The organism is Chelativorans salis (genome assembly GCF_025336525.1).
Classification (GTDB): domain Bacteria; phylum Pseudomonadota; class Alphaproteobacteria; order Rhizobiales; family Rhizobiaceae; genus Chelativorans; species Chelativorans salis.
Window position 1 is genome coordinate 1 of the sequence record NZ_JAOCZP010000004.1, and the last position, 55096, is coordinate 55096.

The following is a 55096-nucleotide window of genomic DNA, read 5'->3' on the forward strand; positions in this document are numbered from 1 at the left end:
AATGTGCTCGGCCCCGATGGCAAGACCACCGCCGATCCGGCCGAAGCGGTGTCGACCCTCGTGCGCGGGCTGGCGGAGGGCGTGCGCGAGGCGCGTCTTGCCGCCGCCGAATAATAAACGCATTTTTGCCGGACAAGGTGCTGTCCGGAACGGAAACGGAAAGGGCTAGCCCATGAACTGGATCACCAATTATGTGCGGCCGAAGATCAACTCCATGCTCGGCCGCCGCGATATGCCGGAAAACCTCTGGATCAAGGATCCTGAGACAGGCGAGATGGTCTTCCACAAGGACCTGGAAGAAAACCAGTGGGTGATCCCCTCCTCCGGCCACCACATGAAGATCACCGGGCGCGACCGGCTGAAGTTCTTCTTCGACGACGGCGTCTACGAGACGCTTGCGAACCCCAAGGCCCCGGTTGATCCACTGAAGTTCCGCGACGAACGTCGCTACGTCGACCGCCTGCGTGACGCCAAGGCCAAGACCAATCTTGAAGACGCGGTGCTGAACGCCGTGGGCCGCATCGAGGGCCAGGAGGTGTTGGCCACCGTGCAGGACTTCGCCTTCATCGGCGGTTCGCTGGGCATGGCGGCGGGCGAGGCCATCATCCACGGCTTCGAGACCGCTGTCGAGCGCCGGCTGCCGCTGGTACTGTTTGCCGCTTCCGGCGGTGCGCGCATGCAGGAGGGCATCTTCTCGCTGATGCAGCTGCCGCGGACGACGGTTGCCGTCGACCGGCTGAAGGAAGCAGGGCTTCCCTATATCGTGGTTCTCACCAACCCGACCACTGGCGGTGTGACCGCCTCCTATGCCATGCTGGGCGATATCCACATCGCTGAGCCGGGTGCCCTTATCGGCTTCGCGGGGCCGCGCGTGATCGCGCAGACGATCCGTGAAAAGCTGCCCGAGGGTTTCCAGCGCGCCGAATATCTGATGGACCACGGCATGGTGGACATGGTTGTCTCCAGGCTGGAGATGAAGGCCACGGTGGCGCGGCTCGTCAAGATCCTGCTCAAGACACACGAGGAAGCCGAAATCGTGCCCGCCGTGCTGCCGGCGCCGGCCGAAGCGGAGCTTGCCGAAGCGTCCGAGCAAGCCTGATCGTGCCATCCTGCCTCGCCTTTGAGGGCAACCCATGACCGTGGATACCGCCGAGCGCGCCATCGAGCGGCTGATGTCGCTCCATCCCAAGGGCTTCGACCTGGCGCTCGAGCGCATCGAGCGGCTGCTTCAACGGCTCGGCAACCCGCACCAGAAGCTGCCGCCGGTCATCCACATCGCCGGCACAAACGGCAAGGGGTCGGCGGCCGCCTTCTCACGCGCCCTTATCGAAGCCTCCGGCAAGACCGCCCACGTCCACACTTCCCCCCATTTGGTGAACTGGCACGAGCGCTACCGCCTCGCCGCTCCCGGCGGCGGGCGGCTGGTGGAGGATGCGGTTCTGACTGAGGCGGTGGAGCGGGTGGCGGATGCCAATTGCGGCGAGCAAATCACCGTCTTCGAAATCCTGACCGCGGTCATGTTCGTGCTCTTCTCCGAGCATCCGGCGAACGTGGCCATCGTCGAGGTGGGGCTCGGAGGCCGCTTCGATGCAACCAACGTCATCGCCCATCCCGCCGTCAGCCTCATCATGCCGGTCTCGCTCGACCACGAGGCCTATCTGGGCGACCGGGTGGAGCTGATTGCTGCGGAGAAGGCGGGCATCATCAAGGCAGGCTCGCCCGTCGTCGTCGGCCAGCAGGAGTGGGACGCGGGGCGTGAGGTGCTGGTGGAGACGGCGGAGCGGCTCGGCTGTCCGCTCAAGGTCTACGGTCAGGATTTCATCGCCGTGGAAGAGCATGGCCGTATGGTCTATCAGGACGAAGGTGGCCTTTTTGACCTGCCGCTGCCGCGTCTCGCCGGCCGCCACCAGCTTGCCAACGCGGCGGCTGCCATCGCGGCGGTCAAGGCCGCCGGCTTCCCCGTCAGCAACCGCACGGCCGAGCGCGCCATGACAACGGTCTCCTGGCCGGGGCGCCTGCAGAAGCTGCCCGAAGGCCGGCTTTCGGCGCTAGCACCGGAGGGCACGGAAATCTGGATCGACGGCGGGCACAACCCGGGCGCCGGAGCGGTTGTCGCAGAGGCCTTGGCGGAAGCGGAGGAGAAACGGCCGCGGCCGCTCTTCCTTATCGCCGGCATGCTCAACACGAAGGACCAGACCGGCTATTTCCGCGCCTTCGAGGGCATGGCGCGGCATGTCTACACGGTGCCTGTAAAAAGCAGCGACGCCGGCACACCCAACAATGAGCTCGCCGCCTATGCCAACACCGCCGGCCTCTCGGCGGAGCCGGTGAATTCGGTTTCCAATGCACTGAAGCTCTTGGCCGGGACGTGGGACGGCGAGGCGCCGCCACGTGTCCTTATCGGCGGCTCTATCTATCTCGTCGGCGAGGTACTGCGAGAGAACGGCACACCGCCGGATTGAGGAAGAGGTGGGGCCACTTCAAAGAAAAAGCCCGGCTTTTGCCGGGCTTTCGATTCTATTCGAACATCGCTTATGCGGCGTTACGCAACCGCGCCGCCAATCCATGCCGACAGCACGGTCTTCGGCGCAGCACCGACCTTCATGTCGGCCACTTCACCATTCTTGAACAGCATCAGCGTGGGAATGGATCGCACGCCATACTGCGCGGCCAGTTCGGGGTTCTCGTCGATGTTGAGCTTGGCGACCTTGATCTTGCCGCCCAGTTCGGTGGCAATCTCCTCGAGCGCGGGGGAGATCATCTTGCAGGGGCCGCACCATTCCGCCCAGAAATCCACCACGACAGGCTCGCTCGCCTGCAGCACGTCGGCCTGAAAATTGCTGTTGTCTACGGTGACGGTGGCCATCAGCCTCTCCTTGTCTCGGCAAGTCTCGCTCCGACATGTGGGGCCGGGCGGAGAAGGGTTCAAGCGTCCTTTTCTCACGCTCTCGTGAGTCGGGCAAGGGCGGCGGCCATGTCCTCATCGCTCAGGGGGAGAAGGCGCGGTACCTCGGTGAAAAGCAGGGCGGCGGAGATCCGACGGCCTGGATAAAGCGGTTTCAAGAGCTCCGCGTAAAGCGCGAGCTGCGCCACATAGGGCAGCGGTACTTCGGCAAGCGCGGCGGGTGCCGGACGGTTGGTCTTGTAGTCTATGATGAGCACCGCCTCCTCTGTCACCGCCAGGCGGTCGACCTTGCCGGCGACGGCGCGACGTGCTCCGCCGATGGTCAGTTCACCCATTACCGACACCTCGGCCCGCGATCCGGGGGCGAAAAGCGGTGCAAAGCCGGCGTCCTGCAGAATTGCCAGGACGGAGGCGAGGATGCCTTCCGCCTCCCCCTCGGGCCAGCCGGCACCGACACGCGCCAGATAGCGGCGGGCGGCGGGCTCGCGCTCGTCGGACGACAGGTCGGGCAAAACCTGCAGCAGGCGATGCACCGCGTTCCCCCGCTCCAGCGCAAGGCCCGGCCCTTCTGCGCCGTCGAGGACAGGCGAGCGCGCCGAGGGAGTCGCCTCGAAACCGCCGTCGATCAAGGCACCGGCACCCGATGGCGAAAGCGGGCGCGGCAACGTTGGCGGAGGCGGCAGCGGCTGCCGCAACTCCAGCGGCAGAGGCTCGACCGCCACCTCGCGCGTGGCGGCCGCCTCAACCGGCTCAGCCTCGGAGAGCGGTGTGACGCGGAAGCGCAGAACGGGCGAGCAATCCTTCGGGTCGTCCCGCTCCTCGGTCTCCGGCTGGCCGGCAAAGGCGTCGCCCACGAGCGTCTGCCAGGTAGTGGGCGCGGGGCGCGTTCCGTGATAGCCGCAGACGATCAATCGGTCCTCGGCCCGCGTCATGCCGACATAGAGCAGGCGGCGGTACTCTTCCTCCGCCTTTTCCCGCACTTCCGCCTCGAAACGGCGGGCAAGCGAATTGGAAAGGTCCTTGCCCTGGCGCCAGAGATAGCCCGTCAGCGGCCGGGGCCCCTGCATGGAGAAAGGCATGAGGGCCGGCAGGTGATTGTTGCTGACGGGCGCGCTGCCGGGGTCGACGAGAAAGACCACCGGCGCCTCCAACCCCTTGGCGGCGTGTACGGTCATGATACGAATTTCGTCGCGCGACTGGTCCATCTCGCGCTTGATCTCGGGCGCCGCGCCCTCCAGCGTCGCCAAGAGCGCCTCCAGGCCGACCAGGCCCGTCTTCTCGCCCGCCAGGCAGAAGGAAAGGAACTCGTCCAGGATATCGTGCGCCTCGTGCCCCAGCCGGGCGACGAAGCGGCTGCGGGCGCCTTCACGCTTCGGCGTGCCGGCGAGCACGCCGGCATAGAACTCGAAGACCGGCTTGAAGGCGGCTTGGGCCTGCCAGTCGACCAGCGTGTCGAGAATATCTTTCAGCGCCCCATCTGCCTCCGCCTGCTCCCGCAACACAGCGAACAGGGAGACGCGTTCCTTACGCGGCCAAGCGAGACGGAACAGGGCCTCCTCGTCGAGCCCGAAGAGCGGGCTCTTGAGCACCGCCGCCAGCGACAGGTCGTCGTGGGGTTGCAGGAGAAAACGACCGAGCGCCGTCAGGTCCTTGACGGCGATATGCGCCGTCAGGCGCAGGCGGTCGGCACCGGCCACGGAAATCCGGCGGTTCTTGAGGCTGCGCGACAGCGCGTGGACGAAACGGTCGCGCTTCCTGACCAGGACCATGATGTCGCCCGGCCTGAGGCGACGGCCCTGCCCCTCCAGGATCTCGCCGTCCTTCAGCCAGCGCTCGATCCTGCCGGCGATCACTTCCGCCAGCCGCGCGGCGGGGGCGGAGGCGTGGTCGACGGCCTGGGTCCAGTCGTCCGGCTCCTCCACGACCTCCGGACTCAGCGGCGACCAGACCTCCACATAACCCGGCGCGTTCTTGCGGACGGCCTCATGCTCGATCGGCTCGGGATCGCGGGTGAGGCCGCGGCGCGCCTCCTCGCGCGAAAACACCACGTCGACCGCGCGCAGCACGTCGTAGGTGGAGCGGAAGGAGCGCTTCAGCCGCACTTTCGCAAAGCGCCCGCCGCCCTGCGGAACGCGCTTGTCGAAGGCGGCGCCGCTCTCCGCGAAGGCGGCGGGCTCGGCGCCCTGGAAGGAGTAGATCGACTGCTTCTCGTCGCCGACGGCAAAGATGGTGCGTTCCACGCCCTTACGCGATCCTTCGCCGGCAAAGAACTCTTCGGCGAGTTGCCGCACGATCTGCCATTGCGGCGGGCTCGTGTCTTGCGCCTCATCGATCAGGATGTGGTCGATGCCGCGGTCGAGCTTGTACTGCACCCAGGGGCCGACGTCCGGACGGGCCAGGAGCCGCACTGTGCGCATGATGAGGTCGCTGAAATCGAGGAAACCGCGCGCCCGCTTCAGCCGCTCATAGCGGGAGATCAGCGCGTCGGCGATGGTGAGCGCGGCACTTGTCGCGTCCAACATGCGGTAGAGCCTCAGCCGGTCGGCGGCCTCCTGCAGAAACGTCGCCGCCTCCAGATAGCGCTGGTAGAGGCCGGGCAGGCGATCCTTCAGCGCCGCCTTGAAGGTGCTGTCTTCATAGGGGTCGCCGTCTGCCTTGAGGAAGCCCTCGGCCAACAGCTCCAGGCGGCGCACAGGAGCGACCTCTGCGAACCCCAACGAGGCGATGGGGACGATGTTTTTCAGTACCGTGCGCGCGTCCGTCTCCTCGGCGGCGGCGACGAAGCGGCCGAATTCCACCGGGTCGAAACCGGGCACGGGCCAGGCCGAGGCGGCAAGGCTCTCGGCGGCCTCGCCTTCAGCGAAACCGAACTCGGCAAGCAGCTCAGGCAGACAGGAGACGCCATCGGTTGTGGCATCGATGAAGAGGCGCAGCTCCTCGCGTTTCGCCACGATCTCAGCAAGCAGCCGCTGCAGGCCGCTCTCTCCACCGCGCTCCAGCACCTGCGCAAAGGCATTCGCCAGCGGGCCGTCGCCCTCGGCGGCGACAGCGGTCAGGAGGTCGCGCCGCGCCTCGGCGAACAACGCCTCTTCCATCTGCGCGTCGAGCAGCTCGAAATGGCCGGCGATGTTTGCCTCCAGCGGGAACTGGTGCAGGATCGCCTCGCAGAAGGCGTGGATGGTCTGGATCTTCAGCCCGCCGGGCGTTTCCAGCGCTCGGGCGAAGAGCTGCCGTGCGCGGCGCAGCTTTTCCTGCCCCGGCATGCCGCCCTCGAGGCGAGTGATCTCCTCGGCCAGTTTCTCGTCCGGCAGCAGGCTCCAGCCGGCGAGCTTTTCGAACACGCGGTTGGCCATGTTGGCGGCGGCGGCGCGTGTATAGGTGAGGCAGAGGACTTTCGCGGGGTCCGTGCCCTTCAGAAGCAGGCGGATGACGCGGCTTGCGAGCACATGCGTCTTGCCCGAACCGGCATGGGCCGACACCCAGGCCGAGAGCGCCGGGTCGGAGGCGAGCGCCTGGGTCCTCAGCGTGTCCTCGGGGATGCGGAGAGGCTTCTTCATTCGGCCTCTCCTTCGCCCGCATCACCCCCGGCCGACCACTCCAGGACACGCGCCAGATGATCGTAGTCGCCCTCCATATCGCCTTCCTTGAAGGGCAGGGCGCGGGAAAGATAGCCGGCTTCGGGAGAGTCGTAATAGGCGAGCAGCCGTTCGAGCCGCTGCCAGGCCTCTTCCGCCAGCGCCGTGCCGGTCTTCTCGCTACCCTGGACTTTCAGAATAGACTCCGGCTCCACCGTTCCGTTCGCCTTCAGCCGCACGTAGCACAGTTCGTCAGGGGCAGGGTTGCCCAGCCCCGTAAAGGCGCCGCGGCTCAATAGGGCGGCCTCCAGGGCGAGTTGCGGGGCGAGCAGGCGGTGTGCCTGCACCTTTGAGGGGTTGGCGCCGGTCTTATAATCGATGATATCGGCGCGGTTGCCGGAGCGGATATCGATGCGGTCGGCGCGGCCGGCAAGCAGCTTTCCGGTGGCGCCGACTTCGAGCGGCTCGGCGCGGATTTCGGCATGGCGGGCGACAATGCCCTCGGCGCGCCCGCGCTCCCAGACGATGACGTTGTGCGTTGTGCGTTCGAAGCGCGGCCACCACACGGCCTCGACATCGGCGGGAAGGCCGGCTTCGGCGAACAGCGCGCGGCCGGCCGCAAGCAGGTTGTCCAGCGCATCGGCTGCGCAGGGGTCGGCGCCCGACTGGATGAACGCCTGCAGGATGTCGTGGAACAGCGTGCCGCGCTCGGCGGCACCCGGATCGCGAATAAGTTGATCAAGGGGAAAAAGGCCGAGAATGCGCTTTGCGTAGACGGCATAAGGATCGCGGCGCAGCGTCTCGATTTCGGTGATGGAAAAGCGCTGCGGCCGTGCTTCGAGCGGCGGCTTTGGGCAGGGGCGTGGCGCGAAAGGCTCGTCCTCGCCGGTCTCCAGAGCGTGCGCCCAGTCGATAAAGCGGCGCCCGCGCGTTTTGATAGCCTCCGTCTCCGCAGGGCCGGCACAGGCCGCCAGCCGCTGTAGCCAGCGCGAGGCAACGGCAGGCGCATCGCCGGCGCGGGCGGAGCGGGACAGCACGACCTCGGGCGCACCCAGCGCCATCATGAAATCATGGGCGGCAAGGCCGATGCGCCGCTCCGGCGGCTCGAGCGAAAGCTCGGCCTTCATGAGGCGCGACATGAAGCGGTCGGAGGCGGGCACCTGCGGCCAGCCGCCCTCGTTGAGGCCGGCGAGCACCAGCCTGTCGACGCTCTGCAGGCGCGCCTCCAGCGTGCCCCAGATGGCGACGCGGTGGTCGGCGCCATGCGCCGGCTTCACCACCTGGCCGGCAATGAGCGCGGCGAAGACGTCCGGCCACTCTGCAAACTCCACCTCGAGCGCCGCCTGGCCGTCGACCAACTCGCGCAGGAACCGCGCCAACGCTTCGCCCGCCTCGCCACGATAGAGCGTGTGCAGGTTGCCGTCGGCATCGCGGGCCAGCGCCTCCAGTGCCTCGACAGAAGCGCGCGTCGCATCGGCAAGGCCGATGGAGCGGTCGACCCGCAACGCAATGAGTGGTGCCAGCGCCTTTTCGAGTGCCGCCAGAACCTCGCGCGTTTCATCCATGCTCCGCTTGGCCAGTCGGCCGAACCAGAACGGCTTGCGCGCCTCGGTGAGGGCCGCGTGACGCATGTCGAACAGGGTTGTGAGCGCAGCGACGTCCGGCCGCCCTGTGCCGCCGCGCAGCGCCACGAGCTCGATCAGTTCCGCTGCGCTGCGCACCTGTTGGCGCGGCAGGCCGAGTTGCAGGAGAGGATGTTTCAGGAGGCCGACGATCGCCACCGGCTCGCCGGGGCGGCAGACAGCCTCCAGCATGAGCCGCATCAGGGTGGCCGGCACACTGTCGGCAAGCGGACTGCCGCCCGAATCGTCGGCTTCGATGCCGAAGCGCCGCAGCTCTGCCGCCACCCGCCGCGCTAACGCCCGGTCGGGCGTGACCAGCGCAGCCGTCTTCCCTTCGCCGGCGGCGGCGTGGCGCAGCGCAACGGCAACGGCAAGCGCCTCCTCGCGCTCATTCGCCGCCTCGACCAAGCTGACGCCGGCCAGCGCGCCATCGGCAAGGGCCTGGTCGACGCTTTCTCGGTTACTCGCCCACGCCTCGGTCGTCTCTGCCGGCCGCAACGCCTCGCTCACCAGCCGGCGCCGCGCGGCGAGCGCGGGCGGCGGTGCGGCAAGCTCGGCTACGTCTGTGCGCGCAATGCCGATGCCCCCGACCAGCTTCTTCAGGCCGAATTGCGGGTGGCCACAGGCAGCCGGCTCCTCGCTGGCACCCACCGCCTCCCAAGACGCCTCGTCGAGATCACGATCGAGACCGGGCAGGATGACGGCGCCGTTGTCGAGGCGGGCGATGGTGGCGAGCAGCCGGGCCGTGGCGGGAATGGAGCCGGTGGAACCGGCGGCGATCACCGGGCCACGGCCGGACTCGCGCTTCAGCCGCGCCGCCTCAGCCGCCAGCATGGCGTTGCGGTGGGCGGCAGGATTCGAGCGGTCGCGCTCGGCCAGCAGATTCGGCCAGGCAGCGGTGACAATCTCCAAGAAATCGAGGGTGACCTGCCACCAGCCGGCTAGCTCGTCGGGCACCAGAGCGGCAAGCTTCGTCCAGTCCGCCTCCTCGGTCTCGATCTCGTCCATCAGGGCGGCAAGCTCGCGGGCGAGCCACAGGCTGTCGCTCAGCGAGGCCGGTACGACCACCCCTTCCTCGAAGAGTGCCGCGACATGCGCCGGCACGCGCGCCTTCCATGCCCGCACCAACGGGGAAAGCAGCAGGATGCGCTCGAGCGAGCCGATGGGCGGCGCATGGTCAAGGGCGTCCGCCCCGCCCTCGCCCTCCAGATCGGCAAGATCGGCCTCGAATTCACCCAGGGGGCGGATGACGGGCAGGATAGCGGAGCTGCCGCCAAGCCGCTCGACCAGAACGCTTCTCAGTTCCCGCGCCGCGCGGCGGGTGGGCAGATAGATGGTTGCCTCGGCGAGCGCCAGCGGATCGCCGTCGTAGCGAAAGCCCGGCACCAGCCGGCCCTCCAGCAGCGCCTCGGCAAGTGCCGGTAGGAAGCGCACGCCGGGCGGGATGGAGAAGACGCGCGGGCTGATATGCGCCGTTGTCACGGGGCAGCGCCGAGCCGCCGCAGCGCCGCCTCGGCGGGAGCGATCGCCCCGGGCGTGCCGACGGTGATCCAATGGCCATCAAGCGGCAGGCCGAAGAATCGCCCTGAAGCAGCGGCCTGGTCGAACTGCCTGTTGAGGGAATGCGGGCCGGCGGGGACGCCGGCGAACAGGCGCGGATGGACGATGAAGACGCCGGCATAGATGAAGCCGTCCTCCCGGTCGCCCGCGCGCTTTAGCCGCCCTTCCCCATCCATGATGAAGTCCACCTTGCCCGTGTGCCCCGTGGCGGACGCCGGGTCCGCCAGCAGCATGAGTATATCCATGCGGGCAGCGTCCCATGCAAGCGCAAGGCGCTCGAGGTTCGGCTCGTCCCGGTCGACCCAGAAGGTGTCCGCGTTGAGGACGAGGAAGGGGTCAGTGCCCAGAAGGGGAAGCGCCTTGACGACGCCGCCGCCCGAATCGAGGAGCAGGTTCCGCTCATCTGAAATCGTCACGCGCGGTGCCGCGCGCCGGCCCAGATGGGCGGCCATCAATTCGGGCAGGTAGTGAATGTTCACCACCACCTCGGGCACCCCGGCCCGCTGCAGCGCGTCGAGACCCCAGTCGATCAGCGGCTTTCCGGCGATGGGCACCAGCGGCTTCGGCATTGTCTCCGTCAACGGCCGCATGCGCGTGCCGAGGCCTGCAGCGAGCACCATGGCCTTGTGCGGCATCACCCCGCTCAATGGACGACTTCCCGCTTTTCCGCGAGGGCGCCGGTCCATTCCGCCATCACGTCCTCATCGGCCTCTTCCGCCTGCGCCCGCTGCGCCAGCGCCGCAAAAACCTGCGGGTCCATAAGCCGCGAAAGCGCCCAGACGGCCATCCCGCGCACCAGCGGTGACTCGTCACCGAGAAGCCGTGTGCATACCGGCACGAGAGCCGCATCGCCGGAATTGCCGGCGGCGATCAGCACATTGCGGATGAAGCGGTCGCGGCCGATACGCTTGATCGGCGATCTGGAGAAGAAGGCGCGGAAGGCGGCATCGTCCAGCTCCAACAGGTCGCCAAGCCGCGGCGCCCTCAAGTCGTCGCGCGCCTTCAGCTTGGCCTCGGAGGCAGCCTGCGCGAACTTGTTCCACGGGCAGACGGCCAGGCAGTCGTCGCAGCCATAAATGCGGTTGCCCATCTTCTCGCGGAATTCGCGTGGGATCTGTCCCTTGTGCTCGATGGTGAGGTAGGAGATGCAGCGCCGCGCGTCGAGCTGATAGGGCGCGGGGAAGGCATCCGTCGGGCAGATGTCGAGGCAGGCGCGGCAGGAGCCGCAATGGTCGGTCTCCGGCGCGTCAGGCGGAATCTCGGCCGTCGTGAAGATGGAGCCGAGGAAGAGCCAGGAGCCGAGCTCGCGGCTTACCAGGTTGGTGTGCTTGCCCTGCCAGCCGAGGCCTGCCGCCTCGGCGAGCGGCTTTTCCATCACCGGGGCGGTGTCAACGAACACCTTCACGTCCGCATGGCATCTGGCCGCGAGCTTGCCGGCGATCTGCTTCAGCCGTCCCTTGATCACGTCGTGATAGTCGCGGTTCTGCGCATAGACGGAGATCGCCGCCCTGTCCTTGCGTTTCAGAAGCGGCAGCGGGTCTTCCTCCGGGCCGTAGTTCATGCCCAGCATGATGACGGAGCGCACCTGCGGCCACAGTGTGCGCGGGCGCGCGCGGCGTATGGCCGTCTCCTCCATCCAGCGCATATCGCCGTGGCGGCCCTCGCGCAGGAAATGCGCCAGTCGTGCGGGGGCCATGGGTGTGGCGTCGGGTGCCGTCACCGCCACCACGTCGAACCCGACCGCACGCGCCTCCTTCTCGATGAACGCGCGCAGCCGTTCTGGCTGGGCTCGCGCCGCGCCCATCAGAAATCCAGATCCGCGTAGAGGGAGGCGGGTGAAAGCCCGCGCACGCGGTCGCTCAGAAGGGACCGGAAGGAGGGGCGCGACTTCATGCGGCTGTACCAGTCGCGCGCCGCCGGATACTCGGCCCATTCGATCTCGCCCAGATAGTCGAGAACCGACAGCGAAGCGGCCGCCGCCACGTCCGCATAGGAAAGGCGCGGGCCGGCCAGCCAGTCGCGCGTGGCGGCCAGATAGTTGGTGTATTTCAGGTGCTGGCGCACATTCGCCCGCGCCGCGCGGATGGCGGCGGAATCGGGTGCCCCGCCACCCTCGCCCCCCATCAGCGGCTTCAGCGCCCGCTCGCGCACCAGATGCCGTGTCACGTCACCATCGGTCTTGACCAGATACCAATCGACGAGGCGGCGGATTTCCGCTCGGGCGATCGAATCCTCGGCCATCAGCCGTTTCTCGCGCTTATAGGCGCCGCGCGTCTCGTCAAGATACTCGCCGATCACCGTCGCGCCGACGATGACGTGGTCGCCTTCCGCCAGGAGCACGGGGATCGTCCCGGCCGGATTGAGCGACAAAAATTCCTTGCGCCGCGCCCAGGGACGCTCCTCGATCAGGGCTATTTCCTCGCCGTATTCGCCGAAAGTCAGGCGGACAAAACGGCAGGAGGCATAGAGCGGATGGTGAAACAGGGTCAGCATGTGTGCACGTGGTACATGAATGCTCTGGTCATTTCGTGGCCGCGACGGTATTCCTCAGGCGGTCTGATTCCCGAGTTCTCCGCCGAGCTATACGGGCAGACGCCGGGCCTGACAAGCAAACCCACCAAGGAGAAAGCGTGCCGGACCAGACCATCGCGGAAGCCCTCCTGCTCGGCGTTCTGGAGGGGTTGACCGAGTTCATTCCCGTCTCTTCCACGGGGCACATTCTGTTGGCAGGCCATTTCCTCGGCTTCGAGTCGACCGGCAAGGCGTTCGAGATCCTCATCCAGCTCGGCGCTATCCTGGCGATCCTGAGCGTTTATGCCGCGCGCCTGTGGAAAATGGCCTTGGAGTTACCGCACGACAAGGCGACCCGGCGCTTCATGCTCGGCATTCTGCTTGCCTTCCTGCCCGCCGCCATCATCGGCGTGCTCGCCTACACTGTCATCAAGACTGTGCTCTTCGAAACGCCGCGGCTGATCTGCATCATGCTCATCTTGGGCGGCATCGTGCTTCTTTGGGTCGACCGCTGGGTCAAGGCGCCGCGCTACGACGATATCACCCGTTTCCCGCTGCCTATGTATTTCAAGATAGGCCTGTTCCAGTGCCTGTCCATGATTCCCGGCACCTCGCGCTCCGGCGCGACGATCGTCGGCGGGCTCATCCTGGGCGCCGACAAGCGCGCGGCGGCGGAATTTTCCTTCTTCCTTGCCATGCCCACCATGGCAGGTGCCTTTGCCTACGATCTTTATAGGAACTACAGCCTGCTTACCGCCGCCGACGTGGAAATCATCGCCGTCGGCTTCATCGCCGCCTTCATCGCCGGCGTGGTCGTGGTGCGGTCGCTGCTCGGCTTCGTTTCCAGGCGCGGCTATTCACTGTTCGGCTGGTGGCGGATCCTCGTCGGGGTGCTGGGGCTCGCTGCGCTTTTCCTGCTGGGATAAGGGGTCTCCCGCTCTCAAGCGGCTTGCAGGAACATGGCTTCTTGCAGGGCGGCGGTAAATGTGATTTTTTTACTCCACTATAAATGGTGGGGCAAGATCTGGCCGCCGCACCCAGAAACCTGCTCCGGAGGATTTTTCGATGAAGCTGACGATTGCCTTTGCCGCGGTCGGCGTTGCCGTCTCGGGCGCCCATGCCGCCGAGCCCTCAGCCGTTCTGACCACCTATGCCGACATTGCGCTCGCCGGTTACGAGGATAGCCTGGAGACGGCGCGCTCCCTGCAAGGTGAGGTGGATGCACTGATTGCCGATCCTTCCGAGGAGACGTTGGCTGCCGCCCGCGAGGCCTGGCTTGCTTCCCGCGTGCCCTATCAGCAGACGGAGGCCTACCGCTTCGGCAACGCCATCGTCGACGATTGGGAAGGCCGGGTGAATGCCTGGCCGCTGGACGAGGGGCTGATCGATTATGTCGACGCCAGCTACGGCACCGAGTCCGACGAAAACAGCTTCTACACGGTCAACGTCATCGCTAGCGACGAGGTAAGCGCCGGCGGCGAGACTGTGGTCGCTTCTAAGATCATGCCCGACCTCATCCAGTCCCTGCACGAACTGGGCGGCGTCGAGGCCAATGTCGCCACGGGCTATCACGCCATCGAGTTCCTCTTGTGGGGGCAGGACCTGAACGGCACCGGACCCGGCGCTGGCGACCGGCCCTATACGGATTTCGCCCCGGAGAACTGCACCGGCGGCAACTGCGAGCGCCGCGCGCGATATCTCAAGGCGGCGGCGGACCTGCTGGTTGCTGACCTGGAAGAGATGGTAGGCAACTGGCAGGATGGTGGCGAGGCGCGCGCAGCGCTTAGCGAAGGCGGCCCGGAGACCGGGCTGACGGCCATGCTGACCGGCCTCGGCTCGCTCTCCTACGGTGAGCTTGCCGGCGAGCGCATGAAGCTCGGGCTGCTCTTGAACGATCCGGAGGAGGAGCACGACTGCTTCTCCGACAACACCCACAACAGCCATTATTACGACGTCCTGGGCATCAACAACGTCTATTTCGGCCGTTACGAGCGAACTGGCGGCGAGAAGGTCGAAGGGCCGAGCATGGCGGAATTGGTGCGCGAGGCGGACCCGGCCCTTGCCGACGAGATGGAGGCCAAGCTCGCCGCCACGCTCGAAGCGGCCGAGGCGCTTAAAGATCGCGCCGAGACGGTCGAAGCCTACGATCAGATGATCGGCGAGGGCAATGCCGAGGGGAATGCCGCCGTGCAGGTGCTTATCGACGGCCTTGTCGACCAGACCCGCTCCATCGAGCGCGTCATCGCGGCGCTTGATCTTTCCGGCGTGACGATCGAAGGCTCCGACAGCCTGGACGATCCCAGCGCCGTCTTCCAGTAGGAATGGAGAGCCGTCGCGCGAGGCGTGTGACGGCCTTTTCTCCCGCGCCGGTGTGATGCGTTTGTCTTTTCGCTTATACTTTTCCCTGGCGGCGGCGGGCTTGCTCGCCGCCTTTGCCGTTCAGGCGCGCGCACCCGCGCCGCGGGACGATCTGAGCGAGGCCGACCGGGCGCGGGTCGAAAAGGTCGTCCGTCCGGCGACGACCTTCGAGAAGGCCGAGCCCTTCGAGCGTATGCAGGCCGGGGCGGCCACCTCCACAAAGCGCATCAACGCCGACGCCTTCTCCCACCCCTCGGCCAATCTGAAGTTCGAGGGGGAGCAGCGATTCCTGCTTGGCAACGGGCTGTTCCGCAAAGAATGGGTGTCAGCGCCGTCTTCCACCCAGGCCTCCGACGGCCTCGGCCCGTTGTTCAACGCGCGGGCCTGCCAGTCCTGCCACATTAAGGATGGACGCGGCCATGCGCCCGCGCATGCCGAGGATTCCGCCGTTTCGCTGCTGGTGCGCCTTTCCGTGCCGCCAAGCGAAGAGCAGGAAGAGGCCATCCGCGCCGGCCGTCTTTCCGGCGCCCCGGAGCCCGTCTACGGCGGCCAGCTCCAGGACTTTGCCGTGGCGGGCCTACCGGTCGAAGGCCGCGTGCGCATTTACTACGAGGAAATCCCCGTGGAGCTCAACGGCGGCGAGACGGTGAAGCTGCGCAAGCCCACGATTGCCGTCGATAACCCCGGCTACGGCCCGCTCCACCCAGACACCATGCTGTCGGCGCGCGTCGCCCCGCCGATGATCGGCCTCGGCCTCTTGGAGGCTATCGGCGAGGGCGACATCCTCTCTCGCGCGGACCCCGAGGATGCGGACGGCGACGGCATCTCCGGCCGCGCCCGCCAAGTGCGCGACGAGACGGCCGAATGGCGCCTTGGCCGCTTCGGCTGGAAAGGCAATGCGGCGAGTGTGAGGCAGCAGACGGCGGACGCCTTCTCCGGCGACATGGGCCTTTCCACGCCGCTGGTGCCGGACCATTGGGGCGAGTGCACGGCGGCGCAAAAGCCCTGCCGCAGATTGCCCCACGGTGCCCAGCCGCGCCTTGGCGACCAGGAGGTGCCGGCGGAGCTTCTGGATCTCGTGGCCTTTTATTCGCAAAACCTCGCTGTTCCCGCCCGCCGGGACGTGGAGGACGCCCGAGTGCTGGCCGGGAAAAAGGTCTTCTACGAGACCGGCTGCGTCGGCTGCCACACGCCGAAATACGTTACGCGGCGCGATGCGGCGGTGCCGGCGCTCGCCTTCCAGCTTATCTGGCCCTATACTGATCTTCTCCTGCACGACATGGGCGAAGGCCTCGCCGACAACCGGCCGGAAGGAACTGCCACCGGCTACGAGTGGCGCACGCCGGCGCTTTGGGGCATCGGCCTTGCCAAGACCGTCAGCGGCGAGGCAGGGTTCCTGCACGACGGTCGCGCCCGCACGCTTCTGGAAGCCGTGTTGTGGCACGGCGGCGAGGCCGAGGCGATGCGCCAGAAGGTGGTTGAGATGAAAAAATCGGACCGCGACAACCTCATCCGTTTCCTGGAGTCGCTGTGATGCTGAGGAACGCGCTTTTTTGCCTTGCCCTTGCCTGCGGATTGCCAGCGCACGCGCAGGATGCGGCGGAATCCATTCCGCCCGACATCGGCCAGCGCGTGGCGGAGCGCTACGTCGTGCCGAGCGTTGTTGCCTTTTCCGGTGTAACGGGGCGCCTCGTGGGCAAGACGGGGGAGCTTTGCGCAGCGCCCGGCGACGACGCCCTGGAAGAGGCGCGTGCCACCTTTGCCGATACAGTGCGGGCATGGGGGCCTGTCTCCATCCTGCGCTTCGGCCCGCTGGTCGAAGAAAGCCGCTTCGAGCACCTATTCTTCTGGCCCGATGTGCGCGGCGTCACCCTTCGTCAAGTGCAGGGCGTGCTGGCGAAGGAGGACGAGAGTGCGGCCACCCCTGCGAGCCTGAAGGAGAAGAGCGTGGCCCTGCAGGGACTGCCAGCGCTGGAGTTCGTGCTTTTCGGTTCCGGCTCCGAAGAGCTTGCGGGTGCCGAAGGCGCCTATCGCTGCCGCTACAGTGCGGCCATCGCCGCAAACTTGGCCGCCCGCGCAGCGGAGCTCGCGCAAGCCTGGGCGCCGGACGCCCCGTTCCATTCTCAGTTCACGCAGCCTTCCGCCGACAACGCGCTCTACCGCTCACCGGGCGAGGTGGCCGGCGAGACCATCAAGGCGCTGACAACGGGGCTGCAGTTTGCCCGCAACGCCGAGCTTCTGCCTGCGCTCGGCGCAAATCCGGACAAAGCCAACGGCAAACGCGCGCCGCTCTGGCGCTCAAACCTGACGTTCGACCTGGTTGGCACGCAGATCGAGGGCGTGATGGGACTGGTCGACGCGGCAGAGTTCAGGTCGCATCTCGATGAGGCGGACGGCGCCATCGTCAACTCCATGCTCTTCGATCTCAAGCACGCTCTGAAGGCGCTGGAGGAGGTGGAGGCGCCGGCCGAAACGGCCTTCACCGACGCCGAGGACCGCGCGCGCGTCTCCTACGTCGGTGTGGCGCTCGAAGGCGCCGAGCGCACGATAAGCGAGCAGCTTTCGGCTGCCATCGGACTGACGATGGGTTTCAATGCGCTCGACGGTGATTGACCGCAGAACGTTTCTCATCCTTGCCGGCGGGGCCGCGCTTGCGCCTGCGTGGGCGGAGGTCGCCGAGGAGGCGCTCTTCCTCGGAGCCAGGCTCAATAACGGCCGCTTCGAGGCGGCCATCATCGACGAAAAGGGCCGTGACCGGCTGGTGCTGCCGCTCGAGGCCCGTGGCCACTCCTTCGCCATCGACCAGCCGCGCCGCCGCGCCGTGGCCTTCGCCCGCTCGCCCGGGCGCTTCGCCGTCGCTTTCGATGTAGACGGCAGGAACGAGCCCATTGCGATCGCCGCCGCCCCCGATCGCCGTTTCCACGGCCACGGCGTCTTTACCCGCGACGGCAGGCTGATGCTCGCCACCGAGAACGATTTCGAAGCGGGGCGTGGTGTTGTCGGCATCTACGACGCGACGGACGGCTTCCGCCGCCTCGGTGAGTTTCCAAGCGACGGCATCGGCCCGCACGAGACCTTGCTTCTGCACGACGGCCGCACCGTCTGCGTTGCCAATGGCGGCATCCTCACCCATCCCGACTACGGCCGCGCCAAGCTCAACCTCGCCACTATGGCGCCCAGCCTCGCCTATATCGACGCTGCTTCCGGCGAGGTGGTGGAGAAGGCGGCTCTGGCGCCGGAGCTCAACCGGCTCTCCATCCGCCACATGGCGCTGGACGCAGCCGGTCATGTCTGGTTCGGCTGCCAGTACGAGGGCGCGGCCTCGGAGCGCCCGCCCCTGGTGGGCCGCCACAGGCGCGGCCGCGAAATTGAGCTTTTTCCCGGCCCCCAGGGGGTGTTGCACAGCATGCAAAACTATGTCGGCTCCGTCGCGGTGGACACCTCGGGCATGGTTCTCGCCACCTCCAGCCCACGCGGCGGCCTCATTGCCTTCTGGGATACCGAAACCGGCCAGTACCTGGGCCGGCAGTCGCTCGCCGACGGATGCGGCGTCGCCCCCATCGCGCGTGGGAGAGTGCTTGCCACCAGCGGGCGCGGGGCGGTGGTGAGTGCGAGTCCGAAGGGGGAAAGGGGCCTCGTTGAGGCGGGGGCCGAGGCCCCCGCGTGGGATAATCATCTGCGCCGGATATAAGCGGTTGGGCGCTGTGTGCCGACGCACGGTGAATCAATCCGGCCGCCGATACCCCGTCGGCATCCCGTAAAGCGGCTCGATCCGCCGTATCGCTTCGCTAAGCGGTTCGCGCGATACCGTCATCGTATGGCCGTTGGCGTGAATGACATGCTCGCCATCGGTCATGATTGCCACGTGCCCGCGCCAGAAGACGAGGTCGCCGCGCTTCAACCCATTCTCCGGATCGAGCGCTGTGCCGATGCCCTTCGCCTGCATGTCCGTGTCGCGTGGTACGTTCCGCCCGGCCATCAGCATGGGAAGCTGTACCAGCCCGGAGCAGTCAATGCCGAGGCCGCTCGTGCCGCCCCACAGATAGGGCGTATGCAGGAACTGTTCCACTACCGAAACGAAATCCTCGATATATTGATCGATGGGGCGCAGGTGCCGTGCGATCATCGCCTCGCCCGAAGTGAGGAGTGCATAGCGCGTGCCTCGCTTCTCCACCTCGCCGGTGATCGCCAGCCGCGCCCCCATGCTGTGGACGGTCGTCATCGGCGCCTTCAGCTCCGGCTCGGGATAGACGAAGCTGCGCGGCACGTGGACCACATGGGTCGGCGCAGCGAGCGGCCGGCCGACCGCCGCCTCGTCCGCATACCCTACATAGCCATCGCGTGCCGCCTGCACCCAGGCCCAGCCATCCTCCCGCTCGAACACCTGGATTGCCTCTCCATGAAGAAGCTGCGTGTCGATCCCGGCGCCCGCGTCCGGCGCCGAATGAAGATCTGCCACGGGCGCGGCAATCACGGCCGGCTGTCCGGCGACGAAGCGTTCCGCCGCCACGCGCCCCATCAGCCGCTCGTCGGCGAGGTCGGGCCGGTAGGCATTGAGGCGGTGGTCGAGGGTCGTCATATTGGAAGCTCCGCCGCGTTGGCGACCACCACGTCACCGAAGCGCTCGACGAACAATGCACCTTCCACCGTACGCCGGATAAGCACGTTGCGCCGGTCGCGCTGGTCGCGGTGGCGCGCGAGAAGCTTCATCGCGCCCATGGTATCGAGCGCCCGCGTAATCACCGGTTTCGTCACCTTCAGCTTCTCCGCCAGCCCGCGCACCGTGTGCGGGGGCGGATCGAGATAAACAGTGAGCAGGATCGCCATCTGCCGCTCCGTCAGGTCCGGCATGTCACCGCGCACCTCAGCAAGGCATACCTGTTGCCAGAGTCTCAGCGCCTGAAGGGGCCGCAGAGCGACCATGGAACCCTCTGCAATCGTTTCGGTACCGTATCATTACGCCGATTGCCGGTATTCGCAATGGGTCAGGCGCCGTAGCGCTCCGTCAGCACCCGTTCGATAGCACGGATTCCCTGTGCCTCACCACCCACCGGCGCGGCAGGCTTCTCGCTCGGGTTCCAGCCGTAGATGTCGAAATGCGCCCAAGCGGAAGCCTTTTCGACAAAGCGCTCGAGGAAAAGTGCCGCTGTGATCGAGCCAGCAAAGCCGTCGGAGGTGACGTTGTTCGTGTCGGCCACCTTGGAGCGCAGCTTATCCTTGTAGGGCTGCCACAGCGGCATGCGCCAAAGGGGGTCGACGACCATCTCCGCTGCCTCCGAAAGCCTGGCCGCCAGCGCTTCGTTATGAGTATAGAAGGGCGGTAGGTCTGGGCCGAGCGCGACGCGGGCCGCTCCGGTCAGCGTCGCCATGTCGATCACGAGTTCTGGCGCCTCTTCGTCCGCCAAGGCGAGCGCGTCGGCCAGCACCAACCGGCCCTCGGCGTCGGTGTTGCCTACCTCCACCGTTATGCCTTTACGGCTCGTCAGGATGTCGCCGGGGCGGAAGGCGTTGCCAGCAATAGCGTTTTCCACCGCCGGGATCAGAACGCGCAAGCGCACCGGCAGCTTGGCCGCCATGATCATGGAGGCGAGCCCCAGCACATTCGCCGCACCGCCCATATCCTTCTTCATGAGCAGCATGCCGTTGGCCGGCTTGATGTCGAGCCCGCCGGTGTCGAAACACACACCCTTACCTACCAGCGTTACCTTGGGTGCGCTTTCGGCCCCCCAGCGCATGTCGATAAGACGCGGTGCCTGCGCACCGGCGCGGCCGACGGCGTGGATCATCGGCAGGTTCTCCGAAAGAAGCGCCTCGCCCGCCGTCACTCGTATCTCCACCCCGTGCTTCTCAGCCAGCCTTCGCGCGGCCTCTTCCAGCGCTTCCGGTCCCATGTCGTTCGCCGGCGTGTTGATCAGATCGCGGGCAAGGAAGGTACCTTCCGCCTGCCGTTCAACGGCGGCGAGGTCGGCCCCCTCCGGCGCGGCGAAACTGATCTCCGGCGTCGGCTTCTTGCCGTAGCGGGTGAAGGCATAGCTGCCGAGCTTAAGCGCGAGGGAAGCCAAATTCGGGTCCTTCGGCGGTGCGGCGAAATGCCAGGCACCCTTCGGCAGGGCGCGCGCCAGCCTGCCGAGGCCAAAGGTGGCATTGCCGACACCGAAGAAGGCACCTCCAAGCGCCCCGTCGTCCCCCGGGATGGTGAGCATTGCCCCCTCCGCGCCCTGAAAGCCGTTCGCCCGCGCCCAGACGCAGGCCGCGGCGCTTGCCCCCGTCTCTTCCAGCGCATCCCCGGATGTCAGATAGACGGGAAGAGAGGCGGTGTCTTTGCGGGCGGTCAGGGTGAGCGGCATGGCGGTTCTTTCCTTGGCGATTAACGCTCCGTTAGGGTTAACAGAATACTTCTCGGCGAGGGAAGTAAATTGGCGTAGGGGGCGCGCATGTTCACCCACAGCTCGGTTCGCCGAAGATCGCGCGGCGGCAGACTTGCCGTCACCATGGCGACGCTGCTTTTGGCAGCCGCAGTCGCCGGTTGCGCCGGCCACAACCGCAAGGTCGGCGGCATGACCACCGGCTCCATCGCCGGCGGCGACCGGTCTGTCGTGGCATCGATGTCCGGCCCCGAACTCGAAAACGCCGCCGCCAGTCTCGGCAGGACCTACACCCAAAACCCCAAGGATAAGCCGGTCGCGCTGCAATACGCCAGCATCCTGCAGATGAGTGGGCGCACCGACCAGTCGCTCGCCGTCATGCGCAAGCTGGCGATCGCCTATCCGAAGGACCGCGAGGTGCTGGCCGCCTACGGCAAGGCGCTCGCCGCCGCCGGCGAGTTGGAGCCGGCGCTGGATGCCGTCCGCCGCGCACAAACGCCGGAATATCCCGATTGGCGCCTGCTGTCGGCCGAAGGGGCGATCCTTGACCAGCTCGGGGAACCCGACCAGGCCCGTGCGCTCTATCACCGCGCGCTGGATATCGAACCCGGCGAGCCGTCCGTTCTCTCCAACCTCGGCATGTCCTACTTGCTCGCAGGCGACCTGAAGACTGCCGAGACGCATATGCGCCAAGCCGCCGCCGCGCCCGGCGCCGACAGCCGCGTGCGCCAGAACCTGGCCCTCGTTATCGGCCTGCAAGGCCGCTTCACTGAGGCCGAAAAGATCGCCCGCCAGGAGCTTTCGCCCCAGCAGGCCGAAGCCAACGTCACCTATCTGCGCTCGATGCTCGCCCAGAGCGACAGCTGGACGCAGATCGCCAGGGAGGACGGTGCAGGCTGACGGAGGCATCCCTGCGATATGCGCACGGCTGTGGAAAGCCCGCAGATGCGGGCTTGAGCCTTTGAACCGCCCCACGGCGGCTGCTATTTCATAGGCTCCATGACCTTTCATGCTGACCTGCACGTCCATTCGAAATATTCCCGCGCCACCAGTCGGAATCTCGATCTCGAGCATCTTGCCTGGTGGGCGGCGCGCAAGGGAGTTGGTGTAGTCGGCACCGGCGACTGCGTGCATCCGGCCTGGCTTTCCGAGATCAAGGACATGCTCGTGCCCGATGGCGGGCTTTTCCGCCTGCGGCCCGAGATCGACGCGGAGATCGAAAAGACCCTGCCGCCCGCCTGCCGCAAGCCCGTCCGCTTCATGCTGTCGACGGAAATCTCGACCATCTATAAGAAGGGCGAGAAGACTCGGAAAATCCACCACCTGATCTACGCACCCGATCTGGAAGCCGTCACCGGCTGGCGGCGAACCTTGGGCGGATCGGCAATATTGCCTCCGACGGGCGGCCGATCCTCGGGCTCGATTCGCGCGACCTTCTGGAGATCGCGCTGGAATCGGGGCCGCATTCCTATCTCGTGCCGGCGCATATCTGGACGCCGTGGTTCGCCGCCCTCGGCTCGCAGTCGGGCTTCGATTCAATCGAGGAATGCTACGGCGACCTCGCCCATCACATTTTCGCAGTGGAGACCGGGCTTTCCTCCGACCCGGAGATGAACTGGCGCGTCTCGTTCCTCGACCGCTACAGGCTGACGTCCAACTCCGATGCGCATTCGCCGGGCAAGCTCGGCCGCGAGGCGACGCGCTTTTCCTGCGAGGCGGACTATTTCGCCATCCGCCGGGCGCTGGAGACGGGCGAGGGGTATGAAGGCACGGTGGCGTTTTTCCCGGAGGAAGGAAATACCACATGGACGGGCATCGCGCCTGCGGCGTGCGGCTCGACCCGAAAGAGACGCTGGCGCTCAACGGGCGCTGCCCGGTCTGTGGCAACCGGGTGACAGTGGGCGTGGCGCACCGCGTGGAGAAGCTGGCCGACCACGGCGAGGCCGTGCGACCGGCAACGGCCGGAGAGGTGGCGAGTCTCCCGGGCGACAGCGGCGCTGGGCCGGAGCTTTTCGCGCTTGCTGAGGTGCCGGTGGAGGATATCGGACGTGCCGATTCGCTGCTCGGGGAGGCGGTGGCGCGGCTGCGGGCGTGCGCGGTGATCCGTCAGGCCGGCTATGACGGGGAATACGGCGTGATCCGGCTGTTCGAGGAAAGCGAACTCGACCGTTTCACCAAGGGCGACCTTCTTTTCGACGCGCCGGTGCGTCGCCGCAAACGGGCACCTAAGCCGCAGGCAGAGCAATCAGCGCCGGTAGAGGCGCCTTCGCAGCCAGCGCCCTCGGTGCCGGCGCCTTCCGCACGCCAAGGGGTACTGGCCACCCTCGACGCCGATCAGGCTGCCGCGGCAGCGATGATCGAAGGACCGCTGACGGTCATCGGCGGACCCGGCTCGGGCAAGACACGCATGCTGACCCGCCGCATCGCCCATCTGGTGCTGGAATGCGGCGTGCCGGCCGCCTCCTGCCTTGCCATCACCTTCACGCGCAAGGCGACGGAAGAGTTGCGGGCGCGGCTTGCCGCTCTGCTGCCGGGCGTGGCGAAGGATGCGGCGGTGCACAGTTTCCATTCGCTGGGTCTTGCCATCCTGCGCACCCATGGGACGGAGCTCGGCCTTGGCACCGATTTCCGCATTGCCGATGAAAAGGAACGGACGGCAGCACTCGTCGCGGCGCTGCAAATCAGCGAAAGCCGCGCCACACGGCTCGTCAAGGCGGTCTCCGTGATGAAGCGGACGGGCGCCATCGACGAGGGCGAGGAAGGGGGAGCTCGCGCCGTGCTCGACCGGCTGGGGCGGGAGGGAAACTGGGTCGATTTCGACGATCTGGTGGCGCTTTCGGTGGCACTTCTGGAGGAGCGCGCGGAGATCGCCGCGCTCTGGCGGGAGCGCTTTACACATATCCTGGCCGACGAGTTCCAGGACGTGGACGAGCAGCAGTATCGCCTCTTACAGCTTCTTGCCGGGCCTGGCGGCAATCTCTGCGTGATCGGCGATCCCAACCAGGCGATCTACGGATTCCGCGGCGCAGACGCCACGTGCTTTGCACGCTTTGCCGGCGACTTCCCCGACGCCCGTACGGCACGGCTCAAGCACAATTACCGCTCCACCGGCACCATTGTCACCGCCGCCACCCAGCTTATGGACGAAGCGCCGGACGGTATGACACGGCCGATGGAGGCGCCAATCGTGGTGCGCACGGCTGCGGACGAGGAGGCCGAAGCGGCCTTTGTCGCCGCGACGATCGAGGCGTTTTTGGGCGGGCACGACATGCTTGCCGCGCACGGTGGCAAGCCGGATCGGCAGGGCGACACGCCGCTCAGCTTCGCCGATTTCGCCGTACTTTGCCGCACCGACGCACAGTCGGCGGCCTTCCGCGAGGCCTTCGACCGCGCCGGCATCCCGTTCAAGAAGAGTTCACCCGCGCCGATCGCCGGGCATGCGGGCCTCGGGGCGATGCTTCGTGCGCTGGAACGGCAGAGCGACGCGGAGGCTGGCCGGGATTTGCCGGGGCGTCTTGCCGCGGCCGCGGAAGCTGCGAGGCGAGAGGAGGATGCGGACGCTGCGGCGCTCGCCGAGGCGCGAGGGTGGCTCACAACGCTCGCCACCTCCGAGTCGGTAGGTGGCGATGTGGCGCTGCTCGCCGAACAGATAGCACTTTCCACCGAAGCCGACTTCCGCGATGCCCGTGCCGACCGTGTCTCGCTGCTCACCATGCACGCTGCCAAGGGGCTGGAGTTTCCGGTGGTCTTTGTCGTCGGGATGGAGGACGGGCTGGTGCCGTTCTCCTGGGCACCGAGCGCCGAACAGGACGTGCACTCGCGCGCCGAGGAGCGGCGCCTGTTCTACGTCGCCATGACGCGGGCCATGGACTGGCTGTTCCTTACGCGCACTGCCGAGCGGTTCTGGCGCGGCGCCGTGCGCTCGCTACCGCCTTCGCCTTTCCTGGGCGACATTGCGGATACGTTGACGGCGAGCCATACTGCGGCGAAGCGAAAGCCGCGGGCGCGGCAGCTCAGTCTGTTCTGAACCTCAACAAGCCTCAAAAAAGCCGCAAGGCGATAGCCAGAAGTGCCAGGGCGATCACCCACAGCGCCAGGCGGCCGGACCGAGTGTGCTTTGCTTCGGCGCGGCCGATGGCCTCGGCGGTCTCCGCATCGAAGCGCAGGCCGTTCTCGGCCATCGTTTCGATCTCGCGCGACAGGCGCTCGGTGCGGGCGGCCAGTTCCGGCGCCTGGCGGGCCAGCGCCGTAAGCGCTGTGAGGCCGTCGCGGGCGTCGGTGATGAGGCCGCGTGGGCCGAGATTGGCGGCGATCCAGCTCGACACCACGGGCTCCGAGGCCTTCCACATGTTGAAATGTGGATCGAGCGTGCGCGCCACGCCCTCGACCACCACCATGGTCTTCTGCAGAAGCAGGAGTTCCGGCCGCGTCTGCATGTCGAAGAGCTCGGTCACCTCGAACAAGAGGGTCAGCAGACGTGCCATCGAGATGGTCTCGGCCGGCTGGCCGTGGATCGGCTCGCCGATGGCACGCAGCGCTTGGGCGAAGGCGGAGATGTTGTGGTGAGAAGGAACATAACCGGCTTCGAAATGCACTTCCGCCACGCGGCGGAAGTCGCGCGTGATAAATCCGTAGAGGATCTCGGCCAGGAAGCGGCGCTCCTTGCGGCGAATGCGGCCCATGATGCCGAAGTCGACTGCGACGATGGTGCCGTCCGCCTCCACAAACAGGTTTCCGGGGTGCATGTCGGCGTGGAAGAAGCCATCGCGCAGCGTGTGCCGCAGGAACGACTGGATGAGGGTGACGGCGAGCCCTTCCAGGTCGTGTCCGGCAACGCGCAGCGCTTCGATGTTGGACATCTTGATGCCGTCGATCCACTCCAGCGTCAGCACGTCGCGGCCGGTGCGCCGCCAGTCCACCCATGGCACGCGGAAGCCGGGGTCTTCCTTTGCGAATTCGTGCATCTCGGAGATGGCGGCGGCCTCCAGCCTCAGGTCCATCTCGATCTTGGTGGTCTGGGCAAGCGTCTCCGTCACCTCCACCGGGCGCAGGCGGCGGGCGGCGGCGATGTAGCGCTCCTGCAGGCGCGCGGCCAGGAAGTAGCTTTCCAGGTCATTGTAGAAGCGGCGGCGCACGCCCGGCCGGATGATCTTGACGGCGACCGGCTGCATCTCGCCTTCGCGCATGATCTTTGCCTGATGCACCTGGGCGATGGAGGCGGCCGCCACCGGAGCGCCGAAATCCGTGTAGAGCGCCTCCACGGTGGCACCAAGCGAGGCCTCGATGGCCGCCCGCGCCTGCACCTCGGGAAAGGTCTCCATGCGGTCCTGGAGGCGCGCCAGGTCGAAGGCCATGTCGTGGCCGACCACGTCGGGCCGCGTGGCGAGGAACTGCCCGAGCTTCACATAGGAGGGGCCGAGGCGGTCGACAGCGATCGCCAGGCGCTCGGGACGGTCGCGCTGCCCAGCGCGGCGGCGCGAAACCAGCTTGGCCACCCGCCAGCCGAGGCGCGGCATGCCTTCAAGCTGATCGCCCGGAAGGGCAGCCACCACGCCCTCGCGCAGGAGAATCCAGCCCGCGCGGACAAGGCGGAGATATGCGCCCACTGTGCTCATGTGCGTGTCAGATCTTCCAGCCGGAGTGCAGCGCGGCGATGCCGCCGGAATAGTCGCGCCAGGCGACGCGGGAGAAACCGGCCTCGCGCATCATCGCCGCGAAATTCTCCTGGTTGGGGAACTTGCGGATGGATTCGACGAGATAGCGGTAGGGCTCGCCGTCGCCGGTGACGACTTGGCCGATGCGCGGAATCGCATGGAAGGACCAGGCGTCGTAGACCTTGTCGAGGAGCGGCATGCCGACATCGGAGAACTCCAGACACAGGAAGCGGCCGCCCGGCCTCAGCACGCGGAAGGCCTCGGCGAGCGCGGTGTCAATATGCGGCACGTTGCGGATGCCGAAGGCGATCGTATAGGCGTCGAAGGAGGAGGCGGGGAACGGCAGCTCCTCTGCATTGGCCTCGACGAAGGTGAGATTGGCGCCGAGGCCCCGCTTCTCTGCCCGCTCGCGTCCCACCGCCAGCATGGAGCCGTTGATGTCGAGCACCGTCACGTCCGCTTGGCTGCCGGACGCTTCGGCGATGCGGAGGGCGATGTCGCCCGTGCCGCCGGCCACGTCCAGTGCCTTGAAGCCCGGCCGCTTCGGCGGGGACAGCCAGGCCACCATCGCGTCCTTCCACACGCGGTGCAGACCGGCCGACATGACATCGTTCATCAGGTCGTAGCGGTCAGCGACGCGGTGAAAAACCGCATCGACAAGACCCTGCTTCTCCCCCTCGCCGACCTGTCGGAAACCGAAGGCGGTCTCCATCCCGCCCGAGGCCGTGGAACGCTCCTGCGACATTGCTTTCCCTCAAAAAACGGCGCGACCATAGCCGATCGCTCAGGCGGATGCCATTGGCAATAGCTGCGATTTAGGGCCGCGTTCGAGGCGGTGATCCAAACGAGAACCGGCAAACGGACAATGATCGTAAGCGACTTCATGAAAAAGGCTCCGTCCTTAAACAGGGCGGAGCCTTCCTTGATCGCGATGGCCGATCAGTAGGTCCGGCTCGAACTCAGGCGCTCGGCTGCTTCGTCTTCCTGAGGTAGGGCAGGATGGTGTCGAAGGCGCCGAAGCGCTTGATTGCGTCCTCGTTGGAAACGGCGGCGGTGATGATCACGTCCTCGCCCAGCTTCCAGTTGGCGGGTGTGGCCACCTGGTGCTTGGCCGTGAGCTGGATCGAATCGATGGCGCGCAGGATCTCGTCGAAATTGCGCCCCGTGGTCATCGGGTAGGTCAGCACCAGCTTGACCTTCTTGTCCGGGCCGATCACGTAGACCGAGCGCACAGTGGCGTTGTCGGCCGGGGTGCGGCCTTCGGACGAATCGCCGGCGTCCGCCGGCAGCATGTCGTAGAGCTTGGCGACCTTGAGGTCCTTATCGCCGATCAACGGATAATCGACGGCGAAGCCGGTGGCCTTCTGGATGTCCGCCTTCCAGCGGTCGTGATCCTCCACCGGATCGACGGAGATGCCGATGATCTTGGCATTGCGCTTTTTGAACTCACCCTCCAGGCCGGCCATCGTGCCGAGTTCCGTCGTGCAAACGGGCGTGAAGTTCTTCGGATGGCTGAAGAGCACAGCCCAGCCGTCACCGATCCACTCGTGGAAGTTGATCGTGCCGTGGGTGGTTTCCGCCGTGAAGTCAGGCGCGGTGTCGTTGATGCGAAGGCCCATGGATGTCTCTCCCTGCTTGAACTGTTCTTGTAAGATAGGCGCCGTCCGTTGCCGTATTGAGCATCAGAATGGTCGAGAGACGGCAGTGTCGAAAAAATTATACCACAAGGGCGGCAAAAGAAGGATGTGCTTTTGCGAGGGGAGATTCCCCTCCTCCGCCACAACGCGCGCTGAGGGAGGAGTGTATGGCGGTGCAGACGGGGAGGACGGGAAAAAGCGTCGGCCATGGGACGCGCGATGCAACTTATTTTTGTAATCGGCGGATTATGCTGCAAAGCGCGCCCGCATGGCTAATGTGAGGACGCTACTCATCTACGCACGATACGCGTACTGAGAGATGCAATTTACGGTAATTTTCGCGCGGGCATAAGTCCAGCAACAGGGATTTCCACAACTTTGACGCGCATCCTTCGCAGAACGATCGCCTCACGCTGCTTTCGCCTTGCCGCTCACCTGGTAATCCTTCACCGCATTGAACGTGATCGCCTTCCAGCGCTCGGCTTCGTAGTTGAGGCCGAATTCGTGTGGCGCGAGGAAGACGGGGTCGTCGTCGAGGTCGCGGGCGATATCGCCGCGATGGGCGGTGATGAAGCGGTCGAGCTCGGTGCGGTCGCCGGCGGAAATCCAGCGGCAGACGGAAAAGCGCGCCGTCTCGAAATCAACCGGCAAGGCATATTCGTTGTTCAGCCGCTCCTTAAGCACGTCGAGCTGCAACGCGCCGACGACGCCGACGATGGCCGGCGAGCCATCCTCCGGCGTGAAGAGCTGCACCACACCTTCCTCTGCCATCTGCCGCAGGGCTTCCTTCAGCTTCTTCGCCTTCATGGCGTCGGAGAGGCGAACGCGGCGCAGAATCTCCGGCGCGAAGTTGGGCACGCCGCGAAAGACGAGCTCCTCGCCCTCGGTCAGGGTATCGCCGATCCTGAGGGTGCCGTGGTTGGGGATACCGACGACGTCGCCGGCAAAGGCCTCGTCCGCGGTGATGCGGTTCTTGGCGAAGAAGAACTGCGGCGCCGAAAGGCTGATCGGCTTGCCGGTGCGTATCAGCTTCGCCTTCATGCCACGCTCCAGCCGTCCGGAGCACACGCGCACGAAGGCAATGCGGTCGCGGTGGTTGGGGTCCATATTGGCCTGGATCTTGAAGACGAAGGAGGTCATCTTCTCCTCCGTCGCCTCGACCTTGCGTGAATCCGCCGCCTGCGCGCGCGGCTGCGGGCCGATGGCGCCGAGCGCTTCGATCAGGTCGCGCACGCCGTTGTTCCTGAGCGCCGAGCCGAAATAGACCGGGGTGAGATGACCCTCGCGGAACGCCTTGAGATCGAAGGGACGGCAGGCTTCCCTAGCCAGGAGCATCTCCTCGATGAAAGCCTCGCGCTCATGCTCCGGCAGGAGGCCCGACACCGCCTCGGCCTCCGGCCCGTTGACAGGGATCGGCGTCGTGTCCTCATCGGAATGGCGAATAGTGTTGTCCGCCAGGTGATAGGTGCCGGAAAAGCTCTTTCCCCGGCCGATGGGCCAGGTGACGGGCGCGGTGTCGAGCGCCAGCTTCTGTTCGATCTCGTCCAGGATCTCGAACGGATCGCGGCTTTCCCGGTCGAGCTTGTTGACGAAGGTGACGATGGGGATGTCGCGGAGGCGGCATACCTCGAACAGCTTCAGCGTGCGCGGCTCGATGCCCTTGGCCGCGTCGATAACCATCACCGCCGAATCCACCGCCGTCAGCGTACGGTAGGTATCGTCGGCGAAGTCCTCGTGGCCGGGCGTATCGAGCAGGTTGAAGACGTGGTCGCCATATTCGAAGGTCATCACCGAGGTGACGACCGAGATGCCGCGCTCGCGTTCGATCTTCATCCAGTCCGAGCGCGTCTGCACCCGGTTCTTCTTCGCCTTCACCTCGCCGGCAAGCTGGATGGCGCCGCCGAAAAGCAGCAGCTTTTCGGTGAGCGTGGTCTTGCCCGCGTCGGGGTGTGAAATGATCGCGAATGTGCGGCGGCGCGCCACCGCATCGGCGAGTTTCTCGGCCATGTCCTGAGGTCCTTTCGACGGCGGGCTCTTAGCAGCCGCGGCCGCCGCTGTCGAATGGAAATCCGTCTGCATATAGGGAGCCCGAGTGCACATTTCAGCCCCGGCTTGACTCTATCATTAGTATAAGCTAATCATTAGTTATGGCTAATGATAACGCGCAGCTGACTGCACTTGCCGACACGACCCGCCGGGCTGTCTTTGAACTCGTGGCGGAGAGGCCTCGCTCGGTGGCGGAGATCACCCGCGCCCTGCCGGTGACCCAGTCGGCGGTTTCGCAGCACCTGAAAGTGCTCAAGGCAGCGCAGCTTGTCCGTGCCGAGCCGAAGGGCGCCAGCAACATCTATCACGTCGATCCCGATGGACTGGCGAGCCTTCGCGCGGAACTCGATCGTTTTTGGAGCAAGACGCTGGCGGCCTACAAGATAGCCGTCGAGCAACCACCGGAGGAGGAGCGATGAGCACGCATGCAGCAGACACGTCCGTAAAACAGTCCGTCGTGGTCGAGGCGCCGATCGAGCGCGCGTTCAAGGTCTTCACCGAGGACTTCGGCAGTTTCAAACCCGCCGAGCACAATTTGCTCGCCGTCCAGATCGCCGAGACGGTGTTCGAGCCTCGAGTCGGCGGCCATATCTATGATCGCGGTGTCGACGGCAGCGAGTGCCGCTGGGCACGGGTACTGGCCTACCAACCGCCCAACCGTGTGGTGCTCAGCTGGAACATCAGCCCGCAATGGCAGATCGAGACCGACCCCGAAAAGGCCAGTGAGTGGGAAGTCCGCTTCACCGCCGAGACGGCGAACCGGACCCGCGTGGAGATCGAGCACCGAAAGCTGGAACGCCACGGTGAGGGCTGGGAAAGCGTGCGCGATGGTGTTGCCGGCGATGGAGGTTGGCCGCTTTACCTGCAGCGGTACGCCGACCTGTTGGCCCACCAGGCCTGACGGCCGCATGTCGCCAAAGGACCGGGTTAAGTGGGGCGGCAGAAACCCTTGGCTTGCTGAAAAGCGTTGAAAAGCGTGGTGGCGGAAGGCGTCGGAATTGACGCCTCTGCCCGTCGGCGCCAGATAGGAGGCATGGTCAGTTCGCCCACCTCCACGTCTGTCATCGGCCCCACTCTTGGCGTCGTGCGCCTGCCGCATGCCGAGGGCCTGCCTTTGCCGGCCTACGAATCCACCGGCGCAGCGGGGATGGACCTGCGTGCCGCCATGCCCGAGGATCGGCAGGTCATCCTCCTGCCGGGCAAGCGTGCGCTGGTGCCGACTGGCTTCATCCTCGAGATTCCGGAAGGTTTCGAGGGGCAGGTGCGGCCGCGCTCGGGGCTGGCGCTGCGCCACGGCATCACGTGCCTCAACACGCCGGGCACCATCGACAGTGACTATCGCGGCGAGCTGCAGATCCTGCTTATCAATCTGGGCGAAGAGGACTTCGCCCTAACGCGTGGCATGCGCATCGCCCAGCTCATCATCGCGCCGGTCACCCACGTGGCGGTCGAGGAGCGCGGCAGTGCCGGCGAGACAGTGCGCGGGATGGGCGGGTTCGGCTCCACCGGCACAGCCTGAGACGCCCTCCCCGTATTGTCAGTAGCACGCCATCTGCCCCTTGACATCGGCACGGGCGCGGGCACCTCATCGCTGAAACTGAAGTCACCGGCAGAGGCAAGAATCATGGCTGACATCGGCTCCACCTTCCGCGCGCTCCACGAGGCCGAAGGTGCCTTCATCATCCCCAACCCGTGGGACATCGGCACGGCGAAACTGCTCGCCGCACTGGGCTTCAAGGCGCTGGCGACGACCAGTGCCGGCTATGCCTTCTCGCGCGGCCTGCCCGATGGCGGCGTACCCTTCGACGAACGCATGGACCATTGCCGCGAAATCGTCGACGCCATGCCGCTTCCGGTCTCCGCCGACCTGGAGCACGGCAAGGGCGACAGCCCGGACAGTGCCGCCGAAACCATCTTTGCGGCCGAGGCGGCGGGGCTTGCCGGCTGTTCGATCGAGGACGCCACCGGCGACCCGCAAAACCCGATCTACGATTTCCAGCTCGCCGTTGAGCGTGTCACCGCAGCGGCCGAGGCGGCACGTGCCCTGCCGCGCGATTTCGTCTTCACCGCGCGGGCGGAGAATTTTCTTCACGGTCGCCCGGACCTAGACGACACCATTCGCCGACTGCAGGCCTTTGAGAAGGCCGGCGCGGATGTGCTTTACGCGCCGGGCCTCTCCGACATCAAGCAGGTGCGTACCGTCTGCCAGGCGGTCGGCAAGCCAGTGAACGTGCTGGCCACGGCCGGCTTTTCCGTTGCAGCACTCGCCGAGGCCGGCGCCAAGCGCATCTCGCTCGGCTCCAAGCTCACCAACCTCGCCTTCGGCGCGGTGGAGCGCGCGGCGCAGGAGATGCTGCACAAGGGCACCTTCACCTATGCCCGGGAGATCATGCCCTTCGCGCAGCTGCAGGACATGTTCTCGAAAGCCGACTGAGGCGCCGCCTCCGCCTTTTCCCGAACGTAGCGTCCGGCACCCGTTTCCCAGCCGCGCGCTTGTCGCTATTGTGCCGGGCGGCCGGCGCCGATTTTTGTTGGCACCGCGCTGCAATGGGCTACATTCCGCCTCCTTCCGTGCCGGAAGGCGCGCGGACAACAAAAGCATCCAAAGCGGAGGAACAAACATGTTTCGCACGAAAGGGAAGTCTCTGGCCGCCGGCGCCGTGGCGCTCGGCCTCGGTCTCAACGCGGCCGCGGCGAACGCACAGGAATTCATCAATGTGCTGACCGGCGGCACGTCCGGCGTCTATTATCCGCTAGGTGTCGCACTGTCGAAGATCTACGGCGACAACATCGAGGGCGTGCGCACGCAGGTGCAGTCCACCAAGGCATCCGTGGAGAACCTCAACCTCCTGCAGCAGGGGCGCGGCGAGATCGCTTTTGCGCTTGGCGATTCCGTCAAATCCGCCTGGGAAGGCGATGAGGAGGCCGGTTTCCCGCAGCAGCTCGACAAGCTGCGCGGCATCGCCGCCATCTACCCGAACTACATCCAGATCGTCGCCTCGCAGGAGTCCGGGATCCAGAACTTCGAAGACCTGAAGGGCAAGAGCCTTTCCGTCGGCGCGCCGAAATCCGGCACCGAGCTCAACGCAAGGCGCATCTTCGATGCCATGGGCATGAGCTATGACGACCTGTCGCAGACCGAGTATCTGCCCTTCGGCGAATCTGTCGAGCTCATCAAGAACCGCCAGCTCGATGCCACGCTGCAGTCAGCAGGCCTGGGCGTCGCCTCCATCAAGGACCTGGCGCTCTCCATGCCGGTGACCATGGTCGCCGTTCCGGAAGAGGTGGCCGAGACCCTCGGCGCACCGTTCCTATCGGCGACAATCCCTGCCGGCACCTATGAGGGCCAGGACGAGGACGTGCCGACGCTGGCGATCACCAATATCCTGGTCACCCATTCGGATGTCTCGGACGACATGGCCTACGAGATGACCAAGCAGCTCTTCGAGAACCTGGACGAGATGACGGCCGCGCACGCCGCCGCCAAGGCGATCTCCGCGGAAAAGGGTCCTCAAGGTGTTCCCGTTCCCCTGCATCCGGGAGCCGAGCGCTACTACAAGGAACAGGGTCTGCTGTAAGGGCGAACGCGAGTAAACTCCCCTCCCCCTCGTGGGGAGGGGAACCGGATAGGTCGGCGCTTGCCCCTGGCCACTGGGAAATGGGGACTGTGACAGGCATGCAGATTGGGAGACGTGATGAGCAGGGCCGAGAGTGACGCGACTGCCAGCCTGCCGGAGGCGGAGCTTCAGGACCCGACGCATGCCGATTTCCGCCCGACGCTGGAAGGGCGGCTGCTCATGTGGATCGCCGTCGTCTTCTCGCTCTACCAGATCGCCACCGCCGCGCATCTCCTCACCCTGCCGAGTCAGATCGTGCGCGCCTTCCACGTCGGCTTTCTGATGCTGCTGGTCTTCCCGCTGATCGCCTCCTCGCGCGGCGCGGGCCGTTTGGTGAAGGCCGGCGCATGGGCGCTGGCGCTCGCCGGCGTCTCGGTCGCCGTCTATCAGTTCGTCGAATACAGGCCGCTGCTCCTGCGCGCCGGCGATCCGTTGCCGCTCGACATCTTCTTCGGCGTCATCGCGCTTTTCACAGTTTTTGCAGCGGCCTACGTGTTGATGGGCCCGGCGCTGCCCATCATCTCCGGCATCTTCCTCGCCTATTGCCTCTTCGGGGAATACCTGCCAGCGCCGCTCAACCACCGTGGCTACGACTTCTCCCAGGTCATCGACCACATGGCCTACGGCACCGAAGGCATCTACGGCATTCCGATCTACGTCTCGGCCACCTACATCTTCCTCTTCATCCTCTTCGGCTCGTTCCTCGAGCGGGCGGGCATGATCAAGCTCTTCACCGACGTCTCGCTCGGCCTCGTCGGCCATGCGCGCGGAGGTGCCGCGAAGGTGTCGGTGATCTCCTCCGGCCTCATGGGCACGATCTCCGGCTCGGGCGTGGCCAACGTTGTCACCACCGGCCAGTTCACCATCCCGCTGATGAAGCGCTTCGGCTACCGCGCCGCCTTCGCCGGCGGCGTGGAATCCACCTCCTCCATGGGCGGGCAGCTCATGCCGCCGGTCATGGGCGCCGTCGCCTTCATCATGGCCGAGACGCTGGGTATCGAATATTACGAAGTGGTCACGGCCGCCATCATCCCGGCGCTGCTGTATTTCGGCTCCGCCTTCTGGATGGTGCACCTGGAGGCGGGGAAGTTCGGCTTGCACGGCCTGCCGAAGGCGGAACTGCCGTCGGCGCCGCGTGCCCTGCGCGAGCGCTGGTATCTGATCCTGCCGCTCGCCGTGCTCGTCTATCTGCTGTTCACCGGCTACACGCCGCTCTTCGCCGGCACGATCGGTCTTTCGCTGACCGTGCTATTGATCCTCGGTGGCACGGCCGCACTTGGCCTGCCAAACCAGGTCCTGCGGGTGATCTTCTGGATCGGGCTTGGCCTCGTAGCGGCCAGCTTCTTTCGTTACGGCATCAACGCCATCCTGATCGCCGCCCTCGCGCTCATTGCCGCCAACATCTTCGTCGAAGGCGGGCGCAAGACGCTCGACGTGTGCCGCGCCTCACTCGCCGAGGGCGCCAAGACGGCGCTGCCGGTGGGCGTCGCCTGCGCCGTCGTCGGCATCATCATCGGCACGATGACGCTGACGGGCGCGGCCAATACCTTCGGCCAGTTCATCGTCGCCGTGGGTGAGACGAGCCTTTTCCTGTCGCTGGTGCTCACGATGATCACCTGCATCATCCTCGGCATGGGCATCCCGACGATTCCCAACTATATCATCACTTCGTCCATCGCCGGTCCGGCGCTCCTGGCGCTTGGCGTGCCGCTGCTCGTCAGCCACATGTTCGTCTTCTATTTCGGGATCCTGGCCGACCTTACGCCACCGGTGGCGCTCGCCTGCTTCGCCGCCGGGCCGATCGCCCGTGAGAGCGGGCTGAAGATCTCCATGGAGGCGATCAAGATCGCCGCCGCGGGCTTCGTCATCCCCTTCATGGCGGTCTACACGCCCGCCCTCATGCTGCAGGACGGCGGGCCGCTGGCCGAAACCATCGGCTATGCCCCGGCCGTCGCCTACATCGTCCTCAAGGCCAGCCTGGCCATCGCTCTGTGGGGCGCAGCCGTCATTGGCTATCTGCGCCGGCCGCTCGCCGCGTGGGAGCGTCTCCTGGGCGCGGCGGCGGCTTTCACGCTGATTGCCGCGCTGCCGATCACCGACGAGATCGGCTTCGCGCTTTGCGCCCTCTTCTTCGGCGTCAATTTCTTCCTGAAACGCCCGGGGCCGGCGGAGACGATCCAGCGCAAGACGGGCGACGCGGCCGAATGAGCCTGTGCGTGATCGCCGGCAGCGAGACTGCGGTCGTCGCCGCCACCCTCTTCACGCTCTCCTGGACACATTCGGTGGAGAAGGTGGAGTGGCGCGAGACGTGGCAGGTGCTGCCGTCGGGCCTGCAGATCGTCGAAGCGCGCGTGAAAGGCTCAGGCGCCGGCATGGAGCCCCCGTCGGATGCGCGTTTTGAGGATGGATGGTGGGTCTATGCGCCGGCGCTCGGGCCCCTGCCGGAACTGCGCCTTGCCGCCTCGGGCGCCACGACGAGCGCCTGGCGCCTGTGCGCCGGCGGCGAGTGCCGCGATCTAGGCGCCGAGCCGGGCGCCCCGGTCGTTCTCGAGCCCTGCTCCTGACCCCTCAGGCGTGCGCCGACGGGCCGTCGTCGCGCCGGGCGCACGCCGGTCCCGGCCCGCGCATATAATGGCGCTCTGGATGATAGCGCTTTGTAAAGGCGTTACGGATCGCCTCTACGCATCCGATCAATAGCTTAACCAACCCCATGATCCCGTACCCAGATTTCTCGGGCGTCCCTTCGTTCACACCGTAGCGTCCGTGGGTGAACACTCGGTGAATTCACGCCTGCACAAGGCCACCTGTCCATGGCGGAAAGTGGGATTCATCTTGGCGCTCCCGTGGCAGGGATCTTTCCTCCGCATCCGTTGCAGAAAAACCACAGTTCCCTCCCCCGGCGAAAAAGCGAAGCAAGCTTTCTTTTCCTGGAACAGAGCAGCCACTGACGGTGTTAGGCGGCAGGGCCGGGACGGGCTTATCCGGCTGCAACAAAAGAGCAAGAGGACAGGACCATGGGTTTGTTTTCCAGGGACATCAAGTCGATGGACGATCTTTTCGTCCACACACTGCGTGACATCTACTATGCCGAAAACCAGATCGTGAAGGCGCTGCCGAAGATGATGGACAAGGCGAGCGACCCGGAGCTGAAGCAAGGCTTCGAGAAGCACCTGAAGGAGTCCGAGGGGCACGTGCGTAATCTGGAGGAGGTATTCCAGAAGATGGATATGGAGCCGAGCGGCGTCGACTGTCCGGCGATCGACGGCATCATCGAGGAAGCGAACGAGGTGGCCGGCGAGGTCGACGACAAGAACGTGCTCGACGCCGCTCTCATCGCCGCCGCGCAGGCCGTCGAGCACTACGAGATCACGCGCTACGGCACGCTGATCACCTGGGCGAAGGAGCTCGGCCGCGACGACTGCGGCGAAATCATGAAGCGCAACCTCGCCGACGAGAAGGCGACCGACGAGAAACTCACGCAGATGGCCGAAAGCCGCATCAACCTCGCCGCCGAATAGGCTCACAGCTCTCCGCGTGCGCCTCCTCTCCGTCCTGCCCGCGGGGCGGAGAGGGATCAGCCGCGCAGCATCATCTCGAATTCGCGCCGCCCCATGGGAGTGAAGCGGACGACGCGGCTGTCCTTCTCCCGCCGTGCCCAGCCCTTGGCTTGGATACGCTCCAGCATCGCCGCGCCCAGGCCGCCGGCCAAATGCGAGCGGCGCACGCTCCAATCGAGGCAGGTGCGGCACATCGGCCGCCGCTTGCGGCCCATGGCGTCGAGATCGATGCCGAGGCCGGCGAAGTATGAAGCGCCGGCTTCACTCATCTCCGCCTGCTCGCCATCGACCCGGATCAGCCCGCGCCCGACGAAGCTGTCGAGCATGGCCACCCCCATCTCTCCCGCCAGATGATCGTAGCAGACCCGCGCCTCGCGCATCGCCTTGTCGCGCGGGCCGGGCAAGACGCGCTTCGGCCCGAGCGTCGCCGCAACACCCATGATATTTTCCAGCATCGCCGCCACACTGTGGTCGGCCAGCGCGTAATAGCGGTGCCGGCCCTGCCGTGCCACGCTGACGAGCCCTCCTTCGCCAAGCTTTGCCAGATGGGCGCTCGCCGTGGGAAGCGTCACCCCCGCCTCCAGTGCCAGCTCGCTCGCCGTCAGCGCCGTGCCGCCCATCAGCGCTGCCAGCATGTTGGCGCGTGCCGGATCGCCCACCAGGCTGCCGATTTGCGCGAGGTCCGTTCCTGCTTTCATACTTCGATCGTAACAAAACTATCTACGTACAACAACTGCTATCACTCCTCCTGAAAGGAGCGAGCCATGCAGAACATCGCCGCCCGCAGGCGGAAGCGCCGGAGCAATCCCCTGCGCCGCCTGGCTGCCGCCGCCCTCGCCGCTGTGCTTCGTATCGAGGAGCGCCGGCGCCAGCGCCTGCATCTCTCCGAGCTTGACGATCATCTCCTGGCCGACATCGGCCTGACACGGCAGGCCGTGCGCCGCGAATGCGCGAGCCCCTTCTGGCGTTAGCCGGCCCCACCCATTCTGCCACAGGCGGACTGCAGACATTTCGATCACCACCGAACCATAGAAGGACCTCGAAAACCCATGCCGATCACCTGCTTCATCCGCTATGAGATCGATCCGTTCAGGCGCGAGGCCTTCGAGCAATACGCCCGCAATTGGGGCGAGGCGATTCCGCGCGCGGGCGCCGACCTCATCGGCTACTTTGCGCCGCACGAGGGTTCCGCCACCACCGCCTACGGCGTCTACACCATCGACAGCCTCGCCGCCTACGAGGCCTACCGCGCCAGGCTCGCCGCCGATCCGCTGGGGCGTGAGAACTATGAATTCGCGCGATGCGAGCGTTTCATCCTGAAGGAGGATCGCATGTTCCTGAAGCTCGTCTCCGCCCCCCATAGCAAGCCTGCACACGGCTAGCCCGGCGCTTGACGAACGTTTTGCGCCGGAAGATCATCGGCAGCTGCGGAGGCATCGCCCTCCGGAAGGCAGGAACAATGCGCTGGCAGTGGTCGGAAAAGAAGGTTCTGGGGATCGCCCTCGCCCTGGTGGCGGTGCTGTTCGCCATCGGATGGGTCACGCGCGAGAGCCCTTCCGACGATCCCTATCTGGAAGTCGTGGGCGGCGGCTTCATGTTCAATTACCGCGAAGCCGAGGTTTTCTACGGCTTCACTGCCCAGGTGGTGCGCCCGCTCGCCAGCGGATCGATCATCGAAGCTTCCTTCGAGGATCCCGCGGGCGGCCCGCCGCACGTGGTTTCGGAACGGGTGAGCACCATGACTGACCGCTACGCCCTGCGCTCGCCACCCGTCCGTAGCATCGAGGCGGGAAAGCCCTATCAGGTGGCCATCAAGGTCTATGACCGTGAGCGGAAGGCGCTGCTTTGGGAGGCGGAGCGCAGCTACAAGAGCCAGATCAGCGACCGCATGATGCGGGAGAAGCCGCTCACCATCGGCCCCGGCTACCACCGCAACCCCGAACTGAGAAGTGAAGCCGGGGAAGGGCGGGAGCGATGACAACCCTTCGGGAGGCCGACGACCTCGTGTCGAGCACCCGCCACGCCCACCATCCGCCCGGTTCCAGCCGTGCACAGGCGTGGCGAGCTAACGGCAACATTCACGCTTGCAGCATGATAGGCGAGCCCCCTCGCGGACCTCGAGCGAATCGGCTTTGGCGGAGGAAGCGGAGGCGACCTCCGATAACGCTAAAGCAGCAGCATCTGCCGCTTCTTCAAAATCACTACACTCGCTGAAAAATGGTAGATGGTGGAGCCAAGGGGAGTCGAACCCCTGACCTCTTGAATGCCATTCAAGCGCTCTCCCAACTGAGCTATGGCCCCACACCGCGGCCTTCGGGCCGCCGCCGTTTCCGGCGAAGAGGTTCTTCGGCGATCGCTCGCCATCGTCGTGCTCGCGGCTTCTAAACCTGCCCGGCCGCAGAATCAAGCCCCGCGAGCATGCGACCGGACAAGACGCCGCACGGGCGTCCTAAACCTATCTTTCCTCGTCGTCCTCGCCGACGCCGATGATGCCCTTGACGTCATCATCTTCCTCTTCCTCCTCCTCGAGGAAGGTGTCGTCTCCATCGGTGTCGATGTCGACATCCTCATCGTCATCGATGTCGGGCAGGTCGGTGTCGCCGCCCTTCGTCTCTTCGTCGGCATCCTCCAGCGAGACGATCTCGGGGCCGTCTTCGCTGAGCTCCTTGTCCTCCACGTCCTCTTCTTCTTCGACGATGATGTCGCCGTCCGATTCGAAAAAGCTGCGCGGATAGGATTGGCCCGTATAGGGCGACACGATCGGATCCCTGTTCAGATCGTAGAATTTGCGGCCCGTCTCCGGGCAGATGCGTTTGGTGCCGAGTTGGGGTTTAGCCACCGTATTGCCTCATCGTCTCTTAAAGGGCCGGATCCGGCCACCGGCTTCCTCGGGCGTGCCGAAACCGGGAGCGATCCTCTGCCAAGAATTTTCGGACCCCATAACCACAGATCGCACGCCTGTCAAAGCCTATTGAAACGGCGAGCGCAACTGGATTCGACGGCGGGGCGAAACACCCGGCGCGGCGGGGGATGACCACACTTCCCCGGCATGCTAGAGGCTCTGCCATCAGCCGGACCGAGAGACACGCCATGACCGACAATCCGCGCCCCCGCGCCGCGACCAGCCGCAAATCCTCCGCCCTTTCCGGCCGCGGGCGCGTGCCGGGCGATAAATCGATCTCGCACCGCGCTTTCATGTTCGGCGGACTCGCCGCGGGAGAGACGCGCGTCACTGGCCTTCTGCAAGGCGAGGACGTGCTGCGCACTGGCGAGGCCATGAAGGCGATGGGCGCCAGGGTCGAGCGCCAGGGCGCGGCCTGGATCATCCAGGGCACGGGCAACGGCTGCCTGCTGGAGCCGGAAGGCCCGCTCGACTTCGGCAATGCCGGCACCGGCGTGCGGCTGACCATCGGCCTTGTCGGCACCTACGACATGACGACGCGATTTGTCGGCGACACCTCGCTTTCCCGGCGTCCCATGGGCCGGGTGCTCGACCCGCTCAGGCAGATGGGCACGCAGGTGGTGGAGGCGCAGGCCGGCGACCGGCTGCCGATCACGCTGCGCGGACCGAAACACGCCGCGCCGATCACCTACCGCGTGCCGATGCCCTCCGCCCAGGTGAAGTCGGCGGTGCTTCTGGCAGGGCTCAACACACCGGGCGTCACCACTGTCGTCGAGCCGGTGATGACGCGCGATCACACGGAAAAGATGCTTCTCGGCTTCGGCGCCGCGCTCGAGGTGAAGACGGATCCCGAAGGCGTCCGCCACATCCGGCTCGAGGGGCAGGGCACGCTCAAGGGGCAGGAGATTGCCGTGCCGGGCGACCCGTCCTCCGCCGCCTTCCCGCTGGTGGCGACGCTGATCGTGCCGGGCTCGGACGTCGTCATCGAAAACGTGCTGATGAACCCCACGCGCACCGGGCTTATCCTCACCTTGCAGGAAATGGGCGCCGACATCGAGCCCATGAACCGCCGTGCCTCGGGCGGCGAAGAGGTGGCGGACCTGCGCGTGCGCTCCTCGCACCTCAAAGGGGTTGCGGTGCCCGCAGAGCGCGCGCCCTTCATGATCGACGAATACCCGGTGCTGGCGGTAGCCGCCAGCTTTGCCGAGGGCGAGACGTTGATGCAAGGGCTGGAGGAACTGCGGGTAAAGGAGTCAGACCGCCTTGCCGCCGTCGCCGCCGGACTGAAGGCAAACGGTGTCGACTGCACGGAGGGCGAGGCCACACTGGCCGTGCGCGGCCGGCCCGAAGGCAAGGGGCTGGGCGGCGCCACGGTCGAGACCCACCTCGACCACCGCATCGCCATGAGCTTCCTCGTCATGGGTCTTGCCACGGAAAAGCCGGTGACCATCGACGACGAGACGATGATCGCCACCAGTTTCCCCGAATTCATGGCGCTGATGCGGGGGCTGGGGGCGGAGATCGAGACCGTGGAGGAAGCGGTGTGAGGCAGGAGGGTCTCATCATCGCCATCGACGGACCCGCCGCCTCGGGCAAGGGCACGCTGGCGCGCAGGCTCGCCGCCCATTACGGCCTCAACCACTTCGACACCGGCCTTTCCTACCGGGCAGTGGCGAAGGCGCTTCTCGATACCGGGCAGCCGCTCGATGACGCAGCGGCGGCGGAGGAAGCAGCCCGCGCACTCGATTTCCGCACACTCGACCGCGAAGCGCTCTCGGCCCATAGCGTCGGCGAAGCGGCGTCGAGCGTAGCCGTCATACCGGGGGTGCGTAGGGCGCTGGTGGAGAAGCAGCGTACCTTTGCCGAGACGCCGCCGGGGGCGGTGCTCGACGGCCGCGACATCGGCACCGTTGTCTGCCCGGACGCCGATTTGAAACTCTACGTGACAGCGAAGGCGGAAGTGCGCGCGGAGCGCCGCTGGCAGGAGATCGTGGCCGCCGGCGGCAAGGCCGACTACGCAACCGTGCTGGCCGATGTGGAGCGGCGCGACGCCCGCGACATGAGCCGTGCCGACAGCCCGCTCAAGCCCGCCGACGATGCGCACTTGCTTGACACGAGCGAAATGGATATAGAGACCGCGTTTCTCGCCGCCACCCGGCTGATAGACGAGGTGCTGGCGAAGAAGAAGACGATCTGAAGCAAAGCGGCGCTTCGTGGCTTTCCAGAGGGAGGCGGCAAGCGTATTTTTGCGTTGGATGGAAAACCGGCCTGCGCGCGTTCCCATGCGCCGGATTTGCCGCCCGAGAGGCGGCTTTGAGCTTGGACAAAGCTCGGATGTGCGGCAGGCCTGACGCAACACGAACCCACCGGCGCCCTGCCTTCGACCATCGGGAGGCATTTTCAGGAGCATCAATGTCACAACTCAATCCGTCTCGCGACGATTTCGCGAGTCTTCTCGAAGAATCCTTTTCCGAGCGCGACACCAGCGAAGGCTCGGTCGTCAAGGGCATCGTCACGGCCATCGAAAAGGACATGGCCATCATCGACGTCGGCCTGAAGGTCGAGGGCCGCGTGCCGCTCAAGGAGTTTGGCGCCAAGGCGAAAGATGGTCAGCTCAACCCCGGTGACGAGGTCGAGGTTTATGTAGAGCGCATCGAGAATGCGCTGGGCGAGGCCATGCTGTCGCGCGAGAAGGCGCGCCGCGAGGAAAGCTGGGTCAAGCTGGAAGAGAAGTTCAACAACGGCGAGCGCGTCGAAGGTGTGATCTTCAACCAGGTCAAGGGCGGCTTCACGGTCGACCTCGACGGCGCCGTGGCCTTCCTGCCGCGTTCGCAGGTGGATATCCGCCCGATCCGCGACGTCTCCCCGCTCATGCACACGCCGCAGCCCTTCGAAATCCTCAAGATGGACAAGCGGCGCGGCAACATCGTCGTCTCGCGCCGCACCGTTCTTGAGGAGAGCCGTGCCGAGCAGCGCTCGGAGATCGTGCAGAACCTCGAGGAAGGCCAGGTGGTCGAGGGCATGGTCAAGAACATCACCGACTACGGTGCGTTCGTGGACCTCGGCGGCATCGACGGCCTGCTGCACGTCACCGACATGGCATGGCGCCGCGTCAACCATCCGACCGAGATCCTGAACATCGGCCAGACGGTGAAGGTGCAGATCATCCGCATTAACCAGGAGACGCACCGCATCTCGCTCGGCATGAAGCAGCTCGAGGCCGACCCGTGGGAAGGCATCGGCGGCAAGTATCCGCTGGGCAAGAAGGTGCAGGGCCGCGTCACCAACATCACCGACTACGGCGCCTTCGTGGAGCTGGAGCCGGGGATCGAGGGCCTCATCCACGTCTCCGAGATGTCCTGGACCAAGAAGAACGTGCACCCCGGCAAGATCCTGTCGACCACGCAGGAAGTCGAAGTGGTTGTGCTCGAGGTCGATCCGGTCAAGCGCCGCATCTCGCTGGGCCTCAAGCAGACGCTGGAGAACCCCTGGGAGGCCTTCGCCCGCACCCATCCGGCCGGCACGGTCGTCGAGGGCGAGGTCAAGAACAAGACCGAGTTCGGTCTGTTCATCGGGCTCGAAGGCGACGTGGACGGCATGGTCCACCTCTCCGACCTCGACTGGACGCGTCCGGGCGAGCAGGTGATCGAGGAGTTCAACCGTGGCGACATGGTGCAAGCGCAGGTTCTTGACGTCGACGTTGAGAAGGAGCGCATCTCGCTCGGCATCAAGCAGCTCGGCCGTGACGTCATCGGCGAAGCGGCTGCCTCCGGCGAACTGCGCAAGGGCGCCGTCGTCACCTGCGAAGTCACCGGCGTCAAGGAGGGCGGTCTGGAAGTGCGCCTGGTCGACCACGACCTGGAGTCGTTCATCAAGCGCTCCGACCTTTCCCGCGACCGCGGCGAGCAGCGCCCCGAGCGCTTCGCAACGGGCCAGAAGGTCGATGCCCGCGTGACGATGTTCGACAAGAAGACGCGCAGGATCAATGTCTCGATCAAGGCGCTGGAAATCGCCGAGGAGAAGGAAGCGGTGGCCCAGTTCGGCTCGACCGACTCCGGCGCCTCGCTCGGCGACATCCTGGGCGCCGCGCTCAAGAAGCAGGGCGGTAAGGAGGAGGAGCAAGAGTAGTCCTCTGCTCCTTTCGCACTACCGGTAAGAGCCCCGCGCGCCTCAGGCCGCGGGGCTTTTCTTTTCAGGGCCAGCGCTTGTCATGGGGTCCTCCAGCAACGAAACTCACCCTGGCGGTGGGTCCGATAAGTGAGGAACGCATGAAGCAGAAGGTTTCCGGTATCGGCGGCGTCTTCTTACGCGCCCGCGATCCCAAGGCGCTCGCCGCCTGGTACGAGGAACATCTCGGCATCGACGACCTGAACAAGGCCGTCTGGCACCAGGAGGCGGGCACCACCATCTTTGGGCCGTTCTCAATGGAGACCGACTATTTCGGCAGGCCGGAGCAGCAATGGATGATCAACTTCCGCGTCGATGATCTCAATGCGATGATGGATCAGCTAAAGGCGGCGGGCATAGCGGTGGCAACGCGCGCCGAATGGGATTCGGAGGTCGGCCGCTTGGCGCGCATCCACGATCCCCAGGGCAATCCGATCGAACTGTGGGGGCCGTCAGCGAAATAGCTTGGGCAGCTCACCAGTGCGGCGGCTTGGTCACCGGCACGTCAGGTGCGGTCTGCTCTTCCAGCGCCAGGAAGCGCTCCGTCAGCCGTTCGAGCGTGGTCTGCAGCCGTTCGATCTCGGTCCACTGGTCGCTGATCTGTCCCGACAGCTCCTCGATCGTCTTTTCCTGCTCGGCGACCAGGATCTCGAGCTTCTCCAGCCGCGTTTCATTCATGATTTCCATCTCCGCTTGCCGCTTGAGAATTGACAATTCCCTTGGCCTTTGTCGAGTGTAAGCTGGCGTCGGTTGGCACGTGCAAAACGGCGTGATACCTGTTTGACCAAACGATAAAAAATAGGGGGCAGCGGGGCCCGTATGGCGGAAGCTGCAATCGAACTCAAGGGCATCAGCAAAAGCTTCGGCTCCGTGCGCGCCAACCGCGACATCGACCTGAAGATAGCGCCCGGCACCATCCACGGCATCATCGGCGAGAACGGTGCCGGCAAGTCGACCCTGATGTCGATCCTCTACGGCTTCTATCAGGCCGACAGCGGGGAGATCTTCGTCAATGGCGAACGCGCCGTCATCCACGCTTCGAGCGATGCCATCGCCCGCGGCATCGGCATGGTGCACCAGCACTTCATGCTGGTGCACAACTTCACCGTTCTGGAGAACGTCATCCTCGGCGCGGAGGGCGAGCCGCTTCTGAAGACCTCCATCGCCAAGGCGCGGTCGGAGCTGGAACGGCTGGAACGCGACTACGGGCTGGAGGTCGATCCCGACGCGGTGATCGAGGACCTGCCGGTCGGCCTGCAGCAGCGGGTGGAAATCCTCAAGGCGCTCTTCCGCGGCGCCGACATCCTGATCCTCGACGAGCCCACGGGCGTGCTGACGCCAGCCGAGGCCGAGCACCTCTTCCGCATCCTGCGCCAGCTCAAGGACGAGGGGAAAACCATCGTCCTTATCACGCACAAGCTGCGCGAGATCATGGCGGTTACCGACAATGTCTCGGTCATGCGCCAGGGCGCGCTGGTCGCCACGCGGAAGACGGCGGAGACCACGGTGGAGGAACTGGCCGAGCTGATGGTCGGCCGCCGCGTGCTCCTGCGCGTCGAGAAGGGCGACGCCCACCCGGGCGACTTCATCCTCTCGGTCAAGAACCTGACGGTGGAGGACATGCGCGGCGTGAAGATGGTCGACGACGTTTCCCTGGACGTGCGCACCGGTGAGATCGTCGGCATCGCCGGCGTGGCCGGCAATGGCCAGACGGAGCTTCTGGAGACCATCACCGGTATGCGCAAGGCCGTCTCCGGCACCGTCACGCTGGACGGTGCGCCGGTGGAGCTGACGGGGGAGGCCGATCCGACGGACCTGCGCCGGCGCGGCATGGCGCACGTGCCGGAGGACCGGCACAATATGGGCCTGGTGCTGCCCTTCGAGGAGAACGAGAACGCCATCCTCGGCTACCACTGGCAGGACAAATACGTGAACGGCCCCTTCCTCGACATCGAGGCGATCCGCCGCGATGCGCAGGGGAAGATCGAGAAATACGACATCCGCCCCACCGACGCCCGGCTCAAGACCGCCAATTTCTCCGGCGGCAACCAGCAGAAGATCGTGCTCGCCCGCGAGATGGAGCAGGACCCGAAAGTGCTGATCGTCGGTCAGCCGACGCGCGGCGTCGATGTGGGGGCCATCGAGTTCATCCACAAACGCCTCATCGACATGCGCGACCAGGGCAAGGCGGTCCTCCTCGTCTCCGTCGAGCTCGACGAGATCCGCTCGCTTTCCGACCGCATCCTGGTGATGTTCGCCGGCCGCATCGTCGGCGAGCGCGGGCCGGACGCGACGGAGGGCGAACTTGGGCTCCTGATGGCCGGCGTGGAAGAGAAGGAGGCCGCCGAGTGAGCACACCTTACGCAAAGCTGCCCGCTTGGGCCGATTACGGGCTGATCCCGCTCATCAACCTGCTCGTGGCCTTCGTGGTTGCCGGCCTCGTCGTTCTGCTTATTGGTGAGAACCCGCTGCGGGCGGCGGTCATCCTCGTCGACGGGGCGATCGGTCGGGGGCAAGCGATCGCTTATACGCTCTATTATGCGACGAGCTTCATTTTCACCGGGCTCGCCGTCGCCGTCGCCTTTCACTGCAGCCTCTTCAATATTGGCGGCGAGGGGCAGGCCTATATCGGTGGGCTGGGGGTAGCGCTCGTCTGCCTCACCTTCGACAGCGTGCTCCCGTGGTGGCTCACCTTCCCGCTCGCCATTGCAGGCGCGGCGCTGTTCGGTGCCGCGTGGGCCTTTATTCCCGCCTATTTCCAGGCCAAGCGCGGTTCGCACATCGTCATCACCACCATCATGTTCAACTTCATCGCCGCCAGCCTGATGGTCTATCTGCTGGTGGAGGTGCTCAAGCCTGCGGGAAGTCAGGCACCGCAGACGCGGACCTTCCTGGAGGGCGGGCAGCTGCCGAAGCTCAACTGGATGCTGGAGGCGGTCGGTCTTACGGTGCGCTCGGCGCCCCTGAACGTGTCCTTCCTCCTGGCCCTCGTCGCTGCCTTCTTGGTCTGGGTGCTGATCTGGCGCACGCGGCTCGGCTATGAAATCCGCATGCGCGGCCACAGCCCGAAGGCGGCGCGTTATGCCGGCGTGAGCGAGGTGCGCGTCATCATCGTCACCATGCTGATCTCGGGGGCGCTGGCCGGCATGATGGCGCTCAACCCGGTGATGGGCGACCAGAACCGCCTGCAGATCGACTTCGTCACCGGTGCGGGATTCGTCGGCATTGCCGTCGCGCTGATGGGGCGTTCGCATCCTGCCGGCATCGTGCCGGCGGCCATCCTGTTCGGCATGCTCTACCAGGGCGGCGCCGAACTTGCCTTCGAGATGCCAGGCATCTCGCGCGATATGATCGTCATCATCCAGGGCCTGGTTATCCTCTTCGCCGGAGCGCTCGAACACATGTTCCGGCCCAGCTTGCAGGCGCTGTTCGCCAGTTTCAGCCCGCGCGCGGTAGGGGCTGAAGCGAAGCAGGGGGAGAGCGCCTGATGGACCTGTTCAGCACGCTCGTCCTCCTTCTGGATTCCACCGTACGGCTTTCCGTGCCGCTGCTTTTCGCCGCTCTCGCCGGCCTTTATTCAGAGCGCTCGGGCGTCTTCGACATCGGGCTTGAGGGCAAGATGCTGGCGGGTGCTTTTGCCGCCGGCGCGGCAGCCGCCGTTTCGGGCTCCGCATGGGTCGGGCTCATGGCGGCGGTGCTGGTCTCCAGCTTCATGGCCCTGGTGCACGGTTTCGCCTCCATCACCCACCGCGGCAACCAGATCGTCTCGGGCGTGGCGATCAACTTCATCGCCGCCGGCTCCACCATCATCCTCGGCCAGGCCTGGTTCAGCCAGGGCGGCCGCACGCCGCTCGTCGGCTCGGACGGCCGCTTTGGCGCCATCCACCTGCCTTTTGCCGATGCGCTGCGCGGCGTGCCGGTGGTGGGGCCGCTCTATTCGCAGCTTCTGTCCGGCCACTCGCTGCTCGTCTATCTGGCCTTCCTGCTGGTGCCGTTCACCTGGTGGGTGCTGTTCCGCACCCGTTTCGGACTGCGGCTGCGTGCGGTGGGCGAGAACCCGGCGGCGGTGGACACGGCGGGTATCTCCGTCCAGTGGCTGCGCTACCGCGCCGTCATCTGCACCGGCGTGCTGACCGGCCTTGCCGGCACCTATCTGGCGCTGGCGCAGAATGCCGGCTTCGTGAAGGATATGACGGCCGGCCGCGGTTTCATCGCGCTCGCTGCCCTCATCTTCGCCAAGTGGCGGCCGGTGCCGGTGATGTTCGCCTGCCTGCTGTTCGGCTTCCTGGATGCCCTTTCCATCCGCATCCAGGGCACGCCGCTGCCTCTCATCGGCCGGGTGCCGGTGCAGTTCATGCAGGCGCTGCCCTACATTCTCACCGTTGTCCTCTTGGCCGGTTTCATCGGCAGGGCCATCCCGCCCCGCGCCGGAGGCGTGCCCTATGTGAAGGAGCGTTGATGAGCGCGAGTGAGCTTTTCAAGGCCGCAAAGGCGGCGATGAGCCGTGCCTATGCGCCCTATTCCCGCTTTCCCGTCGGCGCGGCGATCCGCACCGATGCCGGCGCCGTGCATGCCGGCTGCAACATCGAAAATGCCTCCTATCCCGAAGGCTGGTGTGCGGAGACAACGGCGCTCGGCCATATGATCATGGCCGGCGGCGGCAAGGTGGCGGAGATTGCCGTCGTGGCGGAGAAGATGCCGAAGATCATGCCCTGCGGCGGCTGCCGGCAACGCCTGTCGGAATTCGTGACTGCGGACGCGAAGCTGCATCTGTGCGACCTTGACGGCGTGGTGGAGACCGTGCCGTTTTCGACCGTCTTTCCACGCGCATTCGATCTGGAGGCGAACGGGTGAAGGAAGCGGTAGACCTTCTGACGAAGCGGCTGAACGGACGCGCTCCGCGGCTGGCACTGGTGCTCGGCTCCGGTCTCGGCGGCCTCGTGGACGAGGTGACGGATGCTGTCCGCATCCCCTATAGCGAGCTGCCCGGCTTCCCGCAGAGCGGCGTGACGGGCCACGCCGGCACGCTTGTCGCCGGTGATCTGGCGGGAAGGCCGGTGATCGTGCTAGCCGGCCGCGCCCACTACTACGAACACGGCGACCCGGCCGCCATGCGCCCGGCGCTGGAGGTGTTGGCCGGCATCGGCATCACCTCCCTCATCCTCACCAACGCCGCTGGCTCGCTGAAGGCGGAGATGCCGCCGGGCTCGGTGATGCTGATCGAGGACCACATCAACTTCTCCGGCGCCAGTCCGCTGATCGGCGAAGGCACCGACCGCCGCTTCGTCGGCATGAGCGAGGCCTACGACGTCGACCTGCGGACGGCGCTCGAAAAGGCCGCCGAAAAGGCCGGCATGACGCTTCACAAGGGCGTCTACATGTGGTTCGCCGGCCCCAACTTCGAAACCCCGGCTGAAATACGCATGGCGCGCACGATGGGGGCGGACGCCGTCGGCATGTCGACTGTGCCGGAGGTGATCCTGGCGCGCTTCCTGGGCCTCAGGGTAGCGGCCTGCTCCGTCATCACCAACCTCGCCGCCGGCATGGCCGCGGGCGAGCTGTCACACGAAGAGACCAAGGACATGGCCCCGGTGGGAGGGGAGAAGCTGGCGCGGATGTTGCGGCGTTTTTTCACTGAGGGGTTGGCGGATGTCTGAGGACACCGTCCAAAGCGAAGAAACGACGCCCCTTCGTGCCCCCCTTTGTCCTGCCGGACATCTCCCCCACGAGGGGGGAGATCGGCTGACTGCTCGGACGGCGATTTTCCGGCGGCAACACAGGCGCGGCAACCATGAAGCCGCGATCTCCCCCCTCGTGGGGGAGATGTCCGGCAGGACAGAGGGGGGCGAGATCGCGCGCTCACATATCAGGGTGTCCTAAGCCATGTTGCCGCAGGAGATCATCCGCAAGAAGCGCGACGGCGCGGTGCTCTCGGCGGCGGAGATCGGAAATTTCGCGACGGGTCTTGCCAAGGGCGGCTGGAGCGAGGGGCAGATTGCCGCACTCGGCATGGCGATCTTCCTCAAGGGCATGAGCCGCGAAGAAACCGTCGCGCTGACGCTTTCCATGCGCGATTCGGGCGAGGTGCTCGACTGGTCATCGCTCTCCGGGGCCATCACGGATAAGCACTCCACCGGCGGCGTGGGCGATAACGTCTCCCTCATGCTGGCGCCCATCGTGGCGGCTTGTGGCGCCTATGTGCCGATGATCTCCGGCCGCGGCCTCGGCCACACGGGCGGAACGCTCGACAAGATGGACTCCATTCCCGGCTACCGAAGCCAGCCGGGCGGGGCGCTGTTCGCCAAGGCCGTGCGAGAGGCCGGCTGCGCCATCATCGGCCAGACGGGAGACCTGGCGCCGGCTGACCGCCGCTTCTATGCCGTGCGCGACGTCACCGGCACGGTGGAGTCCGTCCCGCTGATCACCGCGTCAATCCTGTCGAAGAAGCTGGCGGCGGGGCTGCAGTCGCTCGTGCTCGACGTGAAATCCGGCAACGGCGCCTTCATGGCGAGCAGCCGCGAGGCGCGAAAGCTCGCCGAAAGCCTGGTGCAAGTCGCCGAGGGCGCTGGGCTTTCCGCCAGCGCCCTGATCACCGATATGAACGAGCCGCTGGCCTCCTGCGCCGGCAATGCTATCGAGGTCCTGGAGGCGGTTGATTTCCTCACCGGGAAGAAACGCAACCAGCGTCTGGAGGAGGTGACGCTGGCGCTGGCTGCCGAGATGCTGCTTTCGGCCGGCATCGCCGGGTCTACGCGCGAGGCCTACGACCGCACGCGCCAGGCGCTCGATAGCGGGAAGGCGGCAGAGCGATTCGGCCGCATGGTGCGGGTGCTGGGCGGGCCCGCCGATTTTGTCGAGAACGTCCGCAAACACCTGCCGGAAGCGCCGGAGCAGGTGGCGGTGACGGCAGAACGCGATGGTTTCATCGGCCACATCGATACGCGCGGCCTCGGTATTGCCGTGGTCGAGCTCGGCGGCGGCCGGCGTACGCCGGAAGACGCGATCGATCATGCGGTGGGCCTCGACAGCATCGCGCCGGCGGGCAGCGCTGTGCAGAGCGGAGAAGCGTTGGCAACCGTGCATGCCCGCACGAAGGCCGATGCGCAGCGGGCGGCCGAGGTCGTATCGAAGGCCTTTGAGATTATCGATGAACGGCCGCGCCGCCGCCCGGCGATCCTGCGGAAAGTAACCGCGGACGGGTGACCCCTACTGCTCCAAGAGCAGCGCGCCGTTCTCCATCTCGAAGCGGGACAGCCGGCTGAGAAAGCTCATGCCCACCAGCGTGCCGCTCAAGGCTTCGTCCTTGAGAACCACCGCCTGCACCTCCTCAACGAAGATGCGGCCTATCTGCAGGTTTCCAATGGTTCCTGCCGCCGCGGCGGTGGTGCCGTTTGCGGTGTCGACCCGATGGCGGAAATCGGACTGCGAGAGCTTCAGGCCGATGCGCCGGGCGGTCGACTCGTTGATGGCGACGAAGGTCGCCCCTGTGTCCACCATCGCATGGATCGTGCGTCCGTTGAGCTTGAACTCAGCCGAATAGTGGCCGCGGCCATCGGAAGGGATGCGCACCTTCCTGCCCAGAAGCGTCTCGGCGCGGCCCGGCGCATGTTTGACGGAAGCGGCGGCATGCTGTGTCTGCGGCGCCTCTTCCGTCAGCACCCGGCGCAGCATCCCGTCGAAAGCCTGCGGGTTCCGCTGATAGATAGCCGGGATCGAGGCGAAAATCCCCGCGACGGCACCCAGAAGGATGAGATTACGCAGCATCGGCATTGTCCGTTTCGGAAATGCACGGTGGCAGCGCAGCCTCACCGCCGGCTTAACGCCGGCCGAGAGATGGCGGCGTGGTTAGCGGGAGGTGAAGCTACTTCGTCCCGTACATGCGGTCGCCCGCATCGCCCAGGCCCGGCAGGATGTAGCCCTTCTCGTTCAGCCGCTCGTCGATGGAGGCGGTGAAGACCGGCACGTCCGGGTGCGCGGCGCGGAAGCGCTCGATGCCCTCCGGTGCGGCGAGCAGGCAGAGGAAACGCAGGTTGGTGGCTCCGCGGGACTTCAGCTTTTCGACCGCCGCCACGGCCGAATTGGCCGTCGCCAGCATGGGATCGACGACGATGACCAGACGGTTCTCCAGGTCGCCCGGCGCCTTGAAGAAATACTCGATCGCCTCCAGCGTGTCGTGGTCTCGGTAGAGGCCGACATGGGCGACGCGGGCCGCCGGCACCAGGTCCAGCATGCCATCGAGCAGGCCGTTGCCAGCACGCAGCACCGAGGCGAAGACCAGCTTCTTGCCCTCCAGCGTCGGCGCTTCCATGCCGGTCAACGGCGTTTCGATGGTGCGCGTGGTCAGTTCCAGGTCGCGCGTCACCTCGTAGCACAAAAGCAGCGAAATCTCGCGCAGGAGCCGACGGAAGCTGGCGGTCGAGGTCTCCTTGTCGCGCATGATGGTCAGCTTGTGCTGGACAAGCGGATGGTCGACGACGGTCACGCCCTGCATATCACTACTCCACGAACTCCTAATCCGTCAGCGATACTAGCGCCGGCGCGGCAAGCGGCATACTGCGGAGCGGCAACGGGCCACAATTTTTCACGGTGCCGGAACGCTAGCGTGTCTGGGCATACAGTTGCAGGAAATGTCTCCACCCCTTCGATGAACCTCAGGGCAGAGGGGCGACAACCCTTAGCTTTGACCGTTTTGCCGATTGGACCGTTCCGGCATGGATCCTCGGGTCAAGCCCGAGGATCCATGCCTGAAGATTGACGCACAGCCTGCGGTCCACAAAGGCCGCTCGTGCTAAGCAGCCTTGCGCATCTCGCGCTCGATCCTCGAGCGCAGCTTCTTGCCTTCTCCTTCCAGTAGAGCGGCAGCTTGGCTAAGGCATGCCTTGCGCAGCGTCTTCTCCCGCGCGGCGAGAAGCTTGCGGAAGGTGCGGACGGCGTCGGGCGCCGCGATCTCCGCCTCCTCCTGGTCGAGCATGTGATACATGGCGCAAATGTCGTTCAGTTCGCCCAGCTTCTCGGCCAGCCGGTCGGCGCGGCGCCGGTGCGCCGGCGTTCGACCGGGCCACATGTGGCCGAGCAGGTTCAGATGCATCCAGTGATATTTCAGCGCCTTGCGCAGCTCGTGAAAATCCTCGGCCCCGCCGCCCTTCTTCGCCACCTTCAGCGCCCGGCGCGCCTTGGCCACCATGGCGCGGGCACCGCGGGCTAGAAGCCGGGCGCCTTCCTGCCTTGTGCCGGGAAGGGCGAGGGTATCGAGCGCCGCCCGCGCCTCGGTAAGGGAGGCGAGCGCAGCCGGCACGGCCTCCCGCTCAGCATGCTCGTGCACAATGCGGTCACGACGGTTCTCCAGATGGGTCCGGATGACCGCTAGCTCGGCAGCGGCCCTGTTGCGGGAGCCAACGGCAAAGCGATCCAGCGTTTCGACCAGTGCGTCGGCGTCTCGCACCGCCGAGAGGCTGCGCGCCATATCGCGGAAACGCCGGTTCTCGCGCGTGTGGAAGTCCTCGTCGCCCTCGCGCACCAGCTTGATAAGCCCGCGCAGCCTTTTCAGCCGCTTGCGCGCGCCGTGCAGGGAGCGCTGACGCCCTTCCGGTGCCCTCTGCAGCAGTGCGGCAATGGTGGCTATTTCTTCGCCGGCGATCCGCCGGACCTCCGCATCGACAGGAAGAGCCGGGTCGAAGCAGTAACTCATTCAGCACACTCCGGCAGACCGTCCACGGCGAGCGAGGCGTTATAGTATGCCGGCTCGCCGGTTATTTCCAGGCCGAGCCAGGGCGGCAGATCCTCGTCCGCCACCGCTTCCGCCGTCTCCAGCTCGGCGATGACGAGGCCGGAAAGCGAGCCGGCAAACACGTCCACCTCGTAAAGGTAGCCATGGTGGCGGACGAGATGCCGCGCCTTCTCGATAATACTGCCTAAGGCGAAGGCCTCCATCTGCCGGGCTTCGGCCAGGGGAACGGAATATTCATACTCGTCCCGCACCCGCACATGGGCGCCGAACTTGAGCGCCAGCGTGGCACGCCCTTCCTTGAGGCGCACGCGCAGAGAGCGATCCGGCCCGATGAAGAGATAGAACTGACGGATGGTGAGAACCTCTGCAGCCTCGCCGCGCCAGGCGTCGCTCGCGACCAGGAATTTACGCTCGGTTTCCTTGGCCATTTGTCCTCCTGAAAGCATAGAAGCGTGCCACGCCCGGCGACGCAAGGGCGGGTTCCAGTATGGAGTTGACATTAATCAATCGATTGATTAAAGATATTCGCATGACAGAGCAGGAACATGACACCAAAGAAAAGGTCACCCGCCTCACCAGCGCCGAGCGAACGCGCGAGGCACTGATCCGCGCCGGGCTGAGGCTCTTCGGCGAAAAGGGCTTCGAGGCCGCCTCGACGCGCGAGCTGGCCGCCGCCGCAGGCGCCAATATCGGCTCCATCGCCTATCACTTCGGCGGCAAGGAAGGCCTGCACGGGGCTTGTGCGGACTATATCGTCGACCTGATCTCCAGCGTTGCCGAGGACGCCCTGGGCGATGTGGCTGCGCCGCAAACCTATCCGGCATCGCCGAGGCAGGCGCGGGCGATGCTGGGCCAGGCGCTGCAGGCGATGTTCGGCTTCATTGTCCAACGGC

General features: G+C 65.9%; 53 protein-coding genes, 1 tRNA gene and 1 pseudogene (1 of these 55 cut by a window edge). 33 read left to right on the top strand and 22 right to left on the bottom strand.

Annotation, left to right across the window (positions count from 1 at the left end):
- The 3 genes and pseudogenes from trpA to N5A92_RS13665 all read left to right on the top strand — a co-directional run.
- Positions 1 to 114: pseudogene (gene trpA, locus N5A92_RS13655) on the top strand (tryptophan synthase subunit alpha); the annotation flags it as partial.
- Positions 115 to 172: 58 nt separating this feature from the next.
- Positions 173 to 1099, top strand: a complete 927-nt coding sequence (gene accD, locus N5A92_RS13660; protein WP_260903636.1) for an acetyl-CoA carboxylase, carboxyltransferase subunit beta — start codon at positions 173 to 175, stop codon at positions 1097 to 1099.
- 34 nt (positions 1100 to 1133) lie between these two features.
- The gene (locus tag N5A92_RS13665) at positions 1134 to 2462 is read left to right on the top strand and encodes a bifunctional folylpolyglutamate synthase/dihydrofolate synthase (RefSeq protein ID WP_260903639.1); all 1329 of its coding nucleotides are present in this window, start codon (positions 1134 to 1136) and stop codon (positions 2460 to 2462) included.
- Positions 2463 to 2542: 80 nt separating this feature from the next.
- Here N5A92_RS13665 and trxA read toward each other — a convergent pair whose 3' ends face one another.
- From trxA to N5A92_RS13695, 6 genes are all read right to left on the bottom strand, one after another.
- Positions 2543 to 2866 carry a thioredoxin gene (gene trxA / locus N5A92_RS13670; RefSeq protein WP_260903640.1) on the bottom strand — a complete coding sequence of 108 codons (324 nt, stop codon included), beginning with the start codon at positions 2864 to 2866 and terminating at the stop codon, positions 2543 to 2545.
- Positions 2867 to 2940: 74 nt separating this feature from the next.
- Positions 2941 to 6462 (bottom strand): double-strand break repair helicase AddA, encoded by a 3522-nt coding sequence (gene addA / locus N5A92_RS13675; protein WP_260903643.1) that lies wholly within the window; start codon positions 6460 to 6462, stop codon positions 2941 to 2943.
- Positions 6459 to 9584: a double-strand break repair protein AddB gene (gene addB / locus N5A92_RS13680; protein ID WP_260903645.1), complete on the bottom strand. Its 3126-nt coding sequence runs from the start codon at positions 9582 to 9584 to the stop codon at positions 6459 to 6461. Before addB ends, addA begins: the two co-directional genes overlap by 4 nt.
- Entirely contained in the window at positions 9581 to 10297 is a 717-nt protein-coding gene (locus tag N5A92_RS13685) for a nucleotidyltransferase family protein (protein ID WP_260904677.1), read from the bottom strand. Before N5A92_RS13685 ends, addB begins: the two co-directional genes overlap by 4 nt.
- 8 nt (positions 10298 to 10305) lie before the next feature.
- Positions 10306 to 11466 carry a tRNA epoxyqueuosine(34) reductase QueG gene (gene queG / locus N5A92_RS13690; protein ID WP_260903646.1) on the bottom strand — a complete coding sequence of 387 codons (1161 nt, stop codon included), beginning with the start codon at positions 11464 to 11466 and terminating at the stop codon, positions 10306 to 10308.
- Positions 11466 to 12155, bottom strand: a complete 690-nt coding sequence (locus N5A92_RS13695; protein WP_260903647.1) for a glutathione S-transferase family protein — start codon at positions 12153 to 12155, stop codon at positions 11466 to 11468. The genes queG and N5A92_RS13695 overlap by 1 nt, the downstream gene beginning before the upstream one ends.
- A 137-nt stretch (positions 12156 to 12292) precedes the next feature.
- Between N5A92_RS13695 and N5A92_RS13700 the strand changes: the two genes are divergently transcribed.
- The 5 genes from N5A92_RS13700 (at position 12293) to N5A92_RS13720 (ending at position 18222) form a co-directional block, all read left to right on the top strand.
- Positions 12293 to 13099: an undecaprenyl-diphosphate phosphatase gene (locus N5A92_RS13700; RefSeq protein ID WP_260903649.1), complete on the top strand. Its 807-nt coding sequence runs from the start codon at positions 12293 to 12295 to the stop codon at positions 13097 to 13099.
- Positions 13100 to 13238: 139 nt separating this feature from the next.
- Entirely contained in the window at positions 13239 to 14492 is a 1254-nt protein-coding gene (locus N5A92_RS13705; RefSeq protein ID WP_260903651.1) for an imelysin family protein, read from the top strand.
- A gap of 55 nt (positions 14493 to 14547) precedes the next feature.
- The gene (locus N5A92_RS13710) at positions 14548 to 16065 is read left to right on the top strand and encodes a di-heme oxidoreductase family protein (RefSeq protein WP_425248579.1); all 1518 of its coding nucleotides are present in this window, start codon (positions 14548 to 14550) and stop codon (positions 16063 to 16065) included.
- Complete coding sequence (locus N5A92_RS13715; RefSeq protein ID WP_260903653.1) at positions 16065 to 17144, top strand: imelysin family protein; 1080 nt, start codon at positions 16065 to 16067, stop codon at positions 17142 to 17144. Before N5A92_RS13710 ends, N5A92_RS13715 begins: the two co-directional genes overlap by 1 nt.
- Positions 17125 to 18222, top strand: coding sequence for a DUF1513 domain-containing protein (locus N5A92_RS13720; protein WP_260903655.1), 1098 nt, complete (start codon positions 17125 to 17127; stop codon positions 18220 to 18222). Before N5A92_RS13715 ends, N5A92_RS13720 begins: the two co-directional genes overlap by 20 nt.
- Before the next feature lie 33 nt (positions 18223 to 18255).
- On the opposite strand, the gene N5A92_RS13725 is transcribed toward N5A92_RS13720, so the two are convergent.
- The 3 genes from N5A92_RS13725 to N5A92_RS13735 all read right to left on the bottom strand — a co-directional run bounded on the left by N5A92_RS13725 (position 18256) and on the right by N5A92_RS13735 (position 20878).
- Positions 18256 to 19110: a C40 family peptidase gene (locus N5A92_RS13725; protein WP_260903656.1), complete on the bottom strand. Its 855-nt coding sequence runs from the start codon at positions 19108 to 19110 to the stop codon at positions 18256 to 18258.
- Positions 19107 to 19454 carry a MarR family transcriptional regulator gene (locus N5A92_RS13730; protein WP_260903665.1) on the bottom strand — a complete coding sequence of 116 codons (348 nt, stop codon included), beginning with the start codon at positions 19452 to 19454 and terminating at the stop codon, positions 19107 to 19109. The genes N5A92_RS13725 and N5A92_RS13730 overlap by 4 nt, the downstream gene beginning before the upstream one ends.
- A 62-nt stretch (positions 19455 to 19516) precedes the next feature.
- Positions 19517 to 20878, bottom strand: a complete 1362-nt coding sequence (locus N5A92_RS13735; RefSeq protein WP_260903667.1) for a leucyl aminopeptidase family protein — start codon at positions 20876 to 20878, stop codon at positions 19517 to 19519.
- 87 nt (positions 20879 to 20965) lie between these two features.
- On the opposite strand from N5A92_RS13735, the gene N5A92_RS13740 reads away from it, so the two are divergent.
- The gene (locus N5A92_RS13740; RefSeq protein ID WP_260903669.1) at positions 20966 to 21796 is read left to right on the top strand and encodes a tetratricopeptide repeat protein; all 831 of its coding nucleotides are present in this window, start codon (positions 20966 to 20968) and stop codon (positions 21794 to 21796) included.
- 428 nt (positions 21797 to 22224) lie between these two features.
- Here N5A92_RS13740 and N5A92_RS13745 read toward each other — a convergent pair whose 3' ends face one another.
- Positions 22225 to 22362, bottom strand: coding sequence for a hypothetical protein (locus tag N5A92_RS13745; RefSeq protein WP_260903670.1), 138 nt, complete (start codon positions 22360 to 22362; stop codon positions 22225 to 22227).
- A gap of 9 nt (positions 22363 to 22371) precedes the next feature.
- On the opposite strand from N5A92_RS13745, the gene N5A92_RS13750 reads away from it, so the two are divergent.
- Together N5A92_RS13750 and N5A92_RS13755 are read left to right on the top strand one after the other, a co-directional pair.
- Entirely contained in the window at positions 22372 to 22791 is a 420-nt protein-coding gene (locus N5A92_RS13750) for an endonuclease Q family protein (RefSeq protein ID WP_260903671.1), read from the top strand.
- Entirely contained in the window at positions 22701 to 24923 is a 2223-nt protein-coding gene (locus N5A92_RS13755) for a UvrD-helicase domain-containing protein (RefSeq protein ID WP_260903672.1), read from the top strand. Before N5A92_RS13750 ends, N5A92_RS13755 begins: the two co-directional genes overlap by 91 nt.
- 13 nt (positions 24924 to 24936) lie before the next feature.
- Here N5A92_RS13755 and ubiB read toward each other — a convergent pair whose 3' ends face one another.
- From ubiB to N5A92_RS13775, 4 genes are all read right to left on the bottom strand, one after another.
- Positions 24937 to 26511 (bottom strand): 2-polyprenylphenol 6-hydroxylase, encoded by a 1575-nt coding sequence (gene ubiB / locus N5A92_RS13760; RefSeq protein ID WP_260903678.1) that lies wholly within the window; start codon positions 26509 to 26511, stop codon positions 24937 to 24939.
- Between the two features lie 7 nt (positions 26512 to 26518).
- Positions 26519 to 27295, bottom strand: a complete 777-nt coding sequence (gene ubiE / locus N5A92_RS13765) for a bifunctional demethylmenaquinone methyltransferase/2-methoxy-6-polyprenyl-1,4-benzoquinol methylase UbiE (protein WP_260903680.1) — start codon at positions 27293 to 27295, stop codon at positions 26519 to 26521.
- Positions 27296 to 27509: 214 nt separating this feature from the next.
- Positions 27510 to 28169 (bottom strand): peroxiredoxin, encoded by a 660-nt coding sequence (locus tag N5A92_RS13770; RefSeq protein ID WP_260903683.1) that lies wholly within the window; start codon positions 28167 to 28169, stop codon positions 27510 to 27512.
- A gap of 426 nt (positions 28170 to 28595) precedes the next feature.
- A complete protein-coding gene (locus N5A92_RS13775; RefSeq protein WP_260903684.1) occupies positions 28596 to 30194 on the bottom strand; it encodes a peptide chain release factor 3 in 1599 nt (532 codons plus the stop codon).
- A 140-nt stretch (positions 30195 to 30334) separates the two neighbouring features.
- Between N5A92_RS13775 and N5A92_RS13780 the strand changes: the two genes are divergently transcribed.
- From N5A92_RS13780 to N5A92_RS13815, 8 genes are all read left to right on the top strand, one after another.
- Positions 30335 to 30652, top strand: coding sequence for an ArsR/SmtB family transcription factor (locus N5A92_RS13780; protein ID WP_260903689.1), 318 nt, complete (start codon positions 30335 to 30337; stop codon positions 30650 to 30652).
- Positions 30649 to 31134: an SRPBCC family protein gene (locus tag N5A92_RS13785; RefSeq protein WP_260903690.1), complete on the top strand. Its 486-nt coding sequence runs from the start codon at positions 30649 to 30651 to the stop codon at positions 31132 to 31134. Before N5A92_RS13780 ends, N5A92_RS13785 begins: the two co-directional genes overlap by 4 nt.
- Before the next feature lie 132 nt (positions 31135 to 31266).
- Positions 31267 to 31752 carry a dUTP diphosphatase gene (gene dut / locus N5A92_RS13790; protein WP_260903692.1) on the top strand — a complete coding sequence of 162 codons (486 nt, stop codon included), beginning with the start codon at positions 31267 to 31269 and terminating at the stop codon, positions 31750 to 31752.
- 105 nt (positions 31753 to 31857) lie between these two features.
- Complete coding sequence (locus N5A92_RS13795; protein WP_260903695.1) at positions 31858 to 32667, top strand: isocitrate lyase/PEP mutase family protein; 810 nt, start codon at positions 31858 to 31860, stop codon at positions 32665 to 32667.
- A 187-nt stretch (positions 32668 to 32854) separates the two neighbouring features.
- On the top strand, positions 32855 to 33811 hold the full coding sequence (locus N5A92_RS13800) for a TAXI family TRAP transporter solute-binding subunit (protein ID WP_260903697.1): 957 nt from the start codon (positions 32855 to 32857) through the stop codon (positions 33809 to 33811).
- Positions 33812 to 33928: 117 nt separating this feature from the next.
- Positions 33929 to 36058: a TRAP transporter permease gene (locus N5A92_RS13805; protein ID WP_260903699.1), complete on the top strand. Its 2130-nt coding sequence runs from the start codon at positions 33929 to 33931 to the stop codon at positions 36056 to 36058.
- A complete protein-coding gene (locus N5A92_RS13810; protein WP_260903700.1) occupies positions 36055 to 36414 on the top strand; it encodes a DUF1850 domain-containing protein in 360 nt (119 codons plus the stop codon). The genes N5A92_RS13805 and N5A92_RS13810 overlap by 4 nt, the downstream gene beginning before the upstream one ends.
- Positions 36415 to 36864: 450 nt before the next feature.
- Positions 36865 to 37368, top strand: coding sequence for a YciE/YciF ferroxidase family protein (locus tag N5A92_RS13815; protein ID WP_260903702.1), 504 nt, complete (start codon positions 36865 to 36867; stop codon positions 37366 to 37368).
- A 56-nt stretch (positions 37369 to 37424) separates the two neighbouring features.
- On the opposite strand, the gene N5A92_RS13820 is transcribed toward N5A92_RS13815, so the two are convergent.
- Positions 37425 to 38105 (bottom strand): ArsR/SmtB family transcription factor, encoded by a 681-nt coding sequence (locus tag N5A92_RS13820; RefSeq protein ID WP_260903704.1) that lies wholly within the window; start codon positions 38103 to 38105, stop codon positions 37425 to 37427.
- Between the two features lie 66 nt (positions 38106 to 38171).
- On the opposite strand from N5A92_RS13820, the gene N5A92_RS13825 reads away from it, so the two are divergent.
- From N5A92_RS13825 to N5A92_RS13835, 3 genes are all read left to right on the top strand, one after another.
- Positions 38172 to 38378, top strand: a complete 207-nt coding sequence (locus N5A92_RS13825) for a DUF1127 domain-containing protein (protein WP_260903705.1) — start codon at positions 38172 to 38174, stop codon at positions 38376 to 38378.
- 78 nt (positions 38379 to 38456) lie between these two features.
- Positions 38457 to 38789, top strand: a complete 333-nt coding sequence (locus N5A92_RS13830) for an NIPSNAP family protein (RefSeq protein WP_260903706.1) — start codon at positions 38457 to 38459, stop codon at positions 38787 to 38789.
- A 77-nt stretch (positions 38790 to 38866) separates the two neighbouring features.
- A complete protein-coding gene (locus N5A92_RS13835; protein ID WP_260903708.1) occupies positions 38867 to 39385 on the top strand; it encodes a hypothetical protein in 519 nt (172 codons plus the stop codon).
- 247 nt (positions 39386 to 39632) lie between these two features.
- Here the strand turns inward: N5A92_RS13835 and N5A92_RS13840 are convergent.
- Positions 39633 to 39708 (bottom strand) — tRNA-Ala (locus N5A92_RS13840).
- A 154-nt stretch (positions 39709 to 39862) separates the two neighbouring features.
- The gene (locus N5A92_RS13845; RefSeq protein WP_260903709.1) at positions 39863 to 40246 is read right to left on the bottom strand and encodes a TIGR02300 family protein; all 384 of its coding nucleotides are present in this window, start codon (positions 40244 to 40246) and stop codon (positions 39863 to 39865) included.
- Positions 40247 to 40497: 251 nt separating this feature from the next.
- Between N5A92_RS13845 and aroA the strand changes: the two genes are divergently transcribed.
- From aroA to N5A92_RS13865, 4 genes are all read left to right on the top strand, one after another.
- Complete coding sequence (gene aroA, locus N5A92_RS13850; protein WP_260903710.1) at positions 40498 to 41856, top strand: 3-phosphoshikimate 1-carboxyvinyltransferase; 1359 nt, start codon at positions 40498 to 40500, stop codon at positions 41854 to 41856.
- Positions 41853 to 42506: a (d)CMP kinase gene (cmk, locus tag N5A92_RS13855; RefSeq protein WP_260903711.1), complete on the top strand. Its 654-nt coding sequence runs from the start codon at positions 41853 to 41855 to the stop codon at positions 42504 to 42506. Before aroA ends, cmk begins: the two co-directional genes overlap by 4 nt.
- Positions 42507 to 42721: 215 nt before the next feature.
- On the top strand, positions 42722 to 44437 hold the full coding sequence (gene rpsA / locus N5A92_RS13860; protein ID WP_260903712.1) for a 30S ribosomal protein S1: 1716 nt from the start codon (positions 42722 to 42724) through the stop codon (positions 44435 to 44437).
- A 140-nt stretch (positions 44438 to 44577) separates the two neighbouring features.
- On the top strand, positions 44578 to 44940 hold the full coding sequence (locus N5A92_RS13865) for a VOC family protein (RefSeq protein ID WP_260903713.1): 363 nt from the start codon (positions 44578 to 44580) through the stop codon (positions 44938 to 44940).
- A 10-nt stretch (positions 44941 to 44950) separates the two neighbouring features.
- Here the strand turns inward: N5A92_RS13865 and N5A92_RS13870 are convergent, their stop codons facing one another.
- Positions 44951 to 45154 carry a SlyX family protein gene (locus tag N5A92_RS13870; protein WP_425248580.1) on the bottom strand — a complete coding sequence of 68 codons (204 nt, stop codon included), beginning with the start codon at positions 45152 to 45154 and terminating at the stop codon, positions 44951 to 44953.
- Positions 45155 to 45295: 141 nt separating this feature from the next.
- Between N5A92_RS13870 and N5A92_RS13875 the strand changes: the two genes are divergently transcribed.
- The 6 genes from N5A92_RS13875 to deoA all read left to right on the top strand — a co-directional run bounded on the left by N5A92_RS13875 (position 45296) and on the right by deoA (position 51679).
- Entirely contained in the window at positions 45296 to 46828 is a 1533-nt protein-coding gene (locus tag N5A92_RS13875) for an ABC transporter ATP-binding protein (protein WP_260903714.1), read from the top strand.
- Positions 46825 to 47964 (top strand): ABC transporter permease, encoded by a 1140-nt coding sequence (locus N5A92_RS13880; protein WP_260903717.1) that lies wholly within the window; start codon positions 46825 to 46827, stop codon positions 47962 to 47964. The genes N5A92_RS13875 and N5A92_RS13880 overlap by 4 nt, the downstream gene beginning before the upstream one ends.
- On the top strand, positions 47964 to 48935 hold the full coding sequence (locus tag N5A92_RS13885; RefSeq protein ID WP_260903719.1) for an ABC transporter permease: 972 nt from the start codon (positions 47964 to 47966) through the stop codon (positions 48933 to 48935). The genes N5A92_RS13880 and N5A92_RS13885 overlap by 1 nt, the downstream gene beginning before the upstream one ends.
- Positions 48935 to 49330 carry a cytidine deaminase gene (locus N5A92_RS13890; RefSeq protein ID WP_260903721.1) on the top strand — a complete coding sequence of 132 codons (396 nt, stop codon included), beginning with the start codon at positions 48935 to 48937 and terminating at the stop codon, positions 49328 to 49330. The genes N5A92_RS13885 and N5A92_RS13890 overlap by 1 nt, the downstream gene beginning before the upstream one ends.
- Complete coding sequence (locus N5A92_RS13895) at positions 49327 to 50133, top strand: purine-nucleoside phosphorylase (RefSeq protein ID WP_260903724.1); 807 nt, start codon at positions 49327 to 49329, stop codon at positions 50131 to 50133. The genes N5A92_RS13890 and N5A92_RS13895 overlap by 4 nt, the downstream gene beginning before the upstream one ends.
- Before the next feature lie 226 nt (positions 50134 to 50359).
- Complete coding sequence (gene deoA / locus N5A92_RS13900; RefSeq protein ID WP_260903727.1) at positions 50360 to 51679, top strand: thymidine phosphorylase; 1320 nt, start codon at positions 50360 to 50362, stop codon at positions 51677 to 51679.
- A gap of 3 nt (positions 51680 to 51682) precedes the next feature.
- On the opposite strand, the gene N5A92_RS13905 is transcribed toward deoA, so the two are convergent.
- The 4 genes from N5A92_RS13905 to N5A92_RS13920 form a co-directional block, all read right to left on the bottom strand.
- The gene (locus N5A92_RS13905) at positions 51683 to 52240 is read right to left on the bottom strand and encodes a TIGR02281 family clan AA aspartic protease (protein WP_260903729.1); all 558 of its coding nucleotides are present in this window, start codon (positions 52238 to 52240) and stop codon (positions 51683 to 51685) included.
- Between the two features lie 97 nt (positions 52241 to 52337).
- Positions 52338 to 52967, bottom strand: a complete 630-nt coding sequence (gene upp / locus N5A92_RS13910; protein WP_260903732.1) for a uracil phosphoribosyltransferase — start codon at positions 52965 to 52967, stop codon at positions 52338 to 52340.
- A gap of 297 nt (positions 52968 to 53264) precedes the next feature.
- Positions 53265 to 54164: a CHAD domain-containing protein gene (locus tag N5A92_RS13915; RefSeq protein WP_260903733.1), complete on the bottom strand. Its 900-nt coding sequence runs from the start codon at positions 54162 to 54164 to the stop codon at positions 53265 to 53267.
- Positions 54161 to 54631 carry a CYTH domain-containing protein gene (locus N5A92_RS13920; protein WP_260903735.1) on the bottom strand — a complete coding sequence of 157 codons (471 nt, stop codon included), beginning with the start codon at positions 54629 to 54631 and terminating at the stop codon, positions 54161 to 54163. The genes N5A92_RS13915 and N5A92_RS13920 overlap by 4 nt, the downstream gene beginning before the upstream one ends.
- Before the next feature lie 101 nt (positions 54632 to 54732).
- On the opposite strand from N5A92_RS13920, the gene N5A92_RS13925 reads away from it, so the two are divergent.
- Positions 54733 to 55096, top strand: partial view of a CerR family C-terminal domain-containing protein gene (locus N5A92_RS13925; RefSeq protein WP_260903738.1) — the 5' portion only. 335 nt of this gene lie beyond the right edge of the window; 364 of the gene's 699 nt are visible here — the first part of the coding sequence; it begins with the start codon at positions 54733 to 54735; the stop codon falls past the right edge of the window.

Bases quoted from the DNA above. Each gene is read 5' to 3' on its own strand.
- accD (WP_260903636.1), top strand. From the start codon at position 173: ATGAACTGGATCACCAATTATGTGCGGCCGAAGATCAACTCCATGCTC.
- N5A92_RS13665 (WP_260903639.1), top strand. From the start codon at position 1,134: ATGACCGTGGATACCGCCGAGCGCGCCATCGAGCGGCTGATGTCGCTC.
- trxA (WP_260903640.1), bottom strand. From the start codon at position 2,866: ATGGCCACCGTCACCGTAGACAACAGCAATTTTCAGGCCGACGTGCTG.
- addA (WP_260903643.1), bottom strand. From the start codon at position 6,462: ATGAAGAAGCCTCTCCGCATCCCCGAGGACACGCTGAGGACCCAGGCG.
- N5A92_RS13685 (WP_260904677.1), bottom strand. From the start codon at position 10,297: ATGCCGCACAAGGCCATGGTGCTCGCTGCAGGCCTCGGCACGCGCATG.
- queG (WP_260903646.1), bottom strand. From the start codon at position 11,466: ATGGGCGCGGCGCGAGCCCAGCCAGAACGGCTGCGCGCGTTCATCGAG.
- N5A92_RS13695 (WP_260903647.1), bottom strand. From the start codon at position 12,155: ATGCTGACCCTGTTTCACCATCCGCTCTATGCCTCCTGCCGTTTTGTC.
- N5A92_RS13705 (WP_260903651.1), top strand. From the start codon at position 13,239: ATGAAGCTGACGATTGCCTTTGCCGCGGTCGGCGTTGCCGTCTCGGGC.
- N5A92_RS13710 (WP_425248579.1), top strand. From the start codon at position 14,548: ATGCGTTTGTCTTTTCGCTTATACTTTTCCCTGGCGGCGGCGGGCTTG.
- N5A92_RS13715 (WP_260903653.1), top strand. From the start codon at position 16,065: ATGCTGAGGAACGCGCTTTTTTGCCTTGCCCTTGCCTGCGGATTGCCA.
- N5A92_RS13720 (WP_260903655.1), top strand. From the start codon at position 17,125: ATGCGCTCGACGGTGATTGACCGCAGAACGTTTCTCATCCTTGCCGGC.
- N5A92_RS13725 (WP_260903656.1), bottom strand. From the start codon at position 19,110: ATGACGACCCTCGACCACCGCCTCAATGCCTACCGGCCCGACCTCGCC.
- N5A92_RS13730 (WP_260903665.1), bottom strand. From the start codon at position 19,454: ATGGTCGCTCTGCGGCCCCTTCAGGCGCTGAGACTCTGGCAACAGGTA.
- N5A92_RS13735 (WP_260903667.1), bottom strand. From the start codon at position 20,878: ATGCCGCTCACCCTGACCGCCCGCAAAGACACCGCCTCTCTTCCCGTC.
- N5A92_RS13740 (WP_260903669.1), top strand. From the start codon at position 20,966: ATGTTCACCCACAGCTCGGTTCGCCGAAGATCGCGCGGCGGCAGACTT.
- N5A92_RS13745 (WP_260903670.1), bottom strand. From the start codon at position 22,362: ATGCGGCCCCGATTCCAGCGCGATCTCCAGAAGGTCGCGCGAATCGAG.
- N5A92_RS13755 (WP_260903672.1), top strand. From the start codon at position 22,701: ATGGACGGGCATCGCGCCTGCGGCGTGCGGCTCGACCCGAAAGAGACG.
- ubiB (WP_260903678.1), bottom strand. From the start codon at position 26,511: ATGAGCACAGTGGGCGCATATCTCCGCCTTGTCCGCGCGGGCTGGATT.
- ubiE (WP_260903680.1), bottom strand. From the start codon at position 27,295: ATGTCGCAGGAGCGTTCCACGGCCTCGGGCGGGATGGAGACCGCCTTC.
- N5A92_RS13770 (WP_260903683.1), bottom strand. From the start codon at position 28,169: ATGGGCCTTCGCATCAACGACACCGCGCCTGACTTCACGGCGGAAACC.
- N5A92_RS13775 (WP_260903684.1), bottom strand. From the start codon at position 30,194: ATGGCCGAGAAACTCGCCGATGCGGTGGCGCGCCGCCGCACATTCGCG.
- N5A92_RS13780 (WP_260903689.1), top strand. From the start codon at position 30,335: ATGGCTAATGATAACGCGCAGCTGACTGCACTTGCCGACACGACCCGC.
- N5A92_RS13785 (WP_260903690.1), top strand. From the start codon at position 30,649: ATGAGCACGCATGCAGCAGACACGTCCGTAAAACAGTCCGTCGTGGTC.
- dut (WP_260903692.1), top strand. From the start codon at position 31,267: ATGGTCAGTTCGCCCACCTCCACGTCTGTCATCGGCCCCACTCTTGGC.
- N5A92_RS13795 (WP_260903695.1), top strand. From the start codon at position 31,858: ATGGCTGACATCGGCTCCACCTTCCGCGCGCTCCACGAGGCCGAAGGT.
- N5A92_RS13800 (WP_260903697.1), top strand. From the start codon at position 32,855: ATGTTTCGCACGAAAGGGAAGTCTCTGGCCGCCGGCGCCGTGGCGCTC.
- N5A92_RS13805 (WP_260903699.1), top strand. From the start codon at position 33,929: ATGAGCAGGGCCGAGAGTGACGCGACTGCCAGCCTGCCGGAGGCGGAG.
- N5A92_RS13810 (WP_260903700.1), top strand. From the start codon at position 36,055: ATGAGCCTGTGCGTGATCGCCGGCAGCGAGACTGCGGTCGTCGCCGCC.
- N5A92_RS13815 (WP_260903702.1), top strand. From the start codon at position 36,865: ATGGGTTTGTTTTCCAGGGACATCAAGTCGATGGACGATCTTTTCGTC.
- N5A92_RS13820 (WP_260903704.1), bottom strand. From the start codon at position 38,105: ATGAAAGCAGGAACGGACCTCGCGCAAATCGGCAGCCTGGTGGGCGAT.
- N5A92_RS13825 (WP_260903705.1), top strand. From the start codon at position 38,172: ATGCAGAACATCGCCGCCCGCAGGCGGAAGCGCCGGAGCAATCCCCTG.
- N5A92_RS13830 (WP_260903706.1), top strand. From the start codon at position 38,457: ATGCCGATCACCTGCTTCATCCGCTATGAGATCGATCCGTTCAGGCGC.
- N5A92_RS13835 (WP_260903708.1), top strand. From the start codon at position 38,867: ATGCGCTGGCAGTGGTCGGAAAAGAAGGTTCTGGGGATCGCCCTCGCC.
- aroA (WP_260903710.1), top strand. From the start codon at position 40,498: ATGACCGACAATCCGCGCCCCCGCGCCGCGACCAGCCGCAAATCCTCC.
- rpsA (WP_260903712.1), top strand. From the start codon at position 42,722: ATGTCACAACTCAATCCGTCTCGCGACGATTTCGCGAGTCTTCTCGAA.
- N5A92_RS13865 (WP_260903713.1), top strand. From the start codon at position 44,578: ATGAAGCAGAAGGTTTCCGGTATCGGCGGCGTCTTCTTACGCGCCCGC.
- N5A92_RS13870 (WP_425248580.1), bottom strand. From the start codon at position 45,154: ATGAATGAAACGCGGCTGGAGAAGCTCGAGATCCTGGTCGCCGAGCAG.
- N5A92_RS13875 (WP_260903714.1), top strand. From the start codon at position 45,296: ATGGCGGAAGCTGCAATCGAACTCAAGGGCATCAGCAAAAGCTTCGGC.
- N5A92_RS13885 (WP_260903719.1), top strand. From the start codon at position 47,964: ATGGACCTGTTCAGCACGCTCGTCCTCCTTCTGGATTCCACCGTACGG.
- N5A92_RS13890 (WP_260903721.1), top strand. From the start codon at position 48,935: ATGAGCGCGAGTGAGCTTTTCAAGGCCGCAAAGGCGGCGATGAGCCGT.
- deoA (WP_260903727.1), top strand. From the start codon at position 50,360: ATGTTGCCGCAGGAGATCATCCGCAAGAAGCGCGACGGCGCGGTGCTC.
- N5A92_RS13905 (WP_260903729.1), bottom strand. From the start codon at position 52,240: ATGCTGCGTAATCTCATCCTTCTGGGTGCCGTCGCGGGGATTTTCGCC.
- upp (WP_260903732.1), bottom strand. From the start codon at position 52,967: ATGCAGGGCGTGACCGTCGTCGACCATCCGCTTGTCCAGCACAAGCTG.
- N5A92_RS13915 (WP_260903733.1), bottom strand. From the start codon at position 54,164: ATGAGTTACTGCTTCGACCCGGCTCTTCCTGTCGATGCGGAGGTCCGG.
- N5A92_RS13920 (WP_260903735.1), bottom strand. From the start codon at position 54,631: ATGGCCAAGGAAACCGAGCGTAAATTCCTGGTCGCGAGCGACGCCTGG.